Below are 57671 nucleotides of genomic sequence, written 5' to 3' on the forward strand. Positions count from 1 at the left end.
GAGAGAAGGGCCGGTCCGGCGGAGGATTCCGCTGAACCGGCCCAGGGGGAGCGAGGGCACGGGGCAGGAGGACTGCGGGCGCGGCGTCGAGGAGATGCGGGGCGGCCCGGCCCCGTCAGGCCGCCCGTGATCCGGCCGGTCAGGCCGCCCGTGATCCGGACCGGATCAGGCCGCCCACCAGCGGATCACCCGGCCGGTCTGCCGCTTCCCCGGGTGCCCCCGGGTGACGCTACCCGCCCGGGTCCATGGGACCGGTCCGGCCATCGGCCCGGCTCAGGACGGGCAGCGCCCGCACCAGCTCGGCCGGGAGCGCCAGGCCTGCCTCGTCCGCCGGGTCCACGGTGAGCCACAGATCGTCCTCGGGCCAGTTCGCGGCGAGCTCGGCGATGGGCAGACGGACGGCCGTACCAGGATCTCCCCCGGCCGCCACCAGGGCTTCCTCGGTGGTGAAGACGGGGATGAAGCGTGCGCCGCCCTGCTCGATCACCGGCAGGGCGATGGCTCCCTCGGGCACCTCCTCGCCCTCGGGCGGAGGTGCCTGCGGCAGCAGAGCCGTACTGTTCGCGAGATCGACCAGGGCGGCCCGGGTCTCCGCGGCCTCCTCCGCGGACCGGGTCCCCCCGGCGGCATCGAAATCGGGCGCCTCACCGGTCGGGGGCGTGTGGTCGTCGGGAGTCGGGGTGCTCACGGCTGGCTCCTCTCGCCGGGCGTCGTTCCCGGCCGCCCCCGGACAGGGTGGGCCGGGCTCACCGCGCTCGTCACCGGCTGCCACCCACAGGCACCGAACCGGGGCGAACACCGCAGTACCCCCCAGGCTAAGTCGCCCGGCCTCTCTCGCGCGGCCGCCTATGGATCTCCCCCTGGATCCTCCGTGGATCCCTCATGGTTCCGCCCCATGGAGCCCGTGGCCTCCCCCTGGACCAGGGCTCAAGAGCGGTACGCGGGCGGGGAGCGGAAGGGCCGGTCGGAGCGGCCCGGGGCCAGACGGACGGGCGCCGCGGGCGGTACGGCGCGTCGGAAGCCCGGCCGACCCGCGGTGAGCAGACGATCGAGGAGACGCCGTCCGAACACAGGAAGGACCGATCGTGGCCACGACGCGCACTGCGCACACCGAGTGGGAAGGCGATCTGCTCAAGGGCTCCGGGGAGGTCACGCTCGACTCCTCGGGAGCGGGCCACTACCCCGTGACCTGGGCTTCCCGCGCCGAGCAGCCGGAGGGCAGGACCAGCCCCGAGGAGCTGATCGCCGCGGCCCACTCGAGCTGCTTCTCGATGGCCCTGGCGAACATGCTCACCCAGGCCGGGACGCCGCCGACCACGCTCACGACGAAGGCGGAGGTCACCTTCCAGCCCGGCACCGGCATCACCGGGATCCACCTCACCGTGCAGGGCCGCGTGCCGGCCGCCGACGAGGAGGCGTTCCGCGCGGCGGCAGAGGACGCCAAGACCAACTGCCCGGTGAGCCAGGCCCTGACGGGTACGACGATCAGCCTCACCGCGACCCTGGCCTGACGAGGCGGAGCCCCGCACCCGACCCCCGACCCTGCCCGGCCGGGGGTCTTCCGTGTCCGCAACTCCCGTACGGCGTCCGCCGATCCGTGTCGGACCATGCTGACGTGCGCGGCCACGCAGGGACCCGGCATCCCCGGGCTACCCGGCTCACCTGCTGCCCTGGCGGTTCGTTCACCGCCGACAGCAACTGTCGCTGGACAAAGGGGGCCCGCGTCGCGGCGTGCCGCAGGCCGCCACCCGCCGCACAGCCGTCGCCGTCGCCGTCGTGAACACCGTGCACATGGATGCCGGGCACCCCTCCCCCTGTGGGTGCGGGCGGAAGGAGGCGCGGACGCGCTCGCGGGGAACCGGCCCCTGACGCGCGACCTGCCCGGCCCGGAGAACCGTCCTACGCTGGGAGACGTGGCGTCGCCCTTGATTTACGTGGTCGATCACGACCCGGGTTCGCTTCGTGTGCTGCTCACCGACCTCACACGGCGGTTCGGCCGAGCCTTCACGGTGCGGGGCGCGGGCTCGCGGGAAGCCGCGCTCCAGGAGCTGCGGGAGCTGGACCGGGCCAGGGAGCCCGTCGCCCTGCTGCTCGTGGACGACGCCTCCGCCGAATGTCTCCCCGGGGCGCACGAACTGTTCCCGCGCGCCAAGCGCGTCCTGCTCGTGGACCGCGACTACTCCTCGACCAGCCCGGCCGTGGAGGCGATGGCACTCGGCCGTGCCGACTACCACATCGTCCGGCCGTGGCCGGACCAGGAAATGCTGTACCGCGCGGTGAGCCAGTTCCTGTCCTCGTGGACAAGGGAGCAGGGCCCGGCCTTCGAGCTGTTCCGCGTCGTCGCGCGCAAGGGCGACCAGGGCATGGCGGAGCTGCGCAATGTGATGGGGCGCTTCAACCTGCCGTTCGTGTGCTACCCCGCCGAGGAGGAGACCGGCCGGCGGCTGCTGAAGGAGAACGGCGTCGACGCCTCGCGCCTGCCCGTGGTGATCCGCCATGACAGCCAGGTCTACGCCGATCCGAAACTGCCCGATCTCGCGCGCGCACTCGGGGTCAATGTCACGAACGACAGGGACGTGTGCGACGTCGCCATCGTGGGTGCCGGGCCCGCCGGGCTTGCGGCGGCCGTGTACGCGCCGTCCGAAGGGCTGGACACGGTGCTGCTGGAGCAGGCCATCTCGGGCGGACAGGCCGGGACGAGCCCGATGATCAGGAACTATCCGGGGTTCCCCAACGGCATCGCCGGCGGCGACCTCATGGAGCAGACCTGCGAACAGGCGTGGCTGATGGGCGCCCACATCGTCTTCGCGCAGCAGGCGGTCGCGCTCGAATGCCGCGACAACCGCCATGTGGTGCACCTGCTGGACGGCTCCCAGGTCAGTGCGCGCGTGATCCTGATCGCGACCGGCGTGGAGTGGCGGCGGCTGGGGGTGCCGAGCCTGGAAGCCCTGGTCGGCTCCGGCGTGTACTACGGCATGGCCGTGGGCGAGAGCCGGGCGATGCGGGGGCAGGACGTCTTCATCGTCGGCGCGGGCAATTCGGCCGGTCAGGCAGCGGTGCACCTGGCCGAGTACGCGCGTACGGTCACCTTGGTCGTGCGGGGCGAGAGCCTGGCCAAGTCGGTGTCGGCCTATCTGGTGCGTGCCATCGAGGCGATGCCGAACATCGTCGTCCGCAGCCGCACCGAGGTGATCGACGGTGGCGGCGAGGGGCACCTGGAACACCTGACGCTCCGGGATCAGGGGGCGGACACCGACGAGAAGGTCCAGGCCGCCGCACTCTTCATCATGATCGGCGGTGAGCCGCACACCCAGTGGCTCCCCGACAGCCTGGCGCGCGACGAACAGGGTTACCTGCTGACGGGGCGCGAGGTGCGCGAGGAGGCCACGACGCGCTGGCCCCTCGACCGGGACCCCATGCCGCTGGAGACGAGCACCCCCGGCGTCTTCGCGTTGGGGGACGTACGCAAGGGCTCGATCAAACGCGTCGCCTCGGCGGTGGGCGACGGTGCGACGGCGGTCCGCCTGGTGCACGAGTACCTGGCGAGCTGACACCCGTACGACTGGGCTGCTCCTCCTGCCCGTTGGCGATGACGCCCGCTTCGGTCACGGGGCGACGCGGGGGACGGCGGGGACGGGTGAGAGCCGGTACGCCTCCCCGTGCGGCACGACACGCCCGGCGGTGGGCGGAGGGAAGTGGGTGCCCAGAACGAGGGCGTCCGTGCGGGCGAGGGCGCCGAGCAGCGCGCTGCGGGTCACCTCGGCCTGTTCGGGGTCGATGTCGACGCAGCTGCCGATGGCCGGGTGCGCGACCTGGACGGGGTGGTGGATGCAGTCGCCGGTGATGAGCGCCGTCTCGCCCCGGCTGCTGAGCTGCAACGCGATGTGGCCGGGGGTGTGTCCGGGCGTGGGCAGGAGGCGCAGGCCGGGCACCACCTCGATGCCCTGCTCCGGCACGTCGACGAGGTCGAGCAGTCCCGCCTCCTCGACGGGGAGCACCGAGTCGTCGAACATCTGCGAGCGCGCCTCGTCCATCGCGTACCCGGCCCAGAACTCCCGCTCGGTGCGGGAGGTGAGGTAACGGGCATGGGGGAAGGTGGGGACCCAATTCCCGTCCATCCGGCGGGTGTTCCAGCCGACGTGGTCGGTGTGCAGGTGGGTGAGGACCACCAGGTCGACGGAGTCCGGAGGGAAACCGGCCGCGGTGAGGCGCTCGAGGTAGTCGGTCCGCAGGTCGTGCCAGGCGGGGTTGGTCCGCGTCTTGCCGTTGCCGATGCCGGTGTCGACGAGGACGCGCAGCCCGCCCGCCTCGAGAGCGAAGGTCTGGCTGTGGAGGCGCAGGACGCCCTCGCGGTCGGCGAAGTCGGGACGGAGCCAGTCGTGCCCCGCCACGACGTCGGTGGTCGCGCCGGGCAGCAGCCAGGGCCCGGTCCGGGGCGGCAGGGCGATCTCGTCGATGCGGTGGACGGTGACGTCGCCGACGGTCCAGGCGGGGGCGGGCGGCGGTGTCTGCACGGGCGGTTTCCTTCGCGTGGTCATGGGGCCGGACAGGGCATCTGCCGGGGCCTTGAGGCAACTAAAGCTAACGATTTGCTTTAAGTCACGGTAGGGCTCTACGCTCCACTAAAGCAAATCATTAGCTTTTGGCGCTTCGGTGGTCGCCCGGCGCCTCGTGACTCTCAGGAGGAACGTCCATGGCGGATGACGGGTTCACCCCATCCGAGGCGGCCCGCCGGGCCGCCCGCGCCGGGCTTCGGCTGCCGGCCGACCGGCATGCCGACGTGGCGGCCACAGCCGAGCACATCCACTCCGTCGTCGCGGTCCTGCGGGAACTCGACTTCGGAGAGACACCGCCCACCGCCGCCTACCGCGCTTCGGCCGAGGAGCCGCACGATGCAGCCGTATGACGCGACACAGCCGTACGCACTGTCCCTCGCCGCCGCCGCTGACGCGATCCACGCCGGGCAGCTGTCTCCCGTCGAGCTCGTCGACTCCGTCCTGGACCGGATCGAGCAGGCGGAGCCGCAGCTGCACGCCTACGTCACCGTCAGCGCGGAGCAGGCGCGGCGCTCGGCGCGCGAAGCCGCTGACGCCGCGGCGGTCGGCCGCCTCCGCGGACCGCTGCACGGCATCCCCATGGGGCTCAAGGACGTGATCGACGTCGCCGGCACGGCGACGACGGCGAGTTCCCGCGTCAGGGCCGACCACCGCGCGGCGGCCGACAGTTCAGTCGCCGCGGGCCTGCGGGCGGCCGGCGCGATCCTCGTCGGCAAGACCCACACCCACGAGTTCGCCTACGGCCTGACCACGCCGCAGACGCACAACGCGTGGCGGCGTGGCAGAGTCGCGGGCGGCTCCAGCGGCGGCTCGGCCGTGGCGGTGACCGCGGGGACCGCCACGTTCGCGCTGGGCACCGACACCGGCGGATCGATCCGGGTGCCTGCCGCGCTCAACGGAGTCGTCGGCCTCAAGCCGACCTACGGGCTCGTCCCCCGCCACGGCGTGACGTCCCTGTCCTGGTCCCTGGACCACGTGGGACCGATCACGCGTACCGTCGAGGACGCGGCCCTCGTCCTGTCGGCCCTGGCCGGACACGACCCGCGCGACCCCGCCTCCGTAGCCGTACCCGCCACGGACTACCGACCGCCCGCGGACGGGGACCTGTCGGGGGTACGCGTCGGAGTACCGCGCACCTACTACTTCGAGCGCGTCGACCCCGAGGTGGAGACCACGGTCCGGCGCGCCATCGGCCGCCTCGCCTCGCTCGGCGCACGCCTCGTCGACGTGGAGATCCCCCTGACGCGCTACATCCAGGCGACGCAGTGGGGCCTGATGGTGCCGGAAGCCACCGCGTACCACGAGAACACCCTGCGCACCGTCCCGCACTTGTACGGGGCCGACGTCCGCACCCTCCTCGAGGCCGGTGAACTCCTGTCCGCCGGGGACTACGTGCGCGCCCAGCGCTCCCGCACGCTGATGCGGCGGGAGTGGGCGCGGCTGCTGAAGGAGGTCGACGTGATCGCCACTCCGGCCGTGCCGGTGACCGCGGTGAGGGCCGACGAGGAGTCACTGAGCTGGCCCGACGGCACGGTCGAGAGCGTTTCCGACGCGTACGTACGCCTCTCCTCCCCCGCCAACATCACCGGAACACCGTCGCTGACCGTGCCGGTCGGCCACGACGCGACGGGCCTGCCGATCGGCATGCAGCTGCTCGGCCGGCCCTTCGGGGAACATGCGCTGCTGCGAGTGGGCCACGCCTACGAACAGACCCAGCCGGCGCGTGAACTGGCGCCGGTGGGCTGACGGTCACCGTCGGAACGCCGTGGACACTGAAGCCAGGAATTCGCTTCAGAGACAGGCTGGGACGGCTCGAAAGGTGAGGTGGAGTCATGGCCCGCAGGCAGATGGTGCGCCCCGGCGGACGCAGTACGCGCGTCCAGCAGGCGGTGCACGACGCCGTACGCGAACTGGAGGCGGAGACGGGCCGGGACACCCTGACGGTGCCGCTGATCGCCCAGCGGGCGGGCGTCACGCCGTCGACGATCTACCGCCGCTGGGGCGACCTCAAGGAACTCCTCTCGGACGTGGCGGTCGAACGCCTCCGCCCGGACACGGCCCCGGCCGATCACGGCGACCTGTCGGCCGACCTGACGGCCTGGGCCGAGCAGTTCCTCGACGAGATGTCCTCCCCCACGGGCCGCGCCTACATCCGCGACGCCCTGCTCGGCGACCCGGACGGCACGAACGCGGGCCAGTGCTCGGCCTACGCGGCGGAGCAGATCGACACCATCATCAGTCGCGCGTCCTCGCGCGGCGACCATCCCCCCGAGGTCGAGACGGTCCTCGACGGTGTCGTGGCCCCGTTGATGTACCGCATCCTCTTCCGCCCGGAAGGCCTCAACACCCCTTATGCGCAAGGGCTGGTGACCCGCCTGCTCGCCGCGGACGGAATGGCCGCCGACTAGGTGTATTGATCACGAGCGTTGTTAAACGCGGGTGATCGGTGGTTGGACCTCCCGGACGATTGCGGCGGGATCACGGTTTCGGCCGATATGACGACCGCACCTTCACCAAGTCTCCACGATGTGATCGGATCAGCCCGTATCAGCAGGTAGCGGCTCGGGAGAAGCCGCGGAGTGGGGGAAACCGTGATGCCCGCCGTCGCCAGAGAGACGACACAGCCCTGCCCGGAATGCGGCGCGCAGATCCGCGGCGACAGCCGGTTCACCGTCTGGTGCGCCGCCTGCGACTGGAACGTGGACCCCGAGCAGCCGCAGCGGGACACAGGGCGGCTGGAAAGAGCTGAGCGCGCCCTGGCACGACGGCATGGCGAGCAGCTGCTCGCCGAGATGCTGAGCGGGCGGGAGCCGCGCCCCCGGCGTGACGCCTCGGCGGTGACGGCCATCGCACTCGCGCTGACCGTGCACGGCATCACCCTCGCGCTTGCCGTCGGTGGTGTCTGGTGTGTGGTGGCGGGCTGGGGCGGCGTCGGCATGGCGGCGGGGCCGGTGTTCCTGGTGCTGGCCTGGGCGCTCGCCCCGAGGGTTCGCAGCCTGCCCGACAACCGGCCGGTGCTGCTCCGGGCCGACGCGCCCGAACTCTTCGCCCTGGTGGACGAGGTGGCGCGGGCGGTTGGCACCCGAAGCGTGCACGCGATCGTTGTGGACGAGAGCATCAACGCCGGCGTCATGACGTACGGGGTGCGTGGTCGGCGGCTGCTGATGCTGGGCATGCCGCTGTGGGAGGTTCTGACGCCCGGGGAGCGGATCGCGCTGCTCGGCCACGAGCTGGCTCACTACGCCAACGGCGACACGCGCAACGGCCTGGTGGTGGGCACAGCGGTGCGGACCCTGTCTCTCTGGCACCACACCGTCCAGCCGCTTCCGCACCCGCCCGCGATCGAGATGGTTGTCAACGCCCTCTACGTGGTGCCACGCCTGCTGGTCCGGGGAGTTCTGGTGCTGCTCGTCCGGCTGACGTCGCGGGCCGGGGTGCGGGCTGAGTACCTGGCCGACCGGCTGGCCGCCCGCACCGCTTCCACGAACGCGGCGGTAGGCCTCATGGACCGGTTGCTCATCACCGATGCGCTCGGCGTCCTGCTGCGCAGCGAGGCCAACCGCGCCGCGCTCGGCGGGTCGAGGTCTACCCGGGAGGCCATGGCCCGGGCCGACGAGCTGTGGGGTCTGCTCACCACGTACGCGGCGTCCGTGCCCGAGCATGAGTACGAACGGCAGCGGCGCGCCGGAGCCCGGCGCGGACACCAGGTCGACGCCACCCACCCGCCGACCCATCTGCGGCGTGCCTGCCTGCTCGCCGGAGAGCCCGTGGAAGCCGCGGTGGTGCCGCAGGCCCGCCGGACCGAGCTGATCGCCACGGAACTCACCGCGGCCCGCACCGAGGTGGCCCGGCGTCTTCTACGCGACGGCCTCAGGGACTGAGGCCGTCGCGAGCCGCCCCTGGCGTAGCTGGTGCCTCTCGTTCGGAGGGGCACGCACTCGGCTCGGATGCCAGAGACCCCCAGCCTTGATCGGCTGGGGGTCTTTTTGCTGGTGCCCCCGGCAGGATTCGAACCTGCGACACCCGCTTTTGGGAGTTCGATCACCCTGCGGCGCGGCGTGGCGGAACCTGGCTCGGAAGTCGCATGTCGATCCGGGTGTGACCGCATCGGTTCGCCACCGTTCGCCGCCGTTGATGTCAGCTGGTGATGTCAGCCCGACGGCCGACGCGCTGACGGGCAACTCCCGTGCCAGCTGCCGCGCTTCGGCCCTCAGGCCCTTGAGAGTGCCGTGGAACGCGTTGTGTTGGTTCTGGTCGAGGTTCAGCGGCAGGTCGAATTGTGAGATGAGTTCGGACTCAAGGGCCCAAGGGCTGCCAGTCCAGGTGAAGCCCGATATGTGATTGCCTCATTATTTGGAGAATCTCCTGGCGGCCGCCAAGGCTTCACTCGTCTTCATCTTGCGGAGGTCCTCCCCATCCCGCACGAAATATTCGTCGCCATAGCTCGATAGATCCGCCTGAGCCGGGATCCTGATGACAACGTAAGATCTTCCAGAGTAGGAGATCGTGTCAACATTCGCCAGGACGTCCCCTTTAAGCGGTTCACCTACAGGGGACCCTTGGATCGCTTGTAGAATTTTTCGCGTATATGCGCTCGGCGTGATATCCAAAGCCCGGCATTCGCGATCGACACCAACTAGAAGTTGACTGCCCACGCGCAGCGCGACAACAGAATCAAGCTGCTCAATCCTTTCGGCGTCCTGCTGCGTATCCGCGACACCGAAAACCACATACCCGTCCGCCTCCGGCCCAACGTTGGCGATCGCAGAGATAATCTTAGGCAACTTCTTTAGAAAAGATTGATCAACGGAACGCCCCTCCCCCAGGGTGACAATTCCCTGCTTGAACTCGTATCGTGCCGTTTCGATAGGAGCCCTTCGAATGATGTTGGGAAATTCAATCTCCATTGACGGGCCGTGCGCCAAGGACGGGCGCGGAGCGCTCACGAAATGCTTCTCCAGCAAGCCACGTACGATATCAATATTCTCCTGACGCTGCCGCTCCGTAGTTGTATTTCTGCTGGGGGTCAACTTCTCGGAGATCCTCCGAATAGCGGCGAATGCAGCCTTCGGGTCTGCAAGCTCCTTCTGCTGCCTAATCATCAGGTCGTAGAATGCCATGAAGATTGCGTAGAATGGAGTTTTAGCTGAGGTGAAACCACTTGTGCTTACATGGGATCGAAACGCCCCGCTGACACCTGGTCGCTCCGAATCGACCATAGCCTTCATGGCCCCAAGAACATCTTTCACATCTCTTGCCAGAGAGTCAGTTCCGTAGGCATTCAGGTCGATATTCAGCGAAAAGCTCTCAGGCGTTTCGAGGTCGAAATATTTGTCGAGCACGTCCGAGCTCACGCTGAAGGTGTTTCCCCTCACCACAGAAATGCAGATGTCTGCAAGGAGTTGCTCATCTTCACTTTGCTGCAATTGTCGCGGATTCAGCACTCCTAGGCTACACCAGAATGTTTCCTCTGCGGCAATCCCGTAACCCAGTCTTTCGCGTGCGGAATCGATGGAAACTACGGGCATCCTACTCAGCGGCAATACATCTGGCGAACCGTCATACCTGAAGTCGGAGGCCAGCCGCCTAATCAGTTGAACGAAATCGCTGACGACTCCAGCCTGCCGCTTCTCCTGGGCGCTCAGCTGACGTCCGCCAGAATTGATTCTCCGGAATACTTCAGTTACATGCGTCTCTTCTTTTGAGTCGAAAATAGTGACAGCGAGCTGGTAGTCGAGGAGATCGGCGCATTTTTCAGCGGGGATGAATGAGGGATTCCCCGTTTCAATCTCAAAGAACCCAGATTCGGCAGCTTGGCGCGCGCGGGAGAATTCCCGCAAGTCGAAGTATTCTTTCGTCTCGCCATTCGGAATGGCATACTTGTGTTCAATAAAGCCGAAGATGGCGTCAAGCCTCTGCATGCCGTCGATGATCTCAAAATCACCGTCCGCTGTTTCTGCAAGCAGGAACAGCGGAATTGGGAACCCTCGCAAGACGCTATCAATCAAGCGAATCTTTTCGTCTACGCCCCAGACGAGCTTTCGCTGATAGTTTCTGTTAACTATCAGCTTCTCTCCCCGGTAAAGGCTGTATGCCTCTTGGATCGACATGCCGCGAGGGGTGATAGACACTGAGATTCCTTCCAGTTGATCATGGAATCGCATGAGTAGTCTGCAGGGTGACCTCCGCAACATCATCGCATGCGACATGATGCGGCGTCAGGTCGGTGGAGCGGGTTTGGCCGGTGGCCTGCCCGGTTTGGGGTCGAGCATGATCAGGGGGCCGTACGCTAGTTGGCAACTCGGGCAGTCTTGGACCTGCCCGGAATTTGAACGAGTGGCCCCCTGGTCTTGCTCGACGCGGGACCCGGACCGGGGAGGTGGCTAAAGCCGTGGAGCCGACCGGCCCCAGCCACAGAGGGTCTTCTCTGCTCTGCCCGCTGCACGTAGCGCGCCGCCGGGCGCGGCCAGTCGGGGCGAAGACAGGAGGCCGGCCGCGCCGCAGAGGCCGCGCGCCCGCGCCGTGCGCGGGCCTTGAGTCGCTGGGAGTCGCCGACGTGCGCCGCTTCCTCGTCCAGCTGGAGAACAAGACGACCTCTGCCACCGCCAAGGAATCACACCGCGTCCTGCGGACGGCTCTCACCGCCGCTTGCCGCGAGGAGCTGGTGACCCGGAACGTGGCGAGCCTCGTCGAGCCACCTCGGGCCAAGTCACGGGAGCTGAGCCCCTGGACGCTGGAAGAGACGCTGGACTTCCTCGCTGCCGCCCGTAAGGACCCGCTCAACGGCGCCTTCGTTCTCGCCGTCACCATGGGACTTCGACGAGGTGAGATCGTCGGCCTTCGCTGGACGGATGTCGACCTGGACCAGCGCGTGCTCTACATCCGGCAGCAGACGCAAAGACGTCGCGGCGTCCTCTACGACGACGATCCGAAAGGCCGTCGTCGCCGGGCCGTGCCGCTCCCGGCCATGTGCATCGCCCCTCTTCGCTGGCATCGGATGCGCCAGGCCGAGGTGAGGCAGCGCGCGAGTGATGCGTGGGAGGACCGGGGGTACGTCTTCGCCACCCGGACCGGTCGACCGATCGAGCCTCGCAACGTCTACCGGTCCTTCACCCGCGTCGCCGAGACCGCCGGCCTTCGCGTCATCCGGCTCCACGACGCCCGGCACGGCTGCGCGACGCTGCTCACCGCGGCCGGGGTCGCTCCTCGCGTGGTGATGGAGATCCTCGGGCACAGCCAGATCAGCATCACCATGGACGTGTACACGCACGTCGTGCAGGACACTCAGCGGGAGGCCATCAGCCACATGGACCGGCTGCTCAAGAGGCGGCCCGGTCGTGAGTGACCGCCGCCGTTGATGTCAGATCTGGATGTCAAAGACCCCCAGCCAAGATCGGCTGGGGGTCTTTTCGCTGGTGCCCCCGGCAGGATTCGAACCTGCGACACCCGCTTTAGGAGAGCGGTGCTCTATCCCCTGAGCTACGGAGGCCAAACCGGTCGACGGTCTCCCAGGTGGTACGGCGAGCAGCCGGGACGGGCTCGGCACACAGCCTAGCGGACCCGACGTGCGGGTGGCCCATGACCCGGCTCGGGCGGAGGGTGATCCAGTCGGCGCGACGCCATCGAGAGCTCGGGCCCGCCCGACACCACAGAGGCGCATCGCCGGTGTCGGCCGGCCTCCCCGTCCGTCGGCGTTCGAGACGCCCGCCCCACCCCCCGCAAGGTGAAGTGGCATCCGGAGTACGGGAGTTCGCCGGCCCGGCGGCAAGCCGTCTACGCTGCGGGCCCGCCCCTTCGCGCCAGGCGTACGGCTCGCCCCCGCCGCGCGATGCGTCCCACCCATTGACCCACCCCCGAGCCTCTGACTACGGTCAGAGAATGGATGAAGCGCTGATCGCACAGGTGCGGCGATTCAACCGGACGGTCACCGAGCGGGTGGGCGCCCTCAACGATCATTTTCTGGGGCGAGGCCGTCCCATCGGCGAGGCGCGGCTGCTCTGGGAGATCGGCGAAGAGGGCCGCGACGTACGGCAGTTGCGGGCTCAGCTCGGGCTCGACTCGGGTTATCTCAGCCGGCTGCTGCGCTCCCTGCTCTCCGACGGCCTGGTCACCGTCGAGCCCCTCCCCCGCGACAAGCGGGTACGGACCGTGCGCCTCACCGCCGCCGGGCGGGAGGAGCGCGAAGCGCTCAACCGCAACAGCAACGAGCTGGCCGCCTCGCTGCTGGAGCCGCTGACCGAAGCCCAGCGCGACCGGCTCGTCTCGGCGATGGGCGAGGTCGACCGGCTGCTGACCGCGTCGATGGTCTCCGTCGCCGCCGCGGACCCCGAGACCTCCGAGGCGCAGTACTGCATGCACGAGTACTTCGCCGAGCTTGCGCGCCGGTTCGACACCGGCTTCGATCCCGAGCGGAGCATTCCCGCCGACCCCGGCGAACTCCGGCCCCCCGCCGGGCTCCTCCTCGTCGCCCGTCTCCACACCCAGCCCGTCGGCTGCGGCGCCCTGAAGTTCCGCGGCGACGAGCCCACCGAGATCAAGCGCATGTGGGTCGCCCCGTCCGCGCGGGGCCTCGGCCTCGGCCGCCGACTGCTCACCGAACTGGAGGCGCACGCCGCCCGTCACGGCCGCAGCCGCGTCCTGCGGCTGGAGACGAACGGTACGCTGACGGAGGCGATCGGGTTGTACCGTTCGGCCGGGTACGCGGAAGTCGACGCGTTCAACGACGAGCCGTACGCGCACCATTGGTTCGAGAAGCGGATCACCGCTCCGGATTCCCCGGGCGGCCACTCGACGACCCCGTAGCCGAACCGCCGGACCGGGAGTCGAAGCGAACCGCCGGACCGGCGGCCGAAGAACGCCGCCGCACGGCAACAAACCCGCCTCGTTTCCACTGATGGCATTCACCGCCATTCGGTTCTCATCCCCACGTCTCTTTCTCCGTACCTCCGGAGTATTACGAAGCATGACCCGTAGAGGGATTCGCGCGCATGCCCGGACGCGAAAAGGTCGTTCCGTCCCGAGAGTTGACCGGAAGGAACGGCTACCGTGCGGATACGACGCACAGCGCCCCTGCTCGCGGTGGGGGTCACGGCGACCCTGATACCCGCGCTCGCCCCGACGCAGGCAACCGCGGCGGACTCGCTGGAGCAATTTCGGAACCAGAAGCCGTCGTGGCACCGGTGCGACAGCTCCATGCCCGCCTCGTACCAGTGCGCGACGATCAAGGTCCCGCTGGACTACAAGCGCCCCACGGGCAAGAAGATCAAGCTGGCGATCTCCCGCATCAAGACCAGCAAGCCCGGCAAGCGCCACGGCGTGATGCTCTTCAACCCCGGTGGTCCCGGCGGCGAGGGTCTCTCGATGCCGATGATGATGAAGGGGACGATGCCGAAGAAGCTCCAGGAGAAGTTCGACCTCGTGGGCTTCGATCCGCGCGGTGTCGGGCAGTCCAGCCCGGTGAGCTGCAAGCTGAGCGGGCAGGAGGAGAACTTCCTGCGGCCGTACACGCCGGAGACGTTCGACCGTGACGTCAGCTGGGCGCGCAAGACGGCGGACAAGTGCCGTGACAAGTCCGGTGACAAGCTTCCGTACATCACCACCCGCAACACCGCCCGCGACATGGACGTGATCCGCAGCGTCATGGGCGAGAAGAAGATCTCCTACCTGGGCTACTCGTACGGGACGTACCTGGGCGCCGTGTACGCGGAGATGTTCCCGAAGCGGACCGATCGCTTCGTGCTCGACAGCGCCGTCGATCCCGCCCGGATCTGGCGCGGCATGATCCAGGTGTGGGCCGAGGGCACGGAGCCGGCGTTCGACCGCTGGACGAAGTGGACCGCCAAGCGGAACAGCACGTTCAAGCTGGGCAAGACCCCCGGCGAGGTGCGCAAGACCTTCTACGACCTGGTGAAGCGCGCCGACAAGGACCCCATCGAGTACAACGACGAGAAGCTCGACGGCACCATGATCCGCGGCATGACGCGGTCCGAGTTCTTCAGCCCGAAGCAGGCCGCCCACACGGTCTCCGACCTGAAGAAGGCCGCCGACGGCAGGACCGTGCGCCGCGGCTCGGCCGCCCCGGCGCCGCAGCCGGCCGACAACGGCACCGCGTCCTTCCTGGCCGTCGTGTGCGGTGACACCGCCGCCTGGCCGCGTGACACCGAGCAGTACCGCAAGGACTCCGTCACGGAGAAGGCCAAGTACCCGCTGTTCGGCGACTACGCCTCGAACATCATGCCGTGCGCGTTCTGGGACAAGCCCAAGGAGCCCGCGACCACGTTCGGCGACGCTCCGGGCGTGATGGTCGTCCAGAACCAGTGGGACTCCCAGACCCCCCTGACCAGCGGCCTCGGCATGCACCACGCCATGAAGGGCTCGCGGTTGGTGTACGTGAAGGGCGGCGAGGGCCACGGCGTGTACTCCGAGGACCCCGCGCTCTGCGCGAACCGCGCGGTCAACGCCTATCTGGGCAGCGGCAAGCTGCCGGCCGAGAACGTGACCTGTGAGGCGACGAGTACGCGGAACCGCGAGGCGGCGGAGCGTCCGGGTCCGACGCCGAAGCGCGTTCCGGGTGGTGTGCCGGGCCGCTTCTGAGTCCTGACGAGGTGCGCTGAATCACCGTAGTGATCCACCGTACGGCGTGGGTCTCCGTCCAACCGGCGGAGGCCCACGCCGTACGTGTCGTTCCCACCGCCGTCTCCCGTCCCGCACACGGCAGTTGAGCGGGCTCAGGGGCGGGTGACCTTCACGCGGTAGTTGCCCGATGCCTCCCGGCGCAGGACCTCCACCGTGACGCCGCTGGCCCGGTCGGCCATCTTCTGCCCGGCAGCGAACGTCGCGTCCGTCAGTTCGGCGTTGATGTTCGGCCGCTGGGCGCAGCCGCCGCTCGAAGGCCTGCCGTCCTTGACCGAGACCGGACCGTCGCCGCTGCCCACGCCCGTGTCCAGCCAGTAGACGAGGACGCCGGGGCGGCAGACCGCGGCGTCGTTGCCTTCCTGGGTGCGGACCTCGACGCCGTAACCGGTGCGCTCCGTCACCGGTACGTAGAGCAGCTTGGTGCCGCCCTTGCGGGCCAGTGGCGTCACCGTGTGCTCGGTGCTGCCGCTGCCCGTGGCGCAGGCGACCTGGCCGGCGCCGAGCCAGCCCAGCTTGCGCTTGTGCCAGGCCAGCAAGTCGTTGTTGGCGCCCCAGTCCTCGCTCATGATGTCCCAGTGCCCGGCCTTCCCACCGCCGTTGGAGGTGTAGAGGTCGGGCAGGCCGAGGGCGTGGGCGTTCTCGTGGGGCAGGACACGGTAGGCGTTCTCGAGTCCGATCGTCGAGCCGTCGTCCTGGCGGCTGTAGACGAACGACATGTGGCGTAGCGGGACGCCGTCGGCCTTGGGCGCGTCCTGGAGTCCGGCGAAGGTCACCGACAGCACGGTGTCCAGCGCCGAGGGCCCGGCGTTGGGCGTGACGAGGATGTTGACCAGGTCGTACGCGGCGAAGTTCACCCGGCTGTCGGCGACGCGCGCGAGGTCCCGGACGAGATTGCGGTAGCCCGGCTCGTAACTGACCCCGCGGTCGATGCCGTACGCGCTGAACGGCCGCGGCATACGGAGCCAGTCCCGCACCGGGGCGTGCGGCTCGTAGGACAGGGCGCCGTACGAGCTGGTCCTGTACCACTCGGCGGTCTTCGGGAAGAACTCGGCAAGGCGGTCCCGGGCGGTGCCCTCGCCGGGCGCGTCCGAGAAGTCGATCATGAGGTTGAGGGCCCGGAGGCGTCCCGTGGAGGGCGCGTGCCCGTCCGGGGTCGGCACGCCCTCCGACATCTGGACCCCCGAGACGGAGGCCGGAGAGCACGGCGCTCCGGGCTCGGCGCGGGTGACGGGGGTGGGGCCGGAGGCGCCGAGGGATGCGGTGGCCGTTCCTGCGGCGGGTGCGGTGAGGGCGAGGGCGCTGACGGCGAAGAGCGCGGTGCCGCGGCGTGGTCTTCGGAATCTGCGGCCCGGGCGTATGTGGGGCCGGGCCGACCCGCTCGGTGGGGTGCGGTGCGAGGCCCGCGAGCGGGTCTCGCGTATTCGGGGGCGGGTGGGCTTCATGGCTGTCCGCCTTCCGGTCCGGGCAGCCGTCCTCCCCGACTGCGCTTGTCCGATCACCGTGCGGTGGCGGTCCGGCCGGGGCGCGCGGGGTGGGGCCGGTCGGGGGGAGTTCGTGGGCCGTTCGGGCGCCTTGTGAACGCGGAAGGTTACGGAATGCATGCGCAGGGTTATGGCGCGGCCCGGCCGGGGGGCGGGCCGGGGGCTCACCCAGTCGCGTGACACAGATCACACGACGCCGCGAAATATCCGGGGAGTCCTTCCCCGTTTGGAATCAATGTCCGCACGAAGCGGGGAGGCTTTCCCCGGTTCCGGTCCGGACGCCCCCCCGCAGCCCCGACCGGGCAGCGCGGAGGCCCGCACACACCGCAAGCACACACCGCACCGCACACACCCCGTACGACCGAGACCGCGCCCCCGTCGAGGCGCCAGAGACCGAGAGGAGCGTCGTCGTCGTGAGCCCCACCACCGTGAAGAGCCACGAGCCCCGGATGCGGGCGGACGCTCTGCGCAACCGGGAGCGGATCATCTCCGCCGCCCGCGAGATGTTCGTCGAACAGGGGGCCGACGTCCCCATGGACGAGGTCGCCCGCCGCGCAGGCGTCGGCAACGCCACGCTCTACCGGCACTTCCCCGACCGCGACGAGCTGATCCACCGCGTCACCCTGCACGTGATGGAACGCATCATCGACCAGGCGGACTCGGCGCTCACCGAGGAGACCGACGCGTTCGAGGCGCTGGGCCGCTTCGTGCACGCGGCGGCCGAGGAACGCATCGGCGCGCTCTGCCCGTTGATCTCCCAGGCCGGGGACGCAAAGGACCACCCCGAGACCGTGGAGGCCGGTGAGCGCCTAGACCGGGCCATCAACACCCTGATGGAGCGGGCGCGTTCGGCGGGCCTGCTCCGCCCCGACGTCGCCGTCGGCGATCTGATGGTCGCCGTCACCCAGCTCACCCGGCCGCTGCCCGGCGACGGCTGCTCCGGCTTCGACGGGTACGTCCACCGCCATCTGCAACTGCTGCTGGACGGGCTGCGCGCCCCGGCGCGCTCCGAACTGCCCGGCTCCGCCGCCACGTTGGAGGACCTCCGGCAGCTTTCCTGATCCCCGGCGCCGCCTCCCCGCCGCGGCCCGCCGTCCGCCCGTTCGTTCTTTTTGATCTTTCTTCGTCACGAGATAGGCACCGTCATGCCCGAAACAGCTTCATCCCCCTCTCCCTCCGCGCTCGCCGCCCCCTCGCCACCCGATCCCAAGCGCTGGAAAGCCCTGGTCTTCATCGCTATCGCCCAGCTCATGGTCGTCCTCGACGCGACGATCGTGAACATCGCCCTGCCCTCCGCCCAGTCCGACCTCGGCATATCCGACGGCAACCGGCAGTGGGTCATCACCGCGTACGCGCTCGCCTTCGGCGGGCTGCTGCTCTTCGGCGGCCGCGTCGCCGATCTGTGGGGCCGCAAGCGGGCGTTCGTCGTGGGCCTCCTCGGCTTCGCAGCCGCCTCCGCGCTGGGCGGCGCCGCGGCGAACCCGGCGATGCTGCTCGGTTCCCGCGCGCTCCAGGGCGCCTTCGGCGCCTTGCTCGCCCCGGCCGCTCTGTCGCTGCTCGCCGTGATGTTCACCGAGGCGAAGGAGCGGGCCAAGGCGTTCGGCATCTACGGCGCCATCGCGGGCGGTGGCGGTGCCGTCGGTCTGATCCTCGGCGGGGTGCTCACCGAGTACATGGACTGGCGCTGGACCTTCTTCGTCAACATCCCGTTCGCCGTGATCGCCGCGGCCGGCGCGTACTTCGTCATTCACGAGCCCGAGGGCGGCCGCAACCGTTCGCGGCTCGACGTTCCCGGTGTCGTCCTGGCCACGCTGGGCCTGGTGTCGCTGGTGTACGGGTTCACGCGCGCCGAGTCCGACGGCTGGAGCGACTCCGTGACGGTCGCCCTGTTCGTGGCGTCCGCGGTGCTCCTGGCCGCCTTCGCGTTCGTGGAGTCCCGGGTGAAGGCCCCGCTGCTGCCGCTGCGCGTGGTGACCGAGCGGAACCGCGGCGGCGTCTACGCCTCGCTGGGCCTGGCCGTCATCGCGATGTTCGGCCTGTTCCTCTTCCTGACCTACTACCTGCAGATCGTGAAGGGGTACACGCCGGTCACCACCGGCTTCGCCTTCCTCCCGATGATCGCGGGCATGATCACCGGCTCCACGCAGATCGGTGCGCGGCTGATGAACCGCGTCCCGCCCCGCCTCCTCATGGCGCCGGGGTTCCTGGTCGCCGCCACCGGCATGCTGATGCTGACCCAGCTCGAGGTCGGCAGCTCCTACGTCTCGCTCATCCTGCCCGCGCAGCTGCTGCTCGGGCTCGGCATGGGCACGGCCTTCATGCCGGCGATGAGCATGGCCACGTACGGGATCCAGGCGCGCGACGCGGGCGTGGCCTCCGCGATGGTCAACACCTCCCAGCAGGTGGGCGGTGCGATCGGAACGGCGCTGCTGAACACCATCGCGGCGAGCGCCACCACCGCGTACGCCACGTCGCATGCGGCGGGCGCGACCAGCGAGGCGGCGGCCAAGGCACTGGAGCTCCAGTCGATGGTGCACGGCTACACCGCGGCCATCTGGTGGGCGGTCGGCATCCTGGCGCTGTCCGCGCTGATCGCCTTCGCGTTCGTCAACACCCGCGGCCAGGGCGGCACCGGTCCGGTCGCCGGTTCGGCGGACGGTGCGGGCGCGGAGGCGGCCGAGGGCGCGGGGGTGCCGGCACCGGTCCTCGCGCACTGACCGCGCGCTCGTCGCGCACGCGTCGCGCACCGGCAACGGGCCTCCCCTGAGCGTCCGTTCGGCCGCGTGAGCTGCGGATCCCGCCCCGGCGGGCGCCTGGTCGGCCGGGCGTCCCCGGGTCGGGGTCCGCAGGTGCGTACCCCGGCGTGCGCGGCGTCCGCACGCGGTCGCTCATAGCAGGCACACGGCGCCCACGGGCTCGATCCCTGACGAATGAGCCAGTTGTGGGAAGCGCTGCGAAGAACCGGGGCGATGAGCACACTGAGTACATGACTCATGACGCTGGGCGAGTGCCGCCCGTACCCGAGCATCTGGTCATCAAGGTGACGCATCGGGACGACCCCGTGTCGGCCGTGACCGAGCACGACGCGTGGGAGGCCGTCGACGCCTTCCCGTACGTGGCGGGCATCGGGCCGGTGTTCGGCTGCGCCGAGGAGTTCAGGGGGCGTTGGAGGATCCTGACGCTGGGCGACGGCTTCCCGCAGATGGCCCGGGACTCGCTCGGCGCGCACTTCCGCCTGATGGCCAAGGAGGCGGACGACACGGGCGACGCCGCCACGGCGGCCGAGCTGATGGCGGCGGCGCTGCGGCTCGACTGGGAGGTCGTGGACGAACTGACCGTCGCCCGGCGGCGGTTCCGGATCATCCGCGCCGACCAGTTCACCCGGATGGGAGACGACGGTCCTGAACCACCGCGTCCCACCGACCCGGACACGGAGTCGTCGGGCGGCAGCCGTCCGTCCTCGCGCCGGACGAAGGGCTTCGTCATCGACCCCACGGCCGCGACGGCAGTGAGCGACGGACTGCTCCGGCTGGAACTGCTGCCGCTGGTCTACCGGTCGGCGGCCGTCCCGCACGCGGTGCGGGCCGACTCGCTGAAGGCGCTGGAGACGCATCCGGGCGGGGTGCTGCTGCCGACCGAGTTCGCCGTGGCCGAGGAGGCCGGGGGCCGCTGGCAGCCGATGGCCGCGGCCGGCCCGGCGCCGCAGAGCGCTCGCGACACCCTCGCCTACTACTTCCGCGAGATGGGCCCGCGCATCCTGCGTCTCGACCCGGCGGAGCAGGCGCAGTTCGCGCGGGCGGCCGACCGGCTCGACGCGGACCGCTGCGACGAGGTCGCGGTCCTCGGACGCCGTTTCCGCGTGGTGCGCGTCCAGCAGTTGATCCGGGTGGGACCGGACGGGCCGGAGTCGCCCCGGCCGTCGGACTACGACCCGTACCCGCCGTCGGAGGTGCAGGCGCAGCAGCTCCGGGAGGAGGGCGTGCTGGACGCGGACGAGGAGTGAGCGAACCGGGGGCTGGATTCCGCTGATACGGCAACTGCCCGGGCACGCGGCCGCGGTCAGGAGGCCCGGCAGGTGACCTTCATCTGGGCGGCCGCGTGATGGGCGTACGTGGGCCCGTCATCGTTCCAGTCCACGCCCCGGTCGAACATCGTCACCGCGATCCGGCCGTCCCGCACCGGGTAGGTCCCGGCGTCGACCAGGCGCCCGCGGTTGCCCCTCTGGTCGAGCGCGAACCCCCCGTAGGCGGAGGCCCCGTCGCCGGAACCGGAGCGCACCTCGTACAGCGTCGGGGAGCCTCCCACGTCTCCGGCGCCGGTGCCGCTCGGCACGTACACGCCGATCGAGCACTGCCGGGACGCGCTGCCCACCGACCACCACCACTCCACCCGCGCGTCGTGGTCCTCCGTCGGGCTGCCCGACATGGGGACGGCGGTGAAGGAGCCGTCGCAGGAGGCGCCGTCGTAGCCGCCGGAGGCGACGGTGTACCAGCCCTCGGCACCGCCGGACCAGCGGCCGGTCTCGCGGTAGCCGCCGCCCGCAGGGGTGTTGCAGCCGGGCCCGGCCCACGCCGTGAACGTGACGCCCGGTTCGCCGGGCTTGCCGGTCGGCCGGGCGCTCGGGCTCGGGGTGCGCCGGGCGGGCTTCTTCGAGGGCCTGGGTGACGAAGTGGTGCTGATGGTCGGCTCGCGCTCCTCGACGGCGGTCGGCAGGATCAGGCTCGGCTTCGGCGCGTCCCGGATCTCGGTGTCCGTGCCGTGCGCCGCGGCGCTGCCGCTGCCCGGGCCGGCGGAGAGGACGGACGCGGCGAGGAGGGCCACGCCGCCGACGAGCCCGGTGACCGCGAGGAGCGCGCCCGCGGCGACGGCCGCCCTACGGCGTCCGGGCAGCGTGGTCCAACGGCCGTACAGCGTCTCGCGGATGGCCCAGGGAGCCGGTTCGTGCCGCGACGGGGTCGCCGTGACGAAACGGCAGACGCAGGGCCGTCCCGACAACGAATGCTCGTGACCGCCACATCGCCGACACGTCATCGAAGGTTCCTCTGTCCGTGCTCACGTCGTTCCGTGGATCAAGGTGGATCAAGTGGGCCCACTATGCAGCACGTCACTACTCAGAGGTAGGGGTGTGGTGTGAAGATCCGCAGTGGAGTGGACCGGTGTGTCTTCACCCCATGGGTCAACTCCCGGAGGACCGGGGCGAGGGAGCCCTCGGCGCCGCAGGCTCGGTCGTCCGGTGCACGTCGTGCGCGCCCGCTCCGTTGAACGCCACGTCGTACAGGGTCAGTCGGCTTCCGGGCAGGGCGTCCCGCGCGGGAGCTGGTACGGCGCGGCGATCCGGTACGTGCCCGGGCGCGGCGCGTGCAGCACCGTCCACTCGTCCTCCGGCTCGCCCTCGACGACCTTCGTCCCGTGGGGCGTCAGGCAGCCGTTCAGGTTCACGAAGTCCGGGCCGTTCTCCGGTGTGCTGGGCGGCTCGACCCCCTTGCCCTCGGCGTCGACGAGTCCGAGCCAGGGCGAGTACGGGATGCGGATGAGGACCGGGCCCGCGGAGCGCACGGAGACGACCAGCTCTCCGGCGTCCGCGCGCGTGACCGTGGCGGGCGGATCGGCCATCGGCGTCGGCTTCTTGACGCGGTAGACCTTCCAGTTGTCGTCCGACCACACCTTCGTCAGATACGGCACACCGGACTTGACCAGCTCGGCCTCGCTCTTGCCCCAAGGGTCCGGCTCGTCGTCGGGCAGCACCACGTAGCGCACGGCCCAGCGGTGCAGCCACTCCTCGTAGCGACCCTTGTCGAGTTCGCCCTCCTCGTAGAAGAGGGGGTTGCGCTCCATGTCGGCCTGGCGGTTCCAGCCGCGGGCGAGGTTGACGTACGGCGCGAGGGCGGACGCCTCGCGGTGGCTGCGCACGGGGACGACCTCGACCCGGCCGCGGTCGGCGTCGAGCCGCTCCAGCCGGTCCGCCAGCGGAGCGAGTTCGCGGGCCCAGGAGGCGGCGGGCGTGGTGTGGACGATGTCGTCGACCGTCTTGAACGACTGCCACCCGGTGACGACGAGTAGCGCCACCACCAGCGCGTACCAGCGGCGCGAACGGCGCCGCGTCCAGGGCAGCGCCGCGACGAACACGACCCCGGCGAAGACCAGCGCGAGACGGGTGACGTTGCTGCCGATCTGGGAGTCGACGATCCACGTGAGCAGAACGCCCACGGCATAGACCCCGGACGCGATGCGCACGGTGCGCCAGTGCCGCGGCACCAGCAGCAGCGAGGCGAGACCGAACAGGAAGGGCAGGACGACACTGCCGAAGCCCATCGGCTGCGTGCCGGAGAAGGGGAACAGCAGGGCGGACACGGCGACGACGATCACCGGCGTGACGCCGAGGCAGTACGCGGCGGGGCGACGCTTGTCCAGGAACAGGGCGGCGGCCAGCACGCCGAGGAACAGTCCCGCGACGGGACTTCCCGCGGTCGCCAGCGCGGCCAGCAGCGCGGCCGACGCGCCCCGCACGTACATGAGCCGCCGGGTGCGCCAGTCGGGGTCGCGCGGCCAGGAGAAGACCATGGCGACCGCACCCAGCGCGAACATCGTGCCGAGGCCGAAGGTCACGCGCCCCGAGATGGCGTTGCAGGTGAGCGCGAACGTGCCGGCCAGGGCGGGCGGCAGCGGGCGCCGGATGCCCGGACTGTGGGCGAGGATCAGCGCGAGCAGACCGCTGGAGAGCGTGCCCGCGATCATCATCGTCGTCCGCACGCCCAGGACATGCATGAGGTACGGCGAGATGACGCTGTACGAGACCGGGTGCATCCCGCCGTACCAGGCGAGGTTGTAGGCCGAGTCGGGATGGCGGCCGACGAACTCGGCCCACGCGTCCTGCGCGGCCAGGTCGCCGCCGCTGTTCGCGAGGAATTCCACCCAGAGGACGTGGAGGAGCGCGGCGACGACGAGCGTGACGAGGACGGGGTGCGCGGAGATCAGGCGGCGCAGGGCGCGGCGACGGCGGCCGCGCGGGTGCTCGGGCGTGCTCGGGGGCGTGGGAGTGCCGCTGCGCGTAAGCCTGTTGGCGAGCGCGGTGCCGCCGCCCCGACGTGGACCGGGCACGGATATGTGCCCCTCGCCGGCACCGCCGCCGTCGTCGGCGCGGGTCGGATCCACGGTGGTCACTGCGGTGTCTCCCCCGTTTCGTTCGGCGTGCTTCCCCGAGCGCACACGCCGCCCGGCGACGCTAGCACGGGGGATCCGGCCACGACCCACCCGGCATGGCGCCGGGCGCCGCGACTCACCCGGCACGGTGCCAGGCGAGTCCGCGGATCACGCCTGGCCTTCTGATAGACGCGGCACGGGGCGGAGAGGTTGCCGCGGTTGCCCGTCCGGCGCTTGCGGCCGCGGATGACCCGGGCCACAGGAAACAAGACCAGGCCGAACACGAACCCGGCCCGGCCGAGCGGGGCTCGGCCTGGCCGGGTCGCGTTGCGGCTCAGGCGCCGTGGGGTCCGGCTCAGGTGCCGGGCTTGCGACCGTAGACGTGGACGTCGTCGCCGTTCTTCAGCATGCTCCAGTACTTCTTGGCGTCACCGGTGCGCATGTTGACGCAGCCGTGCGAGCCGGGCGGCGACCAGACGCTGCCCGTGATGGAGTGGAATGCCTGTCCGCCGTCGAAGAACTGGCTGTACGGCATGGGGACGTCGTAGAGGGTCGACCAGTGGTCGATGTTCCGCCAGTAGATCTTCTTGGCACCGGTGCGGGTCTCGTGCCCGTTGCGTCCGGTGCGGACCGGCACCGGCCCGTACTTGAGGGTCTTGCCGTCCTGGATCCAGCTGAGCTGCCGCGTCAGGTCGACGCAGGCGATGCGGCCCTTGTTGGTCGGGCACTTGCCGGCCTTGTTCGGGTTGCTGCCCGCGGCCTTCTGCTTGTTCATCAGGTCCATCACGCCCCAGGTCACCGGCCCCGCGTAGCCGATGTTGGGGGATATGCCGTTCTTGGTCTGGAAGGCACGGATGGCCTTGCAGTCGGCGGCGGACTGCTTGCCGTCCACCGGCCTGCCGAGGAACTTCTCGACCTGCTTCTGGTGCGGCCCGGTCGAGGTCGTGCAGGACGCGGCCTGCGCGGGCGCGGCGCCCAGCGCGAACGACAGCGGCACCACCATGCCGGCGACACCCAGTGCGACTCCGGCTCTCCGGCGCACGCTTCCCAGTACTGCTCTCATCAGCTCTCCCCACTTCGGTCCTGACGTTTATAGGACAGACAGAGAGATGGGGAGGTTGCGACGGGAAATGTCGCGGGATCGCAACAGAAGGGCCCCGGCGCACACGCGGTGCACCGGGGCCGGCTTCCGGGCCCCGGCCGCCGCCGGTGGTGAACTCGGCCGCGAACGGGGCAATATGAGACGGATCAGGTGATACGAGCCAACTTGTCGCCGAAGCCGGGCTCCATCAGGTCCTTCTGCAGGGCGATGGGCACCTTGACCTGACCCAGGCCGCTGCCGACCGTCATCGTCCCGACCTTGGTGCCCGCCTTCGCCTCGTGCGGGACGACCTTGCCGTTGTCGGTCAGGGCGATGTCCACGGTCAGACCGGTCCAGCCGACGGCCGAGACGTCCTTGGTGGCCACGACCGGGGTCGTCCCGCCGAGACCGTCGTCGACGTGCCCGACCACATCGCCCTTCTTGACCACCTTGCGGCTGGTCAGGGCGTCACCCGCGGACGTGATCAGCGGCTTGCTCGCCTCGACGGCGCCGGTGAGGATCGAGTTGTCGGACGGGTCCGGCGGCTGGCGCAGCACGGCACCGATGATGAGCTGCGTCGTACCGCCCACCTTCTTCTGCGCCGCAAAGAGCAGGTTGCCCTGCGCGGCCGTGCTCGTACCGGTCTTGATGCCCACGCCGCTGAACGGCACCAGGCGGTTCCAGTTGTCCTGCTTCTTGCCGTTGCGGTCCTTGTACGAGGGCTTGGCCACGACCTCGCGGAACACCGGGTCCTGCATGACCTTCCGGCCCAGCTTGACCTGGTCCTCGGCAGTGCTGACGGTCGTCGCCTCCAGACCGCTGGGGTCGGTGTAGGTGGTGTTCTTCATGCCGAGGTCCTTGGCGGCGTCGTTCATCTTCTTGACGAACGCCTTCTCCGAACCGGCGTCCCAACGGGCCAGCAGACGGGCCACGTTGTTCGCGGAGGCAATCATGATCGCGTTGAGGGCCTCGTACTCGGTGAGCGTCTCGCCCTCCTCGGTCTCCACGACCGACTCGTTCTGCGCGCCGAGCCCGGCGTCCTCCTCGGCCTTGCGGTCGACGGGGATCTTCGAACCCTGGCTGCCCGGCTTGAGCGGGTGCTCCTTGAGGATGACGTAGGCGGTCATCGTCTTGGCGACGCTCGCGATCGGCACCGGCTTCTGCTCGCCGAACGTGCCGAAGCTGCCGAGGCCGTCGACCCCGACGGCCGCCTGACCGCTGTCGGGCCACGGCATGGACGGCTTGGCGCCGTCGAACTCGTAGGCCTGGGTCGCGGTCAGGGTGAGCGTCGGCTCGGGGAGCGGGCGCACCGCCTGTGCGATCGCGAAGACGATCGCGAGCAGAACGGCGAGCGGCGTCCAGATCTTGACCCGCCGCACGGCGTTGCGGAGCGGGGTCTCCGGGGGCGGCGGGGTGTTGGTGAGCTGGGCGAGCAGCTCCAGCGGGGCCGGATCGGGGACCGGCTCCTGCTTGGTCCGCTCGGACTCGGGCAGCGCGGGCGCCCCGGGGGGCCGCGGAGACTCCCCGGGCTGCGCGGGCGCCTCACCGGGGCGGGACGGCGCGGCCTTCGCCTCGGGCGCGGCGGCCGTCGCGCCGGACGCGGCGGACTTCGCCTCCGGCGCGGCAGCCTTCGCCTCGGAGGACGTGGCGGACTTCGCCTCGGGGACCGCTCCGGCCTTGCCCTCGGCGGCGGCGGACGCCGCCTCGGACCGCACGCCGGCCTCCGCCTCGGCATCCCCCTCGGCAGCGACCGCCGCGGACGGGGGCTTGCGGGGTGCGTCGTCGGCGGACTTCAGCGGGACGAACCGGCTGGTCCGCTCGGCCGCGGAGGGCTCAGGGCCGTCCGCGCCGTTCCCGGTACGGGCGGTGGCACCGCCGTCACCCGTGGCATCGCCCTTGCCGGAGTCCCCCGCCTTGGTGCGTACGGCCTTGAACGCGGTGGTCGCCTGGTCCACGCGCCCGGCCGGAGCGTCGCGCTCGGGCCGGTCGCCGTTCTTCGGGGCCCCATCGACATCTTTGGACTTTTCGGACGTTTCGGACTTTTCGCCCCGACTGCCCTGCCCCTCCGGCGACTTCCCGGACCCGGACTCGTCCGCCGACGGCGTCTTCCCGGCGGCTGAGCGTCCGTCTCCGGCGTTGCGAGCGGTCCCGGACGGCTCATCGCGCTCGCGGGGCTCAGGGGCCTTGAAAACGGCTGTGGGCTGATCCACGGGCCGCTCCGGAACGTCGGCGTCCCCCGCCGAGCGCTCGGCGGCGCCGTCCTGGCCGGATTTCGCCGTACCGGACGCCTTGGTCCCGGACGCCTTGGTCCCGGACGCGTTCGTCCCGGACGCCTCGTCGCCCCCGGACCGCGGCAGGGTCCGGAACACGGAGGTCGCCTGATCCACGGCCCCGCGGTCGGCGGCGGCTTCGGCGGCGTCCGCCCGCGACTCCGCGGTCGTCCCGCCCGTCCCGGCCTCGGGCTCCGCGCCCTTGTCGCCCCCGGACTTCCCCTCGCGCTCCGCGGGCGGCCGGGTCGCGAAGACGGACGTGGGCCGGTCCACGGGCTCGTCGTCCGCGCCGTCGCCGGACGCCTCCGGCCGCTCGGGGAGCGTGGAGAGCGATGTCGTCGCCCGGTCGACCGGGCGCTTCGGCAGGTCGGACGCGGCGCTCGCGGCGCTCTCGTCCTCCGGCTCCCCGTCGTCCGCCGCACGTTCCCCGGCGTCGGCGTCGGCCGCGTCCTCGGTGCCGGCCTCGGCATCGGCGGTGTCGGCCGTGCCGTCGCCGTTCGCGTCGCCCCCGCCCGCGCCCTCGTCATCCGCGTCGCCCGCACCGCCCTCGTCCGCGCTCGCCACCCAGGCGGCGACCGCCGCGCGCAGGCGCGCGTCGCGCTGGTCAGCGCCGGAACCGCCCGCGGAGTCCGCGGCGGAGCCCCGCGCCGAGTCCTCGGTGGACTCCTCCGCGGCCTCGCGGTCCGCCGCGCCCGCGGACTCGCCGTCCGCCTCCGTCGCAACGGCTCCGTCGGCGCCTGCGCCGGTCGCGTCCTCACCGGCCGCGCCGTCCGTCAACTCCGCGCCCGCGGCGCTCTTCTCGGAGGTCGGCGATCCACCGTAGGCAAGCCTCGGATCACGCTCGTGTTCACGCCCGTCTTCGCGTCGAGCCGTCTCCCCCGACGACTTCCCCTGCTCCGACTTCTCGGGGGACTCGCCCGCCACCGATGCCTCCTTCGTACGTCCCGCGGGACGCGTGCGCCGTCCACGCCGCCGCCCCGCTGCCGCTACCGCAGCCCATCCGCTCTACCAGTTTCCAGCCCGGCAGTGGGTGCCCCACGCCGTCACGCCGCCGCCCACGCGTCCGGCTCCTTCCCCAGCCGCCACGACCCGTCGCTTTCGTGCTAGACGGGAACGACATACCTACCGGTTCCCGTACGAACCACCCAGGCACTCTCGACAGATAAGTGTGAGAGGGGTCACCCTGTCATTCATCCACGCGGGGAGGCATGGATGGGCAGGAGCCGCAGAACAATTCCGGAGGAGCTTCTGCTGCTCGCCTTGGACCCGACCACGGGAACCACGGCGCAGCCGCAGTCGCTCGACCTCGGCCTGGCCGGGGCCCAGCTAGTGGAGCTGGCCCTGGCGGGACGGATAGCCCCAGACGGGGATCGTATCGCCGTGGTCCTACCACGGCCGACAGGAGATCCGACGCTGGACACGGCACTCGAGCTGTTGCGCCGACGCGGCAGCCCGGTGCGAGCGGTCCACTGGATCGGCGGGCCCCGGCTGGGGCTGCGCCAGACGTATCTCTCGCATCTCGAGCGCTGCGGCATGGTGCACGCAGTCGCCGGCCAGATGTGCGGGGTATTGCCGACGACTCGCTACCAGGCGACGGAATCGGCGATGACCCGGGAGATCAGGAACCGGCTGGACAGTGCGATCCGCACCGGCGTACCGCCGGACCCGCGGACCGCGGCGCTCGCCGCCCTGGCCCACGCGGTCGGGCTCGGCAAGCACCTCTACCCCGGTAACGAGGGGCGGTCCTCCCGCTCCCGGCTCCGGGACCTGATCAGGCACGACCCCATGGGCGGTCTGGTCGCGCACGCCGTGATGGACGTGCAGAACGGCGTGGCGGTACAGCCACGGCGCGCACCGGCACGAGGACGCGCGGGCGAGCCCGGCGGAGTCCCGGTGCCGACGCGTCGCGGAGGTATGGCCCGCGCCGTGGCTCACTGAGAGACCTCCGGGATTCCTCCCGGACGAGTTCGGACGAGTCACGGCACGACAACGGCTCCACAACAGCACCGGAGCACCGACTCCACCTGACCGCACCGCAGTCCCCACGACCCGGTTCGGGAGCCGCTGATGCGCGCGAGGTGGCGGAGGCCGTTCGGACGACGGCCGCCCCGCCGCCTCGCGCGCACGCGTGCGTCCAGGGCAGCACGCATGCGTACGGGCAGCACCCGCGCGTACGGGGCAGAGGGTGCGGACGGGCCGGGACCGCGCCGTCACGGTGCCCCGTGCCCGCCCCGCGCCGTACGCCCCCGGGCCGGCCGGACCGACCCGGCCGCACGGACCCACCCGGACGAACGCCCGTACCCTCAAACGGGATTGCGCCTTGTGCTCGCACCGGGACCCTCTGTTGCCGTTTCCCAGCGGGGCCATGGCCAGAAGTGGCAGTCTGCTGAACAAACAGCAGTACAAGTCGGAGGTGCAGTTTCCGTGGCGTCCCATGTCAATCCCACGGTCAGACGGCGCCGGCTGGGTCAGGAGCTGCGCAGGCTCCGCGAGCTCAAGGGCATGACGGCCGAGGAGGTGGCGGAGCGCCTGCTGGTCTCGCAGTCGAAGATCAGCAGGCTGGAGAACGGCCGCCGCAGCATCAGCCAGCGCGATGTCCGTGATCTGTGCGGGGTCTACGAGGTCGAGGACCGCCGGATCGTCGACTCGCTCATGCAGATGGCCAAGGACTCGCGCCAGCAGGGCTGGTGGCATGCGTTCGGCGACATCCCGTACAGCGTCTACATCGGACTGGAGACGGACGCGGCCTCGTTGCGCGTCTACGAATCACTCATCGTCCCCGGCCTGCTGCAGACGCGGGAGTACGCCCAGGCGGTCATCGAGGGGATGTGGCCCGAGGCCACGCCCAGCGAGATCGACAAGCGGATCCAGATCCGCCTCAAGCGCCAGGACCGTCTGACGGATCCCATCAACCCGCTGCGCTTCTGGGCGGTGATCGACGAGGCGCTGCTGCGGCGCGTCGTGGGCACACCCCAGATCATGGCGCAGCAGCTCGAACATCTCGCTCAGCTCAGCGAGCAACCGCACGTCACACTGCAGGTGTTGCCGTACGACGTGGGCGCCCACCCGGGCATGTACGGGAAGTTCGCGATTCTGGAGTTCCAGGACGCGATGGACGCCAGCGTCGTCTATCTGGAAGGGGTCACCAGCGACCTCTACCTGGAGAAGGCGAACGACGTGCAGAGCTATGCGGTGATGTACGAGCACCTGCGCGCCCAGGCGTTGAACGCCGAGCAGTCGCGCGAGTTCATCCACAAGGTGGTGATGAGCTACAGCACCTGATCCCGAAGGTCCCGGAAGGTCCCGAAGTCCACGGAACGCCTACGGACAGAGCTGAGGGCTCGCACCGTACACCCGTGGGACAGGGCCAGGAAGATCCCGGTGGAATATGCCACTCGGTTGGGTGAACACGGCCTGCCGGCACGGTTGTTGCGGCGTAGCGTCGGTCGCAGAGCCGCTGAAAGCGGCTGGGTGCCAAGCCCAATCAACCGGCACGACCATCGGAGTCATCATGCTGAGTCGGCAACCATCGCTGACGGAGTGGACCAAGTCCTCGTACTCGGCCGTCAATGGGGACTGTGTGGAAGTCAAGGAGACTTCTCAGGCAGTCGCGGTCCGCGACTCGAAGGATCCCCAGGGGCCCGTCCTCGGCTTCACGCAGGAGACGTGGACGGACTTCATCCGCGAGGTCGGTCGAGGCTCGTTCGGCGCCGTCTGACGAGAGCGTCGACACCGCAACACCGGCAACACCCGTAGTACGCGCACACAGCGCAACCCAGAAGCCCTCTCGACTGGTCGCCGTCCCGGCCGAGGGGGCCGGTTGCTGTCCGGGGCCCTCCCCGTGGTTCATCCGCCTCCCCGCGATGGACACCACCTCAACGGGCCTACCGGTCAGCGGAGTTCGTCGACGTACCGGTCCGTGCCCGGCACGGTCGGGAGGAACGGCGCGACGAGTTCGACGCGTCCGAGCCCGGAGTCCGCGACGTCGGCGTCGAGCCCCGTGCACCACTCCGCGAAGCACTCCCGCGGATCCCGCTCCAGGAACCACAGCAGGGTCAGACGGGTGCCGACACCCTCGACCTGCTTGACGTACGACATCCGGTCGAGCGGGAGCGGTGTCGGCCTGAAGACCGTGACCAGCGCGGCGGGTGAGCCCTTCAGCCGCTTCGGCAGGTGCCTGGCGCGCAGCCACTCCAGGAGCCCGGCGCACTGCTCGGGGCTCTCGGCGTCGATGACCTCGACGACGAGACCGGCGTACGGGTGGTCGAGGGCGTGGAAGTCGCGCGGCCCAGCGGCGCCGTCGCGGTAGACGGTCGCCGCGTGGTCCTGGAAGGCCGTGAAGACGTGGGTACGGGCCTGGTGCACGCGGCTGTCGCGGCCGAGGCGCTTGTTGATGGCGACGGTCCACCGCATGTGGTCGTCGTAGCGGCCGTCGGTGATCCAGTAGACCGAGAGGTAGCAGCCTGCGGTGACGGGGGCGGCGACGGCCGACGTGCCCGGGTAGCGCAGGAGTTGGAGTTCGCGGGTGGCGACCCAGCGGCGTCCCGCGTAGATCCAGGGCATGGCCATCGCGCCCGCGATGAAGTGGTCGTCCTCGTACCAGCGGTTGTAGGCGTACTCGTGGCCCGGGTGGGGCTCGACCATGGTGATGAGGGCATGGCCGGGGCGCACGCCGTACGGCCCGACGGAGGCCAGTTCCGCGTAGACCTCGCTCCGGGTGCCGCCGGTCCCGGATCCGGTCCGCTCCCCCGTCCCGCCGTCCGTGCCGTGGTCGCTCGCGTCGTAGGTCATGGCAGAGGTTCTAGCTGACGTAGCGTCAGAATGGGAGAGCCGGAACACCCCGGGGCATCTCCATACGGCGCGCTGCCGGCAGGAACGTCCGGCGCCGGCTCTGTTGCCGCTTCGTCACCGCCCGCCGATCGCACGGCGACCCGCCGCTTCTAGGGTGTCGGCCATGTCATGGCCACAGAATCAGCCACCCCAGAACCCTCCGCAGCAGCCGGGCTTCGGTCCGCCGCCCGGCGCCTGGCAGCCGGGACCCGCCGGTTCGCCGCCCCAACCTCCGCCCACGTCCAAGTGGTTGCTCTTCGGCGCCGTCGTGGGGGTCCTGGCCCTCACCGGGGTCAGCGTCGGGATAGCCCTCCTGGTGGATGACGGCGAGGGCGGCTCCGAACGCGCCAAGGAGTCCCAGGGCTCTCCGCGGACCTCCGCATCGAAGTCCCTGCCCCCGGCCTCCGCCGACGGCCCGATGGTCAAGGGCTGGCAGACCCAGACGCGGGACGAGCACCACTTCCGCTACGACGTACCGGCCACGTCCCAGAAGTGGCAGGTCCTCGACGACGACACCGCGCTCTCGTACAACGACGACAACGGCAAGCCGATCGTCGTCATGACCGGTGCGGGCAACTACCGCGAGGGCGGCTGCTCCTCGGCTCCCAACCCCGACAGCATCGGCGAGGCCGGCAAGGGGCAGCTCGCCACCGTCGGCACGACGGGCGGCGGGACCCAGGGCACCCTCCAGGAGAACGCCCGCAACTGGGCAGGGAACTGGGGGTACGTCGCCTACGGCGGCGACGAGCACAAGCCCAGGATGAAGGTCGGCCAGGCGAAGCCGTGGAAGCTCAACGGCATCGACGGCTGGACCGCGACCGCCGAGGTCACCGTCACCCACCGGCCGAGCCCCTGCGTCCCGCCGAAGGCGGTCGTGCACAGCATCGCCCAGAAGCTTCCGGACGGAACGATGCACGGCTGGGTCATCTACGCGGATCAGGGTGTTCCGCACGCCCTGACCGACGCGCAGATCGAGAAGATCATGAAGACGGTGAGGCCGGTGACCGGGGAGGACTGATCCGCACGGAGCGCCGCCTCCCGCCCGTCACGGACCGGTACGGGCGCCTCTCCCCCTGCTCCCTCCACCCGCGGACAGGCCATGGCAGGAGCATTGACCACCGGGCCGGTCGGGATCGTCCGGGGGTCGATTACAGTGCTGAGCCAGTTCAGGGGCCGGGCAAGGACAGGGAAGGGGCGCCCCCGTGACCGCATCCGCGACCGCCGTATGGGGCCGCGCCGAGCAGCAGGACTTCCGCAGCCGTGTGCGCGGCTGCCTGCTGGGCGGTGCGATCGGGGATGCGCTGGGCGCGGGCATCGAATTCGACTCGCTCGAGGACATCCGTACCAAGTACGGACAGGACGGCGTCACCGACTACGTCCCGGCGTACGGGCGGCGGGGTGCCGTCACCGACGACACCCAGATGACCCTGTTCACCGTCGACGGACTCATACGGGCCCAGGTCCGCCGGGATACCGGCGCCTGGCACCCGCCCACCGACATCCACCGCGCCCATGTGCGCTGGGCGGCCACGCAGAACAACTGGGGCCCGGACGAGCGCCGCAAGGACGACGGCTGGCTCGCCCGCGAGGAGTGGCTCTACGCGCGGCGCGAGCCCGGCCGCGCGTGCCTGGCCGGACTCGGGGACGAAGGGATGGGCACGCTGGAGCGGCCCAAGAACCCCGACTCCAAGGGCTGCGGCGCGATCATGCGCTCCGCCCCCTTCGGACTGCTCGTGGGCTGGGAGCCGCAACTCGTCTTCCAGCTCGCCATGGAATGCGCGGCCCAGACGCACGGCCACCCCACCGGCTACCTCGCGGCAGGTGCGTTCGCCGTCGTCATCCACAGCCTCGCCCGCGGCGACGACCTCGACAGTGCCGTCCAGCACGCGCTGCGCCGGCTCGCGCAGCACCGCGGCCACGAGGAGACCACCGACGCGTTGCGCCATGCCCTGGGCGCCGTACGGCAGGGGATGCCGTCCGCGGCCCGGGTGGAGTCCCTCGGCCAGGGCTGGACCGCCGAGGAGGCGCTGGCCATCGCCGTGTACTGCGCGCTGGTCGCCGAGGACATCCGGCACGGCCTGCTGCTGGCGGTCAACCACGGCGGCGATTCCGACTCCACCGGCTCCATCTGCGGCAACATGCTGGGCACGCTGCACGGCGAGACGGCGCTCCCGCCGGGCTGGCTGTCCGAACTCGAGGGCCGCTCCACGATCCTGGAGATCGCGGACGACTTCGCGATGGAGATGACGCAGGGACCCGCCCTGCACAGCCCCGCGTCCAGTTCCCCGGGCTGGCTCGCCCGCTACCCCCGCGCGTAGATCCGCCACGGAGAGGCGCCGGGGCTACCCGCGCACGTACGCCGTGCCGGTCTCGCGCTGCCGCGGGAGGCCTCTGGGCTCCGGCGGCTCCGGTGGTGCCGAGCGCCAGGCCCGGACGGCCAGCCGTGCGGCGACCGCGAGGACGGCGAGCCCGAGGACGGGGTACGCGCCCGACAGCAGCATCTGCCCGACATTCTGGTGCAATTCAGGACGGTCAGGTGTGGCGTGCGGGACGTACCAGATCATGAACGAGCAGAACACGAGGCCGCTCAGCACGGCACCCCACGCCCACCGGGCGTCCCGCCGGCGCTGCGCCTCGACACCCAGCAGCAGCACCAGGGGCACGGCCCACACCCAGTGGTGCGACCAGGACACGGGACTGACCAGGAGCGCGGTGACCGCGCACACGACGGCCGCCCAGGCCCGGCCGTTCGGCATCCGGTCCCCGGCGAGCTGGGCGGCGGCGGCCGTGGCCAGCCCCGTACAGGCGACGAGGGCTGCCGCGACGGTCCACCACAGGCCCGGTTCCGTGGTGTGCAGGGCGCGGGCGAGGACGCCGAGCAGATTCTGGTTGCCGGTGCCCGCGACGAAGCCGGGACGGTCCGTCGCGACCAGGATCTCCGTCCAGAACCGATGGGTGTCCCGCGGGAGCAGTGCGGCCGCGGACACCACGGTGGCGGCGAAGGCGGCGGTCCCGGTGGCGGCGCGGCGCAGCGGCTCGTTCCAGGCTCCGTGACCGGACCGGACCCGCCGCACGGCCTCGACGAGACCGGCCACCGCGAGGAAGACGACGAAGAGCGCGGGTGTCACCTTGATGCCGGCGGCGATGCCCGTGCCCACGCCCGCCCAGCGGTGGCCCTGCCTCCGCGTGAGGTCCCACAGCACGAGGACGGTGACGAGCAGATTGATCTGGCCCCAGCGGAACGTCGTCCACACCGGCTCGCACCACACGGCGAGCGCGGAGAGCGCCAGGACCGCGGCGGGGCGGGGCACGGCGAGCGGACGGCCGACGAGGCGCAGCGCCAGATGCGCCAGGACGACCACCAGGCCGAGGTTGACCGCGACGGCCAGGGCCTTGAGCGTGCCCGCGCTCACGAGCGTCAGCGGCGTGAAGACCAGGGCGGCGAACGGCGGGTAGGTGTTGGGCAGGTCGTAGACGGTGGCCCGCAGGTCGTACAGGTCTCCGCCGGTGCGCGCGGCCCAGCCCTCCGCCCGGTAGACCAGCAGGTCGACCATCGACACCTCGGCGGCGCGCTGCGCGATCACATGGGCCGCGAAGGACAGCAGGCACAGGAGCGCCGCGCAGAGGGTGGGGCGGCGCAGCACGGCGGCGCGCGCCGCCCCGGGGAAGGAGGCGAGGGTCGTCCGTCGCGTGGTCACGGGGCGCGGCTCCAGATGTCGACATGCGCATGTTTCAGGACACGCATTCTTCTGGCATCCGGCCCCGGCGATCCAGTCGGGTGCCCCGGTTCCCTCCGGCGAGGGGCCACGGCCGACGCCTCCCGGCTGCCCGTTGACCGGCCCCGGGGGCTTCAGCGCATCAGCTCGCCCGCGTTGACCAGCAGCGACTGGCCGGTGATCGCGCGCGCCCGGTCGGAGGCGAGGAAGACCGCGGCGTCGGCCACGTCCCCGTCCGTCGCCAGCTCGGGCAGCGCCATCCGCTCCGTGAGCCCGGCCAGCACCTCCTCCTCCGGCGCGCCGGAGGTCTCCGCCGTGAACCGTACGTACGCCTGCACCGGAGGGCCCCACATCCAGCCCGGCTGGACGGTGTTCACCCGGATCCGGTGGGGTCCGAGTTCGCGGGCGAGCGAATACATGGCGGAGACCAGCGCCCCTTTGGACGCCGCGTACGCCGCCTGCCGCACCTGGGAGGGCGCGGCGACCGACGACTGCGTCCCGATGAGGACGACCGAACCGCCGCCCCGCTCCTTCATGAAGGGCAGGCAGGCGCGCGTCATCCGCAGCGTGCCGAGCAGATTGACGTCGAGGACCTGGGCCCAGGTGGCGAAGTCGGCGTCCTCCAGGCCTCCGAAGTACGCGTCGAGCGCGGCGACGTGCACCACCGCGTCCACGCCTCCGAACCGTTCGGCCGCCAGGGACGCCAGCGCCTCGCACTGCCGCTCGTCGCCGATGTCCGTGGCGCGCCACGCCGTGCGCCGGCCGGTGGGGTCGGCCTCGGCGGCGGACTTGGCGAGGTTGGCCTCGGTGCGGGCGCCGAGCACGGCGTTCGCGCCGTCCCGTACGCACGCGACCGCCACCTGGTGGCCGAGCCCCGCGCCGACGCCGGACACGATCACGGTCTTCCCCTGCAGCAGCATGGGCCTTCGCCTCCCGTAACGGCCGGTTCCTGACGGCCCGTCAGGGTATGGCTGCGCGGCGGGGAAGACCAGAGCCGCGGCGGCGCCGGACGTCCCGGCCGGCGACACGGGCGCGGACGTGAGGCCGTCAGCGGCGGCGGTGGTGAGCGATGACACCCCTGCGCGGCGAGAGCTGCACGGCGCCGGGCCGCTTAGGGTGCTGTATGCGGGCGACTGCCGCATCCGTGGCCGGATGAACTCCTCATGACCGTCCGGCCCGTTCTCACCAGGACCGACACGGTCCCTGACCACGAGGGGGACTCCGTGCGGTACGCCGACGGTCCGCAGGTGCAGTGCGACATCCGTGTCGAGGCGGCTCCGGCCCGTGTGTGGGAGCTGGTGACCGACATCGAACTGCCCGCCCGGCTCAGCCCCGAGCTGCAGCACGTGGAGTGGATCGGCAACGCGGCCGGTGCGGCGGTCGGGTCGATGTTCGTCGGCTACAACCACAACCGGCTGCTCGGCGCCTGGCAGACGGTCTCCCACATCGTGGAGTTCCAGGAGGAACGTGTCTTCGGATGGGTCGTGGTGTCACCGGACGGACGGTTCGGCGATCCCGAGCCCGATCCGGAAAAGCCCCTGGCCACCTGGCGTTTCGAGCTGGAGCCCGACGAGGCCGGGGCCACCCTGCTGCGTCATTCGGTGGTCATCGGCCCCGCCCGCTCCGGGCTGAGTCTGGCGATCGACTCCATGCCGGAACGGGAGGAGGAGGTCGTGGCGTTCCGGATGGACGTCCTCCGCGCCAACATGGACGCGACGCTGGAGGGCATCAAGCAGCTGGCGGAAGAGCCCGCGCCGGAACCGCGCTGACACGGCAGCGGAGCGGCACAGACGCCACGCCGGTCGCCCACCGCACGGCGTCGTCGCGCAGCCGTCCGCTCAGTCGTTCCCCAGCACCGGCAGCAGCTCCGGCAGATGGCCGTCGGACGCCAGCGCGGCCTCCCGGCGCTCGGCCGGGACCTCGCCGTACGTCGTGGTCCGGGGCCGGGAGGGCCGCCCCGCCGCGTCCGCGATGGCGACCAGGTCCTTGATCGAGCGGTACGAGCCGTAACCGGAGCCCGCCATACGAGAGATGGTCTCCTCCATCAGCGTGCCGCCCAGGTCGTTGGCGCCCGAGCGCAGCATCTCCGCCGCACCCTCCGCGCCGAGCTTCACCCAGCTCGTCTGGATGTTGGGGATGTGCGGGTGGAGGAGGAGACGGGCCATGGCGGTGACGGCGCGGTTGTCGCGGGCCGTCGGACCGGGGCGGGCGATGCCCGCGAGATACACCGGCGCGTTGGTGTGCACGAACGGCAGGGTGACGAACTCGGTGAAGCCGCCCGTCTCCTGCTGGATCCGGGCCAGCAACCGGAGGTGGCCGAGCCAGTGCCGGGGCTGGTCCACATGCCCGTACATCATCGTGGAGGAGGACCGGATGCCCAGCTCGTGCGCCGCCGTGACGACCTCGACCCAGGTGGCGGCGGGCAGTTTGCCCTTGGTGAGGATCCAGCGCACCTCGTCGTCGAGGATCTCGGCGGCGGTGCCGGGGATGGTGTCGAGACCCGCCTCCTGTGCAGCGCTCAGCCACTCCTTGACGGACATGCCGGTGCGCGTGGCGCCGTTGACGATCTCCATCGGCGAGAAGGCGTGCACATGCAGGCCCGGCACCCGTTCCTTCACGGCCCGTGCGATGTCGAAGTAGGCGGTGCCGGGCAGGTCCGGGTGGATGCCGCCCTGCATGCAGACCTCGACCGCCCCCACGTCCCACGCCTGCTGCGCCCGGTCGGCGACCTGGGAGAGGGAGAGGGTGTAGGCGTCGGCGTCGGTACGGCGCTGGGCGAAGGCGCAGAAACGGCAGCCGGTGTAGCAGACGTTGGTGAAGTTGATGTTGCGGGTGACGATGTACGTGACCTCGTCGCCGACCGCCGCGCGCCGTACGTCGTCGGCGATCCCGCACAGCGCGTCCAGCGCCGGCCCGTCGGCGTGAAGGAGGGCGAGCGCCTCGTCGTCGGTCAGGCGGGTGGGGTCGTCGGCCGCGACGGACAGAGCGGACTTCACGTCGGCGTCGATGCGGGAGGGGACCATGCCGGGCGCCGCCGCCTCGCGCAGCGCCTCCCAGTCCCCGTACACCGCGTCGAAGTCGTCGCGCCGGTCGGCGGTGCGGCCCTCGGTGTCGATGGTGCGGTGCAGATCGGTGCGGCCGGTGGCGGTGAAGCCCTCGTCGGGCTCCTGCCACGGGATGCCGCGGGGGGCGGTCTCCTCGTCGGCCAGTCCCGTCCCCGCCTCGGCGAGGGCGCTCACGTGCGGCATGATGCGCGGGTCCAGCCACGGTTCGCCGCGCCGTACGAACTCCGGGTAGACCGGCAGCCGTTCCCGCAGGGTGAAGCCCTCCGCTGCGGTGCGCGTCGCGAGTTCGTCGATCTGGGGCCAGGGCCGCTCGGGGTTGACGTGGTCAGGGGTCACGGGCGAGACGCCGCCCCAGTCGTCGATGCCCGCGCCGATGAGGAGGGCGTACTCGGACTCGATGAGGTTCGGCGGCGCCTGGAGTCGCGCGGAGGGACCCATCACATGCCGCGCGACGGCGATGGTCGCGGCCAGCTCGTTCAGCTCGGCGTCCGGCATCCCGCGCATCGCCGTGCCCGGCTTGGCGCGGAAGTTCTGGATGATCAGTTCCTGGATGCCGTGGTAGGCGCGGGCGACACGGCGGAGCGCGAAGAGGGACTCCGCACGCTCCTCGTACGTCTCGCCGATACCGATCAGGATCCCGGACGTGAACGGGATGTTGGAGCGGCCCGCGTCCTCCAGGACCCGCAGCCGCACGGCCGGATCCTTGTCGGGCGAACCGTGGTGCGGGCCGCCGGGCTCGCTCCACAGCCGGGTCGCCGTCGTCTCCAGCATCATGCCCATGGAAGCGGCGACGGGCTTGAGCCGCTGCAGTTCGGTCCACGACATGACGCCGGGGTTGAGGTGCGGAAGGAGCCCCGTCTCCTCGAGGACCCGGATCGCCATGGCCCGCACATAGGCGAGGGTGTCGTCGTAACCGTGCGCGTCCAGCCACTCGCGGGCCTCGGGCCAGCGGTCCTCGGGACGGTCCCCGAGCGTGAACAGGGCCTCCTTGCAGCCCATTTCGGCGCCGCGGCGGGCGATGTCCAGCACCTCGTCCGGCGACAGATACATGCCGTGGCCTTCGCGCCGCAGCTTGCCCGGCACCGTGACGAAGGTGCAGTAGTGGCACTTGTCCCGGCACAGCTTGGTGAGCGGGATGAACACCCCGCGCGAGTACGTGATGACGCCGGCGCGGCCCTCGGCCTCCAGCCCCGCGTCCCGTACGCGGGCGGCCGACGCGCACAGGTCCGCCAGGTCCTCCCCGCGCGCCTGGAGGAGTACGGCGGCCTCGGAGACATCCAGCGCGACGCCGTCACGGGCGCGGCGCAGCGCCCGGCGCATGGCGTTGGCGGTGGGTGCGGCGGGCCGGTCGGAACCAGGGGCGCTCGTCGTCATTCCCCGAGCATACGAGCGCGTTCCGACAGCGCCGCGGCGCCGTCCACAGGGCGGTGTGTGCACATGCTCACGACGCACCGACCCCTTTGCCGGGAATACACCCGAGTGCCGGTCCCGGGACCGGCACTCGGCGGTTCCACCGGCAGCGGCCGGCGGACCTAGAGGTACTGCGCGTAGTCGTCCAGGGTCCGCAGGACCTCGGCCTCGTCCGCGGGCGGCAGTTGGAGCACCACCTCGTCGAGGCCCATGTCCTGGTAGTGGCCCATCTTGCCGGGCGAGGGGCGCACCGCGTACGGCACGACCTGCGGATCCGCAGGTCCGCGCCCGGCTTCTTCCCACGCCTCGCGCAGCCGGGGGACCGTCTCGCTCAGGCCGCGGCCGCCGATCGGCAGCCACCCGTCCGCGTACTCGGTGATGTGCGTGAAGAGGACGGGTCCCGCTCCGCCCCCGATGAGCGTGCGCGGCCCGGTGAGGGGAGCCGCGCCCGCGCGCTCGCGCGGCTTCTGCACCGGCTTGGGGTGGGCGTGACTGGCGCTCACGGAGCCGAACTCGCCCTCGTACGGCGTCGGCTCCTCCGCCCACAGGGCCCGCATCAGGGCCATCCGGTCGCGCACGACCTCGCGGCGGCGGCCCCAGTCGATGCCGTGGTCGGCGGCCTCCTCCACGTTCCAGCCGAAGCCGATGCCGAGGGTGAACCGGCCCCGGGAGAGGTGGTCGAGGGTCGCGACCTGCTTGGCTAGGTCGATGGGGTCGTGCTGGGCGACGAGCGTGATGCCCGTGCCGAGGGTGAGCCGTTCGGTGACAGCCGCGGCCTGGGCGAGCGCGACGAACGGGTCGAGGGTACGGCCGTATTCGCGGGGCAGCGGGTCGCCGGTGGGGCTGGGCGTCTCGCGGCTCACGGGGATGTGGGTGTGCTCGGGGACGTAGAGCCCGGCGAATCCGCGCTGCTCCAGCTCGTGCGCGAGTCGGACGGGGGTGATGGTCTCGTCGGTGAAGAAGATGGTCGTCGAGATCCGCATCTGCGTATGTTCTCCCACGGCGGGTGCGGGGAGAAGGACGCGCGGTCGCGGTTTCCCCGATCCGGCGAAGCCGCCACTGCGCACCCACCCGGCGGCCCGGCCTCCTCGCGCCGGAGGGCACCCTCCGGCGAAGTTGCCCCCGAGCCGCGCCCTTACGGACGGGGAGCCGGATGCCGTGCCAGAAGCCGCTGTCCGGTCAGGCCCGTGACGAGCAGCCCGGTGACCATGACCGTCAGGGACAGTCCGGGCCCTGAGGTCCAGTCGACGTCACCGGCACGGACACCCAGCACCACGGCCAGAGCCACGGCGACACCCGGAACGGCTAGCAGGGCCGGGCGCGTACGGGTCAGGTCGTCCTCGGCCAGGGCGCCGAGGACACCGACGCCGAGGGCCAGGGCCCATACGCCGAGGGCCTGCGCGTCGGGCCTGCCGACGCTCCACGGGACGAAGTCCGCCCAGAATCCCGGGACGGCGAGCAGGCCCGTACCGATCCCGAACCAGGACGAGCCCAGGACGGCCAGGAACGGCTTCGACCATCCCGGCAGCGGCGCGACCCGCTCCTGGGACGGCTGCCGGGACTTGAGGTACTGCCCTCCGACGCACGCGATCGCGCAGACCGCCAGCAGTCCCAGGACGAAGACCCAGCCGAGGCCGAACAGCACGAGGACCACCGGTCCGCCCCGGGCCACCTGGAGTTCACTCGCGTTGAGCAGGGTCACGGCGAACAGGCCGACGAGTACGACGGCGAGCGGGAGGACGAGCGTACGGACCTCCTCCCAGACCTGGGCGCGGCCGATCCTGAACAGACCGGGGGTGACACCGAGCATGGCAGCGCCCAGGAGGCCGGGGCTCAGCGGTTCCGGGGAGGTCCAGGCACCGAACACCTCACCGGCGAGGCTCGCGCCCGCCATGACCGCGCCGACCAGGATGCTGATCACGGCCACGGCGACGGCCAGCATCGGTACCGCAGCGGTCAGTTCGCGGCCCCCGGCGAAGTCCGGGACTTGGGCGCGGAGTTCGGTCCCTGGCCCTGCGGGGTGGGCCACGGGCTCGGTGCGTGTCCGGGCTGCGCCCGGCGCGCCCGGTCCCTCACCGTCCGGCGCGCCCGCTCCCCCACCGCCCGGCGCGCCCGCTCCCCCACCGTCCGGCGTGTCCGTTGCGTCGGTCATCCGCTCGCTCACCCGCCCCTCGTCCCCGTCCCGTGCGTCTCGGCATCTCTCATGTCGGTGTCCCGCGTCCCGGCCTCCGTCAGGCGACCCGTGACATCTCGCGTGCGCGGCGTGCCGCGGCGATCCCCTCCCGCTTGACCACCTCGCGCCCGTACATCACGCGCAGGCTGACCACGGTCGTCGCCGCGAAGGCCAGCACACCGCAGCCGATCGTCACTCCCGCGGACAGGGCGGTCTGCCGGTCCAGGCCCAGGGCGTGCTCGAACGGCAGCGCAGCGGTGGCCGAGAGGACGGGCGCCAGGCAGAGGGCGGTCAGATGCAGCCGCCATTCCTCGCGAGCCCAGCTCCTGCCCTCCCGGCCCGCCCGCCGCCCGCGGACGGCCATCACGGCGTATGTGGCGGCGTACGGCAGCAGATAGGCCACCAGCAGGCGCTGCCCGGTCGTTCCCCAGCCCCAGTAGGACCAGGCGATCCAGGCCAGGGCACCCGCACCGGCGAGGTGCGCGGCGGCGAGTACGGGGGTCGGCACCCATGTCCCGGTCACTCCGCGCGCGGCGTTACGCCGGTCCATCGCGCGCGAGGCGAGCAGTGCCCCGAAGGTGACGAGGGAGCCGAGGTGCATGATGGCCACCCGGTTGACGCTCTCCATGGAGTGCCCTGGCATGACCCACGGGAGCATGCCCCACTCCAGGCGCAGCAGCGGCGCCGTCATGAGGAAGGCGTAGCAGAGGAGCATCCACCGCTGGTGCAGGTCGGGGAATCCGCCGACGGCGGCGAGGATGCCGAAGGTCACGCTCAGCACCGTGCCGACCAGGATGGTGGCGAGCACGATCCAGAAGGCCGGGCCGCTGAACGCGTCCTCGGGTGCCGTACGCGCCAGGTAGATCGCGGCGCCCGCCATCGAGACGTACACCGTCACCGCGAACACCACGCCCACGGCGCGGTGGAGGCGGATGCGCCGGCGGACGGCGGTGAGCAGCTGGGCGGGCCCGAGCAGCATCAGCGCGCCACCGAGGACCGAGTGGACGATCATCGGGATCAGGTTGCGGCGGTAGGGCTCGATCCGGGTCGCGAGGGCGTCGGCGACGTACTGCGCCGAGACCACGCGGGAGAGGACCCACTCGCCGAACCGTGGTGCGCTCGGGTTCGTGTACGGCCACAGTTCGGTCATCGCGACCGGCGCGTAGGTGACGCAGACGAACACCACGGCCACGGTGGCCACGCGGCGCCAGTCGATCCGCTTCGGACGGTGCACGGCGACTCCTCGGATCGCTGGCCCTCGATAGTCCTTTTTGGACTATCGAGAACGTAGCGGCGACAGGAGGGTGTGGTCAACGCCACGTACGCCTGCGCTTTTTCCCGCCTCCCGCGGGCGGCCCGCCGTCCGGCCGGCTCCCTACGCGTCGCGCTGCTCCACCCATTGCCAGAAGTCGAGCATCATCCGCTCGTACCGGATCCCGAACTCGAGCGCCTCGCGCTGGCCGCGGGTCAGCAAGGGGCCGACGTCCTCGGCGAGTTCCTCGTAGCCCTCGAGCAGACTGCGGTGTTCGGCGAACTGCACCGGGGCGAGCACGTCCGGCCTGGCGCCGAACCAGAGCTTCAGGATGCCGTGCTCACGCGCCTCGACCGGGACGAACGACGGGTCGGCGAGCCACGCGGAGAGGGCTTCCCGGCCCGTCTCGGTCAGCTTCATCAGCCGCCGGTTCCGTCCGCTGGTCTGGCGGACCTCCGAGAGCAGGCCGCCGTCCACGAGGCGGTCGCACTGCGCGTACACCTGTGCGTGCGGCATCGCCCAGAACGGTGCGACCGTGCGGGCGGCCTCGACCTTCACGTCGTACGGGGTGGCCTCGCCGAGTGTGTCGATGATGCCGAGCACGAGGTACGAGGGCGTGGTCAACCGAACGTCAGGCATGCCGCGACGGTATCGCGGTGGAGGGGCCGGGGAACCGGGCCGCGGACGGGCCGCAGAACCCGGTCGCGGACGGGGCCGGGAACGGGGCCGAGAGGCCGGGCCGCCGGGGCGCGCCGGAGCGCCGCGCGTTGGCCGCGCGGTTGTCCACAGGCCTTCTCGTCGACGCCCGGGACGCGTAGAACAGTGTCACGCGGTGTGACACATCAGTTCCCGACTGTGGGGGGAATCCCGGATGCAACGACGTGACGTTCTCAGGCTGTCGGCTGTCGCCGGTGCGGCCGGCGCGCTTACGCTCGGGACCGTGACCTTCGCCCGTGCCGACGAGCGCGACGGCGGCGGTGAGGAGACGAGAAAGGTCACCGGTCACCTGCCGACCGGTTGTCCGGACTTCGTGTACCTCCCCGTCGAAGTCCCGCGCGGCGTCCGGGAGATCGCCGTCTCCTACACCTACGACAAACCCACCGTTCCGCCGGGCACGCAGGGCAACGCCTGCGACATCGGCATCTTCGACGAGCGCGGCACGGAGCTGGGCGGCCGGGGCTTCCGCGGCTGGTCGGGCGGGGCCCGCTCGGAGTTCACCATCGCGGCGGAGCAGGCCACGCCCGGCTATGTCGCGGGGCCGGTCCGCGCCGGCACCTGGCACGTCGTCCTCGGCCCGTACACGGTGGCGCCGCAGGGCATGGACTACGAGGTCACCATCACCCTCCGGTTCGGCGAGCAGGGCCCCGCCCCGAAGCCCGTCTACCCGCCGCAGCGCGCTCAGGGCCGCGGCCGCGCCTGGTACCGCGGCGACTGCCATCTGCACTCCGTGCACTCCGACGGCCGCCGCACCCCGGCGGAGGTGGCCGCCGCGGCGCGGGCCGCGGGGCTGGACTTCATCACCACGACCGAGCACAACACCATGTCGGGCCACGGCGCGTGGGAGGGGCTGTGGGGCGACGACCTGCTGATCCTCACCGGCGAGGAGGTCACGACGCGCAACGGCCACGTGGTGGCGCTGGGCATCGACGGCGGCACGTTCATCGACTGGCGCTACCGCGCCCGGGACAACGCGTTCGGCCGCTTCTCCCGGAAGATCCGCGCGGCGGGCGGCCTGGTCGTCCCGGCGCATCCGCACGCCACCTGCGTCGGCTGCAACTGGAAGTTCGGCCTCAACGAGGCGGACGCGGTGGAGGTGTGGAACGGCCCGTTCACCCCGGACGACGAGGTGACGATCGCCGAGTGGGACAACACCCTGGTGGCCGCCGCCCGGGGGCGCGGCCGCTGGCTGCCCGCGATGGGCAACAGCGACGCGCACCGCGATCCGGACGTCGTGGGTCATCCGCAGACGGTCGTCCTCGCCGACGACCTCTCGCGTCAGGCGATCCAGGAGGGCATCAGGGCGGGGCGGAGCTGGATCGCCGCATCGTCCGAGGTCGAGCTGGCGTTCCGGGTGACAGCGGGCCCGGGGAGACACGCCGGAATCGGCGAACGCCTCGCGGTGGGCAGCGAGACCGAGGTGACGGTCCGCCTGGAGGTCTCCGGCGTCCCCGGCTGCTCGGCCCGCTTCGTCACCGATCAGGGCCAGCTCTACGCCACCCAGCTCCCCGCCTCCGGCACAGGCACGGTCGAGTGGCGCACGACGCCCGCGAACGCGGCGTACGTACGGGCCGAAGTGCGGCATCCCCCGGCGGACGGCGGCGCCTCGGGCCTGCCGGGCGCGCCGGCCGCCCTGACGAACCCGGTGTTCCTGGGGAGGGATTGAGAACCGCACCCTGCCGGACCGAAAGGCCGGACGCCCCGGGAGCCGGCGGGCTCCCGGGGCGAAGGGGGCATGGCGTTGGAGGAGCGCGGCGTTGAAGGGAGCACGCGCTTGAAGGGAGCACGGCGTTGAAGGAGCGCGGCGCTGAAGGACGGAGGACCGAGGTGGCCGGGGAGAGGCAACCGGCCACGCCCACGGCCGTGTTCGGCCCGGCGGCTCAGTGCGCCGTGGCGACCGTGCGCGTGTCCCGGCCCGAACGCAGCACCGTGCCCGGGACCTTGCCCGTCACCACGTCGTTCCGGACGGTCTCGACGCCGTTCACGCGCACGCTCACGATGCCGATGGCCTGCGAGTCCAGCCGCGGGCTGTCCCCCGGCAGATCGTGCACGAGCCGTGCCGTGCCCGCGTCGATCCGCTCCGGGTCGAAGAGCACGAGGTCCGCGTGCCAGCCCTCGGCGACACGGCCGCGCTCGCGCAGACCGAAGAGCTGCGCAGGGTCGTCCGTCAGCATCTTCACGGCCCGTTCCAGCCCGACCAGCCGGCGCCCGCGCAGACAGTCGCCGAGGAAGCGCGTGGTGTACGGCGCCCCGCACATCCGGTCCAGGTGGGCGCCCGCGTCCGAGCCGCCCAGCATCACGTCCTCGTGCTCCCAGGTCTGCCGCCGCAGCTCCCAGCTCGCCGGATCGTTGTCGGTCGGCATCGGCCACAGCACCGTCCGCAGGTCGTCCTGGGCGCAGACCTCCACCAGGCAGGCGAAGGGGTCGAGACCGCGCTCGGCGGCGATGTCGCCGACGACCCGGCCGCTGAGTCCGTCGTTCTCGGCGGAGTAGGTGTCGCCGATGACGTAGCGGCGGAAGTTCGCCAGCCGCCGGAAGACTCCGGCCTCCTTGCTGTCCGCGCGGCGCAGCATCTCGGCCCGTACGGCGGGGTCGCGGAGCTTGGCGATGCGTTCCCGTACGGGCAGGCCGAGGATGTCGCCCCAGCCCGGGATGAGGTTGAGCGCGCAGAACGTGCCGAGCGACATGTTCATGGGGGTCAGGATCGGCATGGTGAGGGCGACGATCCGGCCGCCCGCCTTGCGGGCCCGCTCGGAGGCGAGGAGCTGGCGCGGGACGCGTTCGGGCACGGCCGCGTCGATGGTGAGGACGTTCCAGTTGAGGGGGCGCCCCGCGGCGGCGGACATCTCGACGAAGAGGTCGATCTCCTCGTCCGCGAACTGGTCGAGGCAGCCGGCCACGATCGCCTCGATCTGGGTGCCCTCGTGCTCGCCGACCGCGCGGGAGAGCGCGAGCAGTTCCTCGGGGGCCGCGTGCCGGGAGGCGACCGGTTCGCCGTCGCCGTCGGAGTGCGTGGAGGACTGCGTCGTGGACAGCCCCCAGGCGCCCTGCTCCATCGACGCGTGGAGGAGGCGCAGCATCTGGTCCATCTGCTCCGGCGTGGGCCGGCCGCCGATCGCGTCCGGCCCCATCACATGGCGGCGCAACGCGCAATGCCCCACCATGAAGCCCGCGTTGACGGCGATCCGCCCCTCCAGGGCATCGAGGTAGTCGCCGAAGGAGTGCCAGTTCCAGGGCGCGCCCTCTTCGAGTGCGACGAGCGACATGCCCTCGACCTTGCACATCATGCGGCGCGTGTAGTCGGCGTCCTCAGGGCGGTCGGGGTTCAGCGGCGCCAGCGTGAAGCCGCAGTTGCCGCCCGCGACCGTGGTCACCCCGTGGTTCATCGAGGGGGTGGCGTACGGGTCCCAGAAGAGCTGGGCGTCGTAGTGCGTGTGCGGGTCGACGAAGCCGGGCGTGAGGACGAGCCCGGTCGCGTCCTCGGTGGTCCTGGCCGCTTCCGTGACGCTCCCGGCCTCGGCGACGACCGCGATCCGCCCGCCGCGGATGCCGACGTCCGCGCTGCGCGCGGGCGCACCCGTCCCGTCCACGACGGTCGCTCCGCGTATGAGGTGGTCGAGCATGCTGGGGTCCCTTCTCGGGTGAGGCGGTCGGTCACGGTCAACGGCGGTACGGGGACCGGCGCGAGCGGGCCCACGAGCCGGCGGGTCGTACGGGCCCACGAATCCACGTGGCGCCCACGGGCCCACGGGTCGGTGGACCCGCGGGCGACCGCACCACCGGCGAACCCGCCGACCTAGTGGTGCGGGTGGCTCTGCTGTCCCGGCCGGGGGCCGCCGCGGAGGGACCTCCGGCCGGGACCTCATCCGGGACGGCGGACCGGGAAGCCGCCGCCCCCGCCGGGCCGCCGGTGCGTCCGCATGGGCCGAGCCCACACGAACGCGCCGACCGCCCGCGTCCGTTCACCCGCGTTCGCCGTCCCGGCGTGCCCGGCGTGCCCGGCGTACCCGGCGTACCCGGCGTGCCCGGCCTGCCCGGCGTGCCCGGCGTGCCCGGCGTGCCCGGCGCACGATCCCGCACCGTGACACCGGTACGGCGAGCAACCCGCCCGCAGGAGACGGTGCACGGTACGGCGCACCGCCCGCCCGGGCCGACCGCACGTGGGCAGCCGTACCGCGGACCGGCCCTGCCGCGGGCTCGCGGGTGAGGCGACGAGGTCAGAGGCTCGCAGCCTGGCGGGAGCGCGTCGTGCGGTGCACCGGATCCGTGTCGATCTTGGGGATGACGTGCTCACCGATGAGCCGGATCGACTGCAGCGTGTCCTCGCGCGAGATGCCGATGGGCATACCGAACGACAGCTGGTCCGCCCCGGCCTGCTCCCACCGCTTGCACTGCCGGAAGACCTCGTCCGGGTCGCCGCAGATCAGCAGCTCCTCGGCGATGAGGAGTTCGATGATCTCCTCGTTGAAGTCGGGCAGTGTCTCGGGCCACACCGGGAAGCCCTCGGGGCGCGGGAACGTGTCGTGGTAGCGGAAGACCAGCGACTGGAGGTAGTTGAGACCGCCGCCGGCGGCGATCCGTACGGCCTCCTCGTGCGTCGGCGCGCAGATCGCCGTCGACGTCACCATCACGTTGTCGTTGACGAAGTCGCCGACCGGCTCGGCCTCCCGGATGGCCGTCTTGTACTGCTCCAGCACCCACTCCATGTCGGAGACCTTCTGCACGCTGAAGCCGAGGACGCCGAGGCCCTTCCTGGCGGCCATGGCGTAGGAGGGCGGGGACCCGGCCGCGTACCACATCGCCGGGTGCGAGGCCCCGTACGGCTTGGGCAGGATCTTCCGCGGCGGGAGCGACCAGTGCTTGCCCTGGAACCCCTGGTACTCCTCCTGGAGCCACATCTTGGGGAACTCGGCGATGGTCTCTTCCCAGATCTCCTTGGTGAAGTTCATGTCCGTGACGCCCGGGATGAACCCGAGGATCTCGTGGCTGCCCGCGCCCCGCCCGGAGCCGAACTCGAACCGCCCCTCGGAGAGGTGGTCCAGCATGGCCACCTTCTCGGCGACCTTCACCGGGTGGTTGACCTGGGCGAGGGGGTTGAAGATCCCGGAGCCGAGGTGGATCCGCTCGGTGGCGTGGGCGAGGTAGCCGAGGAAGACGTCGTTGGCGGAGAGGTGCGAGTACTCCTCCAGGAAGTGGTGCTCGGAGGCCCAGGCGTACTTGAAGCCGGACCGGTCCGCCTGGATGACGTACTCGGTCTCCTCCATCAGCGCCTTGTGCTCGGCTTCGGGGTCGGTCTCGGCCCGCTTGCCCACGTATCCCTGTACAAAGAGCCCGAATTCCAAGGCGGTTCACTCCCTACGAGGATTCTGACGGATCGTCAGATTCGGAACTGGCTCGACTGTGGCACCGGCCACCGGCACCGTCAATAGCTGATGACCCATCAGGTAGCGGGAGGCGGGTGAGCCGTCGCCTACGGCTCAGAGCACGGACACCCCCGCCAGCCACCCGCCGTCGATGACGAACGGCTGCCCGGTGATGTACGAGGAGTCGTCGCTGGTGAGGAACAGCGCCAGCTTGGCGACCTCCTCCGGGCGCCCGATGCGCCCCATCGGCACGAGCTTCCGGTAGACCTCATCCACCGCCTGCGCCACCTCCGCGGGATCCACGTCGGGGTCGAGCTGAGCGGGATTGGTCATCGGGGTGTCGACGGCTCCGGGACAGACGGCGTTGACCCGTATGCCCCGGCCCGCCAGCTCCATCGCGGCGACCCGCGTCATCCCCACGATCGCCGCCTTGGTCGCGGCGTACGAGGTCAGCAGGGCCATACCCGTCAGTGCCGTGTACGAGGCGGTGTTGACCACGGTGCCGCCGCCCGCCGCCTCCAGCTCGGGCACGACCGTCTTCATCCCGAGGAACGCGCCGACCTGGTTGACCTGCACCACCTGCTGGAACTCCTCCAGCGGCGTGCTCACCAACTCGTTGAAGCGCAGGATCCCCGCGTTGTTGACCAGGCCGTCGATCTTCCCGAAGGCCCGCTTCGCGGTGGTGACGGCGGCGCTCCAGTCGTCCTCCCGGCTCACGTCCAGGTGGACGTAGCGCGCCGTGGACTCGCCCAACTCCTTCGCCAGCGCCTCGCCCTGGTCGTCCAGGACATCGCCGAGCACCACCCGCGCGCCTTCGGCTGCGAAGAGCCGCGCCTCCTGTTCACCCTGTCCGCGCGCCGCGCCGGTGATGACGACGACGCGCCGGTCGAGCTTGCCCATACGACCTCTCCCTCCTCGTCGATGGAGAACCTGAGCCCTCGTACGCTCCCGCACGCGCGCCCGGTCCGACAGAGCCACGCACGCCCCGTACGCCTCGGGCGCAGCAGAAGGCCGCGACCCATCGGATCCGGGGCCGGTCTGCGAGGCGTGGTCCTAGTCGCCGAGGTGCGGGGCCACGTCGGTGGCGAAGGCCTCCATCTGCTCGATCAGTTCGTCCCTGCTCCGGCTTCTGAACCGGACCTGGATCTGGTGCACCCCCATGGCCGCGTAAGCGCGCAGCGAGTCGGCCAGCCGCTCGGGCTTCCCCGTCAGAGTCCGCCGGCCGACGTGCCAGCCGGGTTCGCCCACGTACAGCGGTTCGGTGATCGCACCGATCTCGATCGGCGCCTCGATCCCCGCCTCCTCCCGCAGCGCGTGCAGGCGGCCGATCTGCCGCGGAAGCTGCTCCCGCGGGTCGCCCTGCGGCAGCCAGCCGTCGCCCCGCACGGCGGCCCGCCGCACGGCCGCCGCCGAGGAGCCGCCCACCCAGACCGGCGGGCGGGGCGTCTGCGCCGGGCGCGGGCTCTGCCCGAGTCCGCTGAACGCGAAGCGCGGCCCGGCGAATTCGGGGAACTCCTCGGGCCCCAGCGCCGCCTTGAGCGCGTCGACCGCCTCGTCGAGGACCGGCCCGCGCTCGGCGAAGTCGACACCGAGCGCATCGAACTCCTCCTGCACGTGCCCGGCGCCGACCCCGAGGATCAGCCGGCCCCCGGAGAGGTGGTCGAGCGTCGCGTACTGCTTGGCCGTGGCCAGCGGGTGCCGCAGACCGACGACCGCGACATGGCTCAGCAGCCGTACGTGCCGGGTGAGGCCCGCGAGGTACGCGAGGGTGGCGACCGGGTCGTACCACGTCGTGCCCATGGCGGCGGCCAGCCGCCGCGGGATGGCGACATGGTCGCAGCAGGCGATGTAGCAGAAGCCGAGGCGGTCCGCCGCACCGGCGACGGCGGCGAGGTCGGCCGGACCGGCTCCGGCCTCCCACCCCTCGGCGTAGAGGGTGCTCTGCGACTGGACGGGGAGCTGCATCCCGTACGCCAGACGCCCGGCGGGCAGGACCTGCACCACAACGCCTCCCGGAGGATCGGTTCGTCTCGTCAGAGCCCGGGCCGCGGCCCGTCATCGGTCACGGACGCGGAAGCCCCGGCCCGCCACCCGTCACGGACACGGAAGCCCAGACCGGCCACCCGTCACGGGCCCGGCCACAGCCCGTCGTCCGTCAGGCGCAGCAGATCGATGGCGTTGCCGCGCACGATCCGTTCGACGACGTCCGGCGCCAGGTGTCCCATCTGGGCCTCGCCGACCTCGCGCGACTTCGGCCAGGTGGAGTCCGAGTGCGGGTAGTCCGTCTCGTAGAGGACGTTGCCGACCCCGATCGCGTCGAGGTTGCGCAGGCCGAAGGCGTCGTCGAAGAAGCAGCCGTGGACGTGCTCGGCGAAGAGTTCGGAGGGCGGGCGCAGCACCTTGTCGGCGACGCCGCCCCAGCCGCGGTTCTCCTCCCACACGACATCGGCGCGTTCGAGGATGTACGGGATCCACCCGATCTGCCCCTCCGCGTACATGATCCGCAGGTTGGGGAAGCGGTCGAACTTTCCCGACATCAGCCAGTCGACCATCGAGAAGCAGCAGTTGGCGAAGGTGATGGTGGAGCCGACGGCCGGCGGAGCGTCCGCCGACGTCGAGGGCATCTTCGAGGACGAGCCGATGTGCATGGCGATGACCGTGCCGGTCTCGTCACAGGCCCGCAGGAAGGGGTCCCAGTCGTCGGTGTGGACGGACGGCAGCCCCAGGTGCGGGGGGATCTCGCTGAAGCAGACGGCGGGGACGCCGCGCGCCGCGTTCCGGCGGACCTCCTCGGCCGCCAGCTCGGCGTCCCACAGCGGTACGAGCGTCAGCGGGATGAGCCGGCCGCCCGCCTCGGGGCCGCACCACTCCTCCACCATCCAGTCGTTGTAGGCGCGGACGCCCAGCAGCCCCAGCTCGCGGTCCTTGGCCTCGGTGAAGGTCTGACCGCAGAAGCGGGGGAAGGTGGGGAAGCAGAGTGCGGACTGGACGTGGTTGACGTCCATGTCGGCGAGCCGTTCGGGGACGGAGAAGGACCCGGGCCGCATCTGCTCGTACGTGATGCCTTCGAGCTTGATGTCGTCCCTGGCGTAGCCGACGGCGGTGTCGAGGCGGGTCAGCGGGCGGTGCAGGTCCTCGTACACCCACCAGTCGGCGATCGGCCCCTCGTCGCCCGGTGCGCCCATCAGCGGGGCGAACTTGCCGCCGACGAAGGTCATTTCCTTCAGCGGGGCGCGGACGACCCGGGGGCCGACGTCGTGGTACTTCGACGGGAGCCTGTCCCGCCAGACGTTGGGCGGCTCGACCGTGTGGTCGTCCACCGAGATTATCTTCGGGAAGCTCTCCATGCCCGACACGGTAGCGCTGATCTGACGAACCGTCAGCTCCCTGTTGAGGGAGGGTTTTCGGACACTTCTCGGTCAACTTTGTGGAGAGTGGGGAGAGAGGGGCCTCTTGGTGACGCGGGAGACGTGCACAAGGCAAACTGGCGTGTGCGACTTGACTTGAGAAGATCTGGGGGCAGCGATGGGACAGGATCCGGGGGGCCGCCCGAACCTGCACTTCTCCGTACTCGGTCCCGTACGGGCATGGCGGGGCGAGCAGCAGCTCCCCACGGGATCGCCGCAACAACGCGCCCTGCTCGCCGCCCTCCTGCTTCGCGGGGGCCACACCGCCACCGCGCCCGAGCTGGTCGACGCGCTGTGGGGTGAGGAACCGCCCGAGGCCGCCGTGGCCGCGCTCAGGACCTACGCGTCCCGGCTGCGCAAGGCGTTCGGGCCGGACGCGGACGCCCTGGTCAGCGAGTCCGGCGGCTATGCGATCCGCATCCCTCACGACGGCCTGGACGCCGCCAGGGCCGAACGCCTCGCGGGCGAGGCCGAGAAGGCCCGCGGCCGCGGAGACCGCGCCGCCGCCCGTGAGCTGATCGACGAGGCGCTGGACCACTGGGACGGCGAACCGCTCGCGGGCCTCCCCGGCCCGTACGCCGAGACCCAGCGCACCCGCCTCGAGGAGTGGCGTCTCCAGCTCATCGAGACCCGCCTCGACATCGACCTGGAGACGGGCCACCACGCCGAGGCCATCTCCGAGCTGACCGCGCTGACCGCCGCGCACCCGCTGCGCGAACGGCTGCGCGGCCTGCTGATGCTCGCGCTCTACCGCAGCGGACGGCAGGCCGAGGCACTGGCGGTGTACGCCGACACGCGGCGGCTGCTCGCGGACGAGCTGGGCATCGACCCCAGCGCCGAGCTGGGCGAGCTGCACCAGGGGATCCTCCAGGCCGACTCCGCCCTGGCCGCCGCACCGGCGGGCGGGCAGCGGGGCGACCCCGCGCGCGAGCCCTCGGTCGTCCGGCCCGCTCAACTCCCGGCGACCGTGGCCGACTTCACCGGCAGGACCGCGTTCGTCGGCGAACTCGGCGAGCAGCTCGCGACCGCCGAGGGCCGCATCATGGCCGTCTCCGCCGTCGCCGGGATCGGCGGCGTCGGCAAGACGACGCTCGCCGTGCACGTCGCGCACGCGGCCCGGGACCACTTCCCGGACGGGCAGCTGTACGTGGACCTCCAGGGCGCGGGCGCGCGCGCCGCCGAACCCGAGGCCGTGCTCGGCGCGTTCCTGCGCGCGCTCGGCACACCGGACGCGGCGATCCCGGACGCGGTCGACGAGCGCGCCGCGCTGTACCGGTCGACACTGGACGGACGCCGCGTCCTGGTCCTGCTGGACAACGCGCGCGACGCCGCCCAGGTCCGGCCGCTGCTGCCGGGCACGGAGGGCTGCGCCGCGCTCATCACCAGCCGTACGCGGATGGTGGACCTCGCCGGGGCGCATCTGCTCGACCTCGACGTGATGAGCCCGGAGGAAGCGCTTCAGCTCTTCACCAAGATCGTGAGCGAGGAGCGGGTCGCGGGCGAACGCGACGCCGCGCTCGACGTCGTCGCGGCCTGCGGCTTCCTGCCGCTCGCCATCCGCATCGCCGCCTCGCGGCTGGCCGCGCGCCGGACGTGGACGGTCTCCGTGCTCGCGGCCAAACTCGCCGACGAGCGCCGCCGCCTCGACGAGCTCCAGGCCGGCGACCTCGCGGTGCGCGCCACGTTCGAACTCGGCTACGCCCAGCTCGAACCCCAGCAGGCCCGCGCGTTCCGGCTGCTGGGCCTCGCCGACGGCCCGGACATCTCGCTGGCCGCCGCAGCGGCGGTGCTGGACCTGGACGTCTTCGACACGGAGGAGCTGCTGGAGTCCCTGGTGGACACCTCCCTCCTGGAGTCCGCCGCCCCGGGCCGCTACCGCTACCACGACCTGGTCCGCCTCTACGCGCGTGCGTGCGCTGGGGTCACCCATGCCGAAGGCCACGGGAGGGATGAGCAGCCGCCCCAGGGGGCCGAAGGCCCCGCCGAACGGGAAGCGGCGCTGTCGCGGCTCCTGGACTTCTACCTGGCCACGGCGGCGCGGGTGTACGCGCTGGAGCGGCCGGGTGACCGTCTGATCGAGCACGTGCACCGCGCCAAGCACGCGGGGCTCGAATTCGTGGACCGCAGGGAAGCGCTCGACTGGCTCTACCGCGAGGCGGAGTGCCTCCTGGCATGCGTTTCGCAGTCGACGTCGCCCCCGATGCTGGAGCGCGCCGGCGATCTCCTGCTCACCACGAAGGACTTGGCCGAGTCGGGCGCCAACTCGCGGCGCTACGAGGAAGCGGCCACAGCGGTCCGGGACGCGGCCGCAGCCGTCGGCGCGGACAAGGTCGAGGGCCGGGCACTGACGATCCTGACCCACGTGAACAGCATGGCGGGGAAGTTCGACGAGGCCGACGACGCCGCCCGTCGCGCCTTCACGCTGGGGCGCCTCACGAACGACCGGGTGCCGAGCTGCGAAGCTCCCAACGACCGGGGGATCATCGCGCTCTACCAGAGCCGCCTGGAGGACGCGGAGAAGTACCTCCTGCAAGCCCTGGACGCCTTCCGGGCGGACGCCAATGGACCGGGCGAGGCGAGCGCACTGTGCAACCTCTCCCGCGTCCACCTGGCTACGGGGCGCACGGACAGCGCCATTGAACTCGCCCAACAGGGCATCGCCATCTACGACCGCATGGGACTCGCCCTGCGTCTGGCCAACGGGCGGTACGCCCTGGGCATGGCACTGGGCCATGGCGGACAGACCTCGGAGGCCATCAGCCGGCTCTCCGAGGCGCTGCTCGTCTTCCGGGAGAGCCGGCAGCGGCTGTGGGAAGGCATGACGCTCTTTCGGTTGGCCGAAGTGCACCTTGCGGCACGCAAGTCCGCGCAGGCCGCGTCCCACGCCGAACTGGCGCTCGCGGTACTGCGCGACGTCGGCGGCGACTGGCGGCGCGCCAATGTGCTCCGCGTGCTCGGTGAGGCGCTGGAGGGGATCGGACAGGCGGACCGTGCCCGCGCCTGCTGGCAGGAGGCACTCAACATCTTCGAGCGACTCGGATCGCCCGAGGCCGAGGACGTGACCCGGCTCCTGGCGCCGATCGCGGCGGCCTGAGGCCCCGCCGACAGATCAGCCGCCCCCGTGACCGGCCTGACAGGCGAGCCATCGGCACGCCTGTCGGACAGCTGTGCCCGCTCGGGGCGTCCAGGGTGCCGACCCATCCGGCCCACGGCTGACGGACGTTCAGCGAACGTTTATCACGCGGCGCCATGCTCATGGGTGTCGAGCCGCCGCGGGCGGGGGGTGGGGCGGCTCGACGCGGGTGCCGCACCACTAGGGTGAACGGCCCTGATCCCCCGCCCGGCGACCGACGGGGGAGTCGCCGGGCGGGCTTGCCACCCATTGCATAGAAGAAATTCACGGAGTTGAGGACATGACCGAGGAAAAGAAGCCCAAGACCGACGTCGGGCCGCTGGACAACCACGCCACGGACGCGGACATCTCCACCCTGGACAACCACGCCACCGTCGGTGACGTGAGGACGATGGACAACCACGCCACCGGCGCCGGCAACGGCCGGGTGAAGCCCCAGGACAACCACGCGACCGGTGCCGAGATCGCGCAGGACAACCACGCAACGATCAAGGACCCGAAGTAGTCCGAGGGTTCGGCTACCACGAACGGCCGCGGCGGCGCGGAGGGGGAGCCGTCGCGGCCGTTTGCATGCTGTCATGTTTGCAATCGCGCCAACCTTCGCGCGTTTTGGGCCAGACAGCCCCGGAGCTGAAGCCTCCGCCCCCATCTTCCTGCTTCATCAGGGGATAGATACCCCAAACCCCACCAGCACCAGGAGTTGGTCATGCCCCGCACGAAGAAGCTCGCCATAGCGTTTGCAATCACCGCCGTCGTCACCGGCGCGGCCTCTGCTCCGGCCTTTGCCGACAACCACTCCACGGGCGGGACCCCGGTGGCCCCGCGGGACAACCACTCCACGGTGGTGACGCCTCAGGACAACCACTCCACCGTCGTCACGCCGCGGGACAACCACTCGACGGTCGTCACCCCGCTGGACAACCACGTCACGGTGGTCACCCCGTAGCGCGCCTGCCGACACCGGTCACGGTCGCCGGTCCGACGGCCCACCGGGCCTCACCGTGTCCGGGCCCGGTTGACCTTCACGACCAGGTGACCGTCACGACCAGGTGACCGTCACCGCCGGTTGACCGTCACCGCCAGGTGACCGTCACCGCGCGCGCGAGCGGAGCTGGGTCTTGAGGACCTTCCCGCTCGCGTTGCGCGGCAGTTCGGTGACGAACTCGACTTCCCTGGGCACCTTGTAGTTGGCCATCTCGCGTCGCGACCAGGCGATGAGGTCGTCGGCCGTCACCGTCGCGCCCCGGCGCCGTACCGCGTACGCCTTGCCGACCTCCCCCAGGCGCGGGTCGGGTACGCCGACCACCGCCACCTCCGTCACATCCGGGTGACGGACCATCAACTGCTCGATCTCCGCCGGGTAGGCGTTGAATCCGCCGACGATGAACATGTCCTTGATGCGGTCGGTGATCCGCAGATTCCCGTCCCCGTCGAGCACGCCG

At 71.2% G+C, this 57671-nt stretch carries 44 protein-coding genes, 1 tRNA gene and 1 pseudogene (1 of these 46 only partly in view); 22 read left to right on the top strand and 24 right to left on the bottom strand.

Features of this window, described 5'->3' with window-relative positions:
- Positions 1-229 precede the first annotated feature (229 nt).
- A complete protein-coding gene (locus ABZ822_RS01290) occupies positions 230-688 on the bottom strand; it encodes an SseB family protein (RefSeq protein WP_360845501.1) in 459 nt (152 codons plus the stop codon).
- Positions 689-1085: 397 nt separating this feature from the next.
- Between ABZ822_RS01290 and ABZ822_RS01295 the strand changes: the two genes are divergently transcribed.
- Both ABZ822_RS01295 and ABZ822_RS01300 read left to right on the top strand, forming a co-directional pair.
- On the top strand, positions 1086-1511 hold the full coding sequence (locus ABZ822_RS01295; protein ID WP_360845503.1) for an OsmC family protein: 426 nt from the start codon (positions 1086-1088) through the stop codon (positions 1509-1511).
- A 402-nt stretch (positions 1512-1913) separates the two neighbouring features.
- Positions 1914-3551: an FAD-dependent oxidoreductase gene (locus ABZ822_RS01300; protein WP_360845505.1), complete on the top strand. Its 1638-nt coding sequence runs from the start codon at positions 1914-1916 to the stop codon at positions 3549-3551.
- 54 nt (positions 3552-3605) lie between these two features.
- On the opposite strand, the gene ABZ822_RS01305 is transcribed toward ABZ822_RS01300, so the two are convergent.
- The gene (locus ABZ822_RS01305) at positions 3606-4538 is read right to left on the bottom strand and encodes an MBL fold metallo-hydrolase (RefSeq protein ID WP_360845507.1); all 933 of its coding nucleotides are present in this window, start codon (positions 4536-4538) and stop codon (positions 3606-3608) included.
- A 155-nt stretch (positions 4539-4693) separates the two neighbouring features.
- On the opposite strand from ABZ822_RS01305, the gene ABZ822_RS01310 reads away from it, so the two are divergent.
- The 4 genes from ABZ822_RS01310 (at position 4694) to ABZ822_RS01325 (ending at position 8437) form a co-directional block, all read left to right on the top strand.
- The gene (locus ABZ822_RS01310; protein ID WP_360845509.1) at positions 4694-4906 is read left to right on the top strand and encodes a hypothetical protein; all 213 of its coding nucleotides are present in this window, start codon (positions 4694-4696) and stop codon (positions 4904-4906) included.
- Positions 4893-6302, top strand: a complete 1410-nt coding sequence (locus tag ABZ822_RS01315) for an amidase (protein WP_360845511.1) — start codon at positions 4893-4895, stop codon at positions 6300-6302. The genes ABZ822_RS01310 and ABZ822_RS01315 overlap by 14 nt, the downstream gene beginning before the upstream one ends.
- Before the next feature lie 86 nt (positions 6303-6388).
- Positions 6389-6964 (top strand): TetR/AcrR family transcriptional regulator, encoded by a 576-nt coding sequence (locus tag ABZ822_RS01320; RefSeq protein WP_360845513.1) that lies wholly within the window; start codon positions 6389-6391, stop codon positions 6962-6964.
- Positions 6965-7150: 186 nt separating this feature from the next.
- A complete protein-coding gene (locus ABZ822_RS01325; protein ID WP_360845515.1) occupies positions 7151-8437 on the top strand; it encodes a M48 family metallopeptidase in 1287 nt (428 codons plus the stop codon).
- Here ABZ822_RS01325 and ABZ822_RS01330 read toward each other — a convergent pair.
- Entirely contained in the window at positions 8414-8893 is a 480-nt protein-coding gene (locus ABZ822_RS01330; RefSeq protein WP_360846912.1) for a GIY-YIG nuclease family protein, read from the bottom strand. The genes ABZ822_RS01325 and ABZ822_RS01330 overlap by 24 nt on opposite strands.
- Positions 8894-8905: 12 nt before the next feature.
- Positions 8906-10687, bottom strand: coding sequence for a DUF262 domain-containing protein (locus ABZ822_RS01335; protein ID WP_360845517.1), 1782 nt, complete (start codon positions 10685-10687; stop codon positions 8906-8908).
- A 401-nt stretch (positions 10688-11088) separates the two neighbouring features.
- Here ABZ822_RS01335 and ABZ822_RS01340 point away from each other — a divergent pair.
- Positions 11089-11901: pseudogene (locus ABZ822_RS01340) on the top strand (site-specific integrase); the annotation flags it as partial.
- Between the two features lie 68 nt (positions 11902-11969).
- On the opposite strand, the gene ABZ822_RS01345 reads toward ABZ822_RS01340, so the two are convergent.
- Positions 11970-12045: transfer RNA gene (locus ABZ822_RS01345), tRNA-Arg, on the bottom strand.
- Positions 12046-12434: 389 nt separating this feature from the next.
- Between ABZ822_RS01345 and ABZ822_RS01350 the strand changes: the two genes are divergently transcribed.
- Together ABZ822_RS01350 and ABZ822_RS01355 are read left to right on the top strand one after the other, a co-directional pair.
- Positions 12435-13358, top strand: coding sequence for a bifunctional helix-turn-helix transcriptional regulator/GNAT family N-acetyltransferase (locus ABZ822_RS01350; RefSeq protein ID WP_360845519.1), 924 nt, complete (start codon positions 12435-12437; stop codon positions 13356-13358).
- Positions 13359-13601: 243 nt separating this feature from the next.
- Positions 13602-15149 (top strand): alpha/beta hydrolase, encoded by a 1548-nt coding sequence (locus tag ABZ822_RS01355; protein ID WP_360845521.1) that lies wholly within the window; start codon positions 13602-13604, stop codon positions 15147-15149.
- 134 nt (positions 15150-15283) lie between these two features.
- On the opposite strand, the gene ABZ822_RS01360 is transcribed toward ABZ822_RS01355, so the two are convergent.
- Entirely contained in the window at positions 15284-16633 is a 1350-nt protein-coding gene (locus tag ABZ822_RS01360) for a M6 family metalloprotease domain-containing protein (protein WP_360845523.1), read from the bottom strand.
- A 488-nt stretch (positions 16634-17121) separates the two neighbouring features.
- Between ABZ822_RS01360 and ABZ822_RS01365 the strand changes: the two genes are divergently transcribed.
- From ABZ822_RS01365 to ABZ822_RS01375, 3 genes are all read left to right on the top strand, one after another.
- Positions 17122-17733 carry a helix-turn-helix domain-containing protein gene (locus tag ABZ822_RS01365; RefSeq protein ID WP_360846915.1) on the top strand — a complete coding sequence of 204 codons (612 nt, stop codon included), beginning with the start codon at positions 17122-17124 and terminating at the stop codon, positions 17731-17733.
- 84 nt (positions 17734-17817) lie between these two features.
- Positions 17818-19389, top strand: a complete 1572-nt coding sequence (locus tag ABZ822_RS01370) for an MFS transporter (RefSeq protein WP_360845525.1) — start codon at positions 17818-17820, stop codon at positions 19387-19389.
- Between the two features lie 269 nt (positions 19390-19658).
- On the top strand, positions 19659-20675 hold the full coding sequence (locus ABZ822_RS01375; protein WP_360845527.1) for a DUF5954 family protein: 1017 nt from the start codon (positions 19659-19661) through the stop codon (positions 20673-20675).
- A gap of 56 nt (positions 20676-20731) precedes the next feature.
- Here ABZ822_RS01375 and ABZ822_RS01380 read toward each other — a convergent pair whose 3' ends face one another.
- From ABZ822_RS01380 to ABZ822_RS01395, 4 genes are all read right to left on the bottom strand, one after another.
- Positions 20732-21667 carry an adhesin gene (locus ABZ822_RS01380; protein ID WP_360845529.1) on the bottom strand — a complete coding sequence of 312 codons (936 nt, stop codon included), beginning with the start codon at positions 21665-21667 and terminating at the stop codon, positions 20732-20734.
- 285 nt (positions 21668-21952) lie between these two features.
- Positions 21953-23833: an MFS transporter gene (locus tag ABZ822_RS01385; protein WP_360845531.1), complete on the bottom strand. Its 1881-nt coding sequence runs from the start codon at positions 23831-23833 to the stop codon at positions 21953-21955.
- Positions 23834-24167: 334 nt separating this feature from the next.
- Positions 24168-24863, bottom strand: a complete 696-nt coding sequence (locus ABZ822_RS01390; RefSeq protein WP_360846917.1) for a L,D-transpeptidase family protein — start codon at positions 24861-24863, stop codon at positions 24168-24170.
- 197 nt (positions 24864-25060) lie between these two features.
- A complete protein-coding gene (locus tag ABZ822_RS01395) occupies positions 25061-28087 on the bottom strand; it encodes a D-alanyl-D-alanine carboxypeptidase (protein WP_360845533.1) in 3027 nt (1008 codons plus the stop codon).
- Between the two features lie 288 nt (positions 28088-28375).
- Here ABZ822_RS01395 and ABZ822_RS01400 point away from each other — a divergent pair, with 288 nt between their 5' ends.
- From ABZ822_RS01400 to ABZ822_RS01410, 3 genes are all read left to right on the top strand, one after another.
- A complete protein-coding gene (locus tag ABZ822_RS01400) occupies positions 28376-29101 on the top strand; it encodes a GPP34 family phosphoprotein (protein WP_360845535.1) in 726 nt (241 codons plus the stop codon).
- 486 nt (positions 29102-29587) lie between these two features.
- Entirely contained in the window at positions 29588-30445 is an 858-nt protein-coding gene (locus ABZ822_RS01405; protein ID WP_360845537.1) for a helix-turn-helix transcriptional regulator, read from the top strand.
- Positions 30446-30674: 229 nt separating this feature from the next.
- On the top strand, positions 30675-30881 hold the full coding sequence (locus tag ABZ822_RS01410; RefSeq protein WP_360845539.1) for a DUF397 domain-containing protein: 207 nt from the start codon (positions 30675-30677) through the stop codon (positions 30879-30881).
- A 173-nt stretch (positions 30882-31054) separates the two neighbouring features.
- On the opposite strand, the gene ABZ822_RS01415 is transcribed toward ABZ822_RS01410, so the two are convergent.
- Positions 31055-31954, bottom strand: a complete 900-nt coding sequence (locus ABZ822_RS01415) for a hypothetical protein (protein ID WP_360845541.1) — start codon at positions 31952-31954, stop codon at positions 31055-31057.
- A gap of 163 nt (positions 31955-32117) precedes the next feature.
- Here ABZ822_RS01415 and ABZ822_RS01420 point away from each other — a divergent pair, with 163 nt between their 5' ends.
- Positions 32118-33011, top strand: coding sequence for a hypothetical protein (locus ABZ822_RS01420; RefSeq protein ID WP_360845543.1), 894 nt, complete (start codon positions 32118-32120; stop codon positions 33009-33011).
- Between the two features lie 184 nt (positions 33012-33195).
- The gene (locus ABZ822_RS01425) at positions 33196-34311 is read left to right on the top strand and encodes an ADP-ribosylglycohydrolase family protein (RefSeq protein ID WP_360845545.1); all 1116 of its coding nucleotides are present in this window, start codon (positions 33196-33198) and stop codon (positions 34309-34311) included.
- Positions 34312-34335: 24 nt separating this feature from the next.
- Here ABZ822_RS01425 and ABZ822_RS01430 read toward each other — a convergent pair whose 3' ends face one another.
- Together ABZ822_RS01430 and ABZ822_RS01435 are read right to left on the bottom strand one after the other, a co-directional pair.
- Entirely contained in the window at positions 34336-35691 is a 1356-nt protein-coding gene (locus tag ABZ822_RS01430; RefSeq protein WP_360845548.1) for a glycosyltransferase 87 family protein, read from the bottom strand.
- A 152-nt stretch (positions 35692-35843) separates the two neighbouring features.
- On the bottom strand, positions 35844-36629 hold the full coding sequence (locus ABZ822_RS01435) for an SDR family oxidoreductase (protein ID WP_360845550.1): 786 nt from the start codon (positions 36627-36629) through the stop codon (positions 35844-35846).
- Between the two features lie 243 nt (positions 36630-36872).
- On the opposite strand from ABZ822_RS01435, the gene ABZ822_RS01440 reads away from it, so the two are divergent.
- A complete protein-coding gene (locus tag ABZ822_RS01440) occupies positions 36873-37478 on the top strand; it encodes an SRPBCC family protein (protein ID WP_360845552.1) in 606 nt (201 codons plus the stop codon).
- 69 nt (positions 37479-37547) lie between these two features.
- On the opposite strand, the gene ABZ822_RS01445 is transcribed toward ABZ822_RS01440, so the two are convergent.
- The 5 genes from ABZ822_RS01445 to ABZ822_RS01465 all read right to left on the bottom strand — a co-directional run bounded on the left by ABZ822_RS01445 (position 37548) and on the right by ABZ822_RS01465 (position 44248).
- On the bottom strand, positions 37548-40148 hold the full coding sequence (locus tag ABZ822_RS01445; RefSeq protein ID WP_360845554.1) for a bifunctional FO biosynthesis protein CofGH: 2601 nt from the start codon (positions 40146-40148) through the stop codon (positions 37548-37550).
- A gap of 158 nt (positions 40149-40306) precedes the next feature.
- Entirely contained in the window at positions 40307-41167 is an 861-nt protein-coding gene (locus ABZ822_RS01450) for a TIGR03619 family F420-dependent LLM class oxidoreductase (protein ID WP_360845556.1), read from the bottom strand.
- 152 nt (positions 41168-41319) lie between these two features.
- Complete coding sequence (locus tag ABZ822_RS01455; protein WP_360845558.1) at positions 41320-42336, bottom strand: hypothetical protein; 1017 nt, start codon at positions 42334-42336, stop codon at positions 41320-41322.
- 79 nt (positions 42337-42415) lie between these two features.
- A complete protein-coding gene (locus tag ABZ822_RS01460) occupies positions 42416-43591 on the bottom strand; it encodes a DUF2306 domain-containing protein (RefSeq protein ID WP_360845560.1) in 1176 nt (391 codons plus the stop codon).
- 141 nt (positions 43592-43732) lie between these two features.
- Positions 43733-44248 (bottom strand): PadR family transcriptional regulator, encoded by a 516-nt coding sequence (locus ABZ822_RS01465; protein WP_360845562.1) that lies wholly within the window; start codon positions 44246-44248, stop codon positions 43733-43735.
- Positions 44249-44480: 232 nt separating this feature from the next.
- On the opposite strand from ABZ822_RS01465, the gene ABZ822_RS01470 reads away from it, so the two are divergent.
- Positions 44481-45992, top strand: a complete 1512-nt coding sequence (locus ABZ822_RS01470) for a CehA/McbA family metallohydrolase (RefSeq protein WP_360845564.1) — start codon at positions 44481-44483, stop codon at positions 45990-45992.
- A 214-nt stretch (positions 45993-46206) separates the two neighbouring features.
- Here the strand turns inward: ABZ822_RS01470 and ABZ822_RS01475 are convergent, their stop codons facing one another.
- The 5 genes from ABZ822_RS01475 to ABZ822_RS01495 all read right to left on the bottom strand — a co-directional run bounded on the left by ABZ822_RS01475 (position 46207) and on the right by ABZ822_RS01495 (position 53036).
- Positions 46207-47949: a D-aminoacylase gene (locus tag ABZ822_RS01475; protein ID WP_360845566.1), complete on the bottom strand. Its 1743-nt coding sequence runs from the start codon at positions 47947-47949 to the stop codon at positions 46207-46209.
- A 594-nt stretch (positions 47950-48543) separates the two neighbouring features.
- Positions 48544-49668: an LLM class flavin-dependent oxidoreductase gene (locus ABZ822_RS01480; protein WP_360845568.1), complete on the bottom strand. Its 1125-nt coding sequence runs from the start codon at positions 49666-49668 to the stop codon at positions 48544-48546.
- A gap of 135 nt (positions 49669-49803) precedes the next feature.
- Positions 49804-50589: a glucose 1-dehydrogenase gene (locus ABZ822_RS01485; protein ID WP_360845570.1), complete on the bottom strand. Its 786-nt coding sequence runs from the start codon at positions 50587-50589 to the stop codon at positions 49804-49806.
- Between the two features lie 153 nt (positions 50590-50742).
- Complete coding sequence (locus ABZ822_RS01490; RefSeq protein WP_360846919.1) at positions 50743-51654, bottom strand: TIGR03619 family F420-dependent LLM class oxidoreductase; 912 nt, start codon at positions 51652-51654, stop codon at positions 50743-50745.
- Positions 51655-51815: 161 nt separating this feature from the next.
- Positions 51816-53036: an amidohydrolase family protein gene (locus tag ABZ822_RS01495; protein ID WP_360845572.1), complete on the bottom strand. Its 1221-nt coding sequence runs from the start codon at positions 53034-53036 to the stop codon at positions 51816-51818.
- 178 nt (positions 53037-53214) lie between these two features.
- Here ABZ822_RS01495 and ABZ822_RS01500 point away from each other — a divergent pair, with 178 nt between their 5' ends.
- The 3 genes from ABZ822_RS01500 (at position 53215) to ABZ822_RS01510 (ending at position 57175) form a co-directional block, all read left to right on the top strand.
- Positions 53215-56190, top strand: coding sequence for a BTAD domain-containing putative transcriptional regulator (locus ABZ822_RS01500; protein WP_360845574.1), 2976 nt, complete (start codon positions 53215-53217; stop codon positions 56188-56190).
- A gap of 319 nt (positions 56191-56509) precedes the next feature.
- On the top strand, positions 56510-56734 hold the full coding sequence (locus ABZ822_RS01505) for a hypothetical protein (RefSeq protein ID WP_360845576.1): 225 nt from the start codon (positions 56510-56512) through the stop codon (positions 56732-56734).
- A gap of 201 nt (positions 56735-56935) precedes the next feature.
- A complete protein-coding gene (locus ABZ822_RS01510) occupies positions 56936-57175 on the top strand; it encodes a hypothetical protein (protein ID WP_360845578.1) in 240 nt (79 codons plus the stop codon).
- A gap of 144 nt (positions 57176-57319) precedes the next feature.
- Here ABZ822_RS01510 and ABZ822_RS01515 read toward each other — a convergent pair whose 3' ends face one another.
- Positions 57320-57671, bottom strand: the 3' portion of a protein-coding gene (locus tag ABZ822_RS01515; RefSeq protein WP_360845580.1) for a FadD3 family acyl-CoA ligase. It continues 1256 nt past the right edge of the window; the window shows 352 of its 1608 coding nt (coding positions 1257-1608); the start codon falls outside the window, past its right edge — the gene reads right to left on this strand; it ends in the stop codon at positions 57320-57322.

It is taken from the genome of Streptomyces sp. NPDC047108 (genome assembly GCF_040643575.1).
Lineage (GTDB): Bacteria > Actinomycetota > Actinomycetes > Streptomycetales > Streptomycetaceae > Streptomyces.

Coding starts and splice junctions, on each gene's coding strand:
- ABZ822_RS01500 (WP_360845574.1), top strand. CDS start 53,215: ATGGGACAGGATCCGGGGGGCCGCCCGAACCTGCACTTCTCCGTACTC.
- ABZ822_RS01415 (WP_360845541.1), bottom strand. CDS start 31,954: ATGACCTACGACGCGAGCGACCACGGCACGGACGGCGGGACGGGGGAG.
- ABZ822_RS01325 (WP_360845515.1), top strand. CDS start 7,151: ATGCCCGCCGTCGCCAGAGAGACGACACAGCCCTGCCCGGAATGCGGC.
- ABZ822_RS01475 (WP_360845566.1), bottom strand. CDS start 47,949: ATGCTCGACCACCTCATACGCGGAGCGACCGTCGTGGACGGGACGGGT.
- ABZ822_RS01410 (WP_360845539.1), top strand. CDS start 30,675: ATGCTGAGTCGGCAACCATCGCTGACGGAGTGGACCAAGTCCTCGTAC.
- ABZ822_RS01400 (WP_360845535.1), top strand. CDS start 28,376: ATGGGCAGGAGCCGCAGAACAATTCCGGAGGAGCTTCTGCTGCTCGCC.
- ABZ822_RS01360 (WP_360845523.1), bottom strand. CDS start 16,633: ATGAAGCCCACCCGCCCCCGAATACGCGAGACCCGCTCGCGGGCCTCG.
- ABZ822_RS01320 (WP_360845513.1), top strand. CDS start 6,389: ATGGCCCGCAGGCAGATGGTGCGCCCCGGCGGACGCAGTACGCGCGTC.
- ABZ822_RS01420 (WP_360845543.1), top strand. CDS start 32,118: ATGTCATGGCCACAGAATCAGCCACCCCAGAACCCTCCGCAGCAGCCG.
- ABZ822_RS01370 (WP_360845525.1), top strand. CDS start 17,818: ATGCCCGAAACAGCTTCATCCCCCTCTCCCTCCGCGCTCGCCGCCCCC.
- ABZ822_RS01490 (WP_360846919.1), bottom strand. CDS start 51,654: ATGCAGCTCCCCGTCCAGTCGCAGAGCACCCTCTACGCCGAGGGGTGG.
- ABZ822_RS01505 (WP_360845576.1), top strand. CDS start 56,510: ATGACCGAGGAAAAGAAGCCCAAGACCGACGTCGGGCCGCTGGACAAC.
- ABZ822_RS01510 (WP_360845578.1), top strand. CDS start 56,936: ATGCCCCGCACGAAGAAGCTCGCCATAGCGTTTGCAATCACCGCCGTC.
- ABZ822_RS01440 (WP_360845552.1), top strand. CDS start 36,873: ATGACCGTCCGGCCCGTTCTCACCAGGACCGACACGGTCCCTGACCAC.
- ABZ822_RS01305 (WP_360845507.1), bottom strand. CDS start 4,538: ATGACCACGCGAAGGAAACCGCCCGTGCAGACACCGCCGCCCGCCCCC.
- ABZ822_RS01445 (WP_360845554.1), bottom strand. CDS start 40,148: ATGACGACGAGCGCCCCTGGTTCCGACCGGCCCGCCGCACCCACCGCC.
- ABZ822_RS01450 (WP_360845556.1), bottom strand. CDS start 41,167: ATGCGGATCTCGACGACCATCTTCTTCACCGACGAGACCATCACCCCC.
- ABZ822_RS01455 (WP_360845558.1), bottom strand. CDS start 42,336: ATGACCGACGCAACGGACACGCCGGACGGTGGGGGAGCGGGCGCGCCG.
- ABZ822_RS01315 (WP_360845511.1), top strand. CDS start 4,893: ATGCAGCCGTATGACGCGACACAGCCGTACGCACTGTCCCTCGCCGCC.
- ABZ822_RS01350 (WP_360845519.1), top strand. CDS start 12,435: ATGGATGAAGCGCTGATCGCACAGGTGCGGCGATTCAACCGGACGGTC.
- ABZ822_RS01365 (WP_360846915.1), top strand. CDS start 17,122: ATGCGGGCGGACGCTCTGCGCAACCGGGAGCGGATCATCTCCGCCGCC.
- ABZ822_RS01485 (WP_360845570.1), bottom strand. CDS start 50,589: ATGGGCAAGCTCGACCGGCGCGTCGTCGTCATCACCGGCGCGGCGCGC.
- ABZ822_RS01435 (WP_360845550.1), bottom strand. CDS start 36,629: ATGCTGCTGCAGGGGAAGACCGTGATCGTGTCCGGCGTCGGCGCGGGG.
- ABZ822_RS01495 (WP_360845572.1), bottom strand. CDS start 53,036: ATGGAGAGCTTCCCGAAGATAATCTCGGTGGACGACCACACGGTCGAG.
- ABZ822_RS01465 (WP_360845562.1), bottom strand. CDS start 44,248: ATGCCTGACGTTCGGTTGACCACGCCCTCGTACCTCGTGCTCGGCATC.
- ABZ822_RS01375 (WP_360845527.1), top strand. CDS start 19,659: ATGACTCATGACGCTGGGCGAGTGCCGCCCGTACCCGAGCATCTGGTC.
- ABZ822_RS01310 (WP_360845509.1), top strand. CDS start 4,694: ATGGCGGATGACGGGTTCACCCCATCCGAGGCGGCCCGCCGGGCCGCC.
- ABZ822_RS01470 (WP_360845564.1), top strand. CDS start 44,481: ATGCAACGACGTGACGTTCTCAGGCTGTCGGCTGTCGCCGGTGCGGCC.